General features: G+C 40.5%; 55 protein-coding genes, 1 tRNA gene and 4 pseudogenes (1 of these 60 running past the window's edge). 52 read left to right on the top strand and 8 right to left on the bottom strand.

Features of this window, described 5'->3' with window-relative positions; translation table 11 throughout:
* The 8 genes from secY to rplQ all read left to right on the top strand — a co-directional run.
* On the top strand, positions 1-1,176 hold the 3' portion of the coding sequence (gene secY / locus PCY16_RS07190; protein ID WP_021144710.1) for a preprotein translocase subunit SecY. The gene continues 120 nt to the left of window position 1, outside the view; 1,176 of the gene's 1,296 nt are visible here — the last part of the coding sequence; its start codon lies beyond the left edge, outside the window; it ends in the stop codon at positions 1,174-1,176.
* A 131-nt stretch (positions 1,177-1,307) separates the two neighbouring features.
* The gene (locus PCY16_RS07185; RefSeq protein ID WP_021144709.1) at positions 1,308-1,946 is read left to right on the top strand and encodes an adenylate kinase; all 639 of its coding nucleotides are present in this window, start codon (positions 1,308-1,310) and stop codon (positions 1,944-1,946) included.
* A 117-nt stretch (positions 1,947-2,063) separates the two neighbouring features.
* Positions 2,064-2,282 (top strand): translation initiation factor IF-1, encoded by a 219-nt coding sequence (gene infA, locus PCY16_RS07180; protein WP_001040189.1) that lies wholly within the window; start codon positions 2,064-2,066, stop codon positions 2,280-2,282.
* A 25-nt stretch (positions 2,283-2,307) separates the two neighbouring features.
* Entirely contained in the window at positions 2,308-2,424 is a 117-nt protein-coding gene (rpmJ, locus tag PCY16_RS07175) for a 50S ribosomal protein L36 (protein ID WP_000868345.1), read from the top strand.
* A gap of 17 nt (positions 2,425-2,441) precedes the next feature.
* The gene (gene rpsM / locus PCY16_RS07170; protein ID WP_002885820.1) at positions 2,442-2,807 is read left to right on the top strand and encodes a 30S ribosomal protein S13; all 366 of its coding nucleotides are present in this window, start codon (positions 2,442-2,444) and stop codon (positions 2,805-2,807) included.
* A gap of 26 nt (positions 2,808-2,833) precedes the next feature.
* The gene (rpsK, locus tag PCY16_RS07165; protein ID WP_002885718.1) at positions 2,834-3,217 is read left to right on the top strand and encodes a 30S ribosomal protein S11; all 384 of its coding nucleotides are present in this window, start codon (positions 2,834-2,836) and stop codon (positions 3,215-3,217) included.
* Positions 3,218-3,265: 48 nt separating this feature from the next.
* Positions 3,266-4,204, top strand: coding sequence for a DNA-directed RNA polymerase subunit alpha (locus PCY16_RS07160; RefSeq protein ID WP_002885793.1), 939 nt, complete (start codon positions 3,266-3,268; stop codon positions 4,202-4,204).
* A 17-nt stretch (positions 4,205-4,221) separates the two neighbouring features.
* The gene (rplQ, locus tag PCY16_RS07155) at positions 4,222-4,608 is read left to right on the top strand and encodes a 50S ribosomal protein L17 (RefSeq protein ID WP_002885709.1); all 387 of its coding nucleotides are present in this window, start codon (positions 4,222-4,224) and stop codon (positions 4,606-4,608) included.
* 224 nt (positions 4,609-4,832) lie between these two features.
* Here the strand turns inward: rplQ and PCY16_RS07150 are convergent.
* Positions 4,833-6,082 (bottom strand): annotated as a pseudogene (locus PCY16_RS07150) (ISL3 family transposase).
* Between the two features lie 193 nt (positions 6,083-6,275).
* Here PCY16_RS07150 and PCY16_RS07145 point away from each other — a divergent pair.
* From PCY16_RS07145 to PCY16_RS07120, 6 genes are all read left to right on the top strand, one after another.
* A complete protein-coding gene (locus PCY16_RS07145) occupies positions 6,276-7,571 on the top strand; it encodes a gamma-glutamylcysteine synthetase (RefSeq protein ID WP_195413421.1) in 1,296 nt (431 codons plus the stop codon).
* Between the two features lie 192 nt (positions 7,572-7,763).
* Positions 7,764-7,849: transfer RNA gene (locus PCY16_RS07140), tRNA-Leu, on the top strand.
* 145 nt (positions 7,850-7,994) lie between these two features.
* The gene (locus tag PCY16_RS07135; RefSeq protein WP_002885816.1) at positions 7,995-8,876 is read left to right on the top strand and encodes a class II fructose-bisphosphate aldolase; all 882 of its coding nucleotides are present in this window, start codon (positions 7,995-7,997) and stop codon (positions 8,874-8,876) included.
* Positions 8,877-9,177: 301 nt separating this feature from the next.
* Positions 9,178-9,534, top strand: a complete 357-nt coding sequence (locus PCY16_RS07130) for a hypothetical protein (RefSeq protein ID WP_002892073.1) — start codon at positions 9,178-9,180, stop codon at positions 9,532-9,534.
* Between the two features lie 32 nt (positions 9,535-9,566).
* The gene (locus PCY16_RS07125; RefSeq protein WP_073689700.1) at positions 9,567-9,905 is read left to right on the top strand and encodes a hypothetical protein; all 339 of its coding nucleotides are present in this window, start codon (positions 9,567-9,569) and stop codon (positions 9,903-9,905) included.
* Between the two features lie 15 nt (positions 9,906-9,920).
* A complete protein-coding gene (locus PCY16_RS07120) occupies positions 9,921-10,481 on the top strand; it encodes a TIGR01440 family protein (protein ID WP_014632528.1) in 561 nt (186 codons plus the stop codon).
* Positions 10,482-10,534: 53 nt separating this feature from the next.
* On the opposite strand, the gene treR is transcribed toward PCY16_RS07120, so the two are convergent.
* Complete coding sequence (gene treR, locus PCY16_RS07115) at positions 10,535-11,245, bottom strand: trehalose operon repressor (protein WP_195413420.1); 711 nt, start codon at positions 11,243-11,245, stop codon at positions 10,535-10,537.
* A gap of 109 nt (positions 11,246-11,354) precedes the next feature.
* Here treR and PCY16_RS07110 point away from each other — a divergent pair.
* The 13 genes and pseudogenes from PCY16_RS07110 to ilvC all read left to right on the top strand — a co-directional run.
* A pseudogene (locus tag PCY16_RS07110) lies at positions 11,355-11,804 on the top strand (DUF3459 domain-containing protein); the annotation flags it as partial.
* Positions 11,805-11,885: 81 nt separating this feature from the next.
* Entirely contained in the window at positions 11,886-13,781 is a 1,896-nt protein-coding gene (locus PCY16_RS07105) for a M13 family metallopeptidase (RefSeq protein WP_073686013.1), read from the top strand.
* 115 nt (positions 13,782-13,896) lie between these two features.
* Positions 13,897-16,509, top strand: a pseudogene (gene adhE, locus PCY16_RS07100) (bifunctional acetaldehyde-CoA/alcohol dehydrogenase); the annotation flags it as partial.
* 160 nt (positions 16,510-16,669) lie between these two features.
* The gene (locus PCY16_RS07095; RefSeq protein ID WP_110980819.1) at positions 16,670-17,515 is read left to right on the top strand and encodes a hypothetical protein; all 846 of its coding nucleotides are present in this window, start codon (positions 16,670-16,672) and stop codon (positions 17,513-17,515) included.
* Between the two features lie 25 nt (positions 17,516-17,540).
* A complete protein-coding gene (locus tag PCY16_RS07090) occupies positions 17,541-18,518 on the top strand; it encodes a hypothetical protein (RefSeq protein ID WP_195413419.1) in 978 nt (325 codons plus the stop codon).
* Positions 18,519-18,677: 159 nt separating this feature from the next.
* Positions 18,678-20,162, top strand: a complete 1,485-nt coding sequence (thrC, locus tag PCY16_RS07085) for a threonine synthase (protein WP_064523535.1) — start codon at positions 18,678-18,680, stop codon at positions 20,160-20,162.
* Positions 20,163-20,222: 60 nt separating this feature from the next.
* Positions 20,223-21,509 (top strand): MATE family efflux transporter, encoded by a 1,287-nt coding sequence (locus PCY16_RS07080; RefSeq protein WP_195413418.1) that lies wholly within the window; start codon positions 20,223-20,225, stop codon positions 21,507-21,509.
* 111 nt (positions 21,510-21,620) lie between these two features.
* Positions 21,621-21,986 (top strand): Asp23/Gls24 family envelope stress response protein, encoded by a 366-nt coding sequence (locus PCY16_RS07075; RefSeq protein WP_002885694.1) that lies wholly within the window; start codon positions 21,621-21,623, stop codon positions 21,984-21,986.
* Positions 21,986-23,653: a DAK2 domain-containing protein gene (locus tag PCY16_RS07070; RefSeq protein ID WP_070437464.1), complete on the top strand. Its 1,668-nt coding sequence runs from the start codon at positions 21,986-21,988 to the stop codon at positions 23,651-23,653. Before PCY16_RS07075 ends, PCY16_RS07070 begins: the two co-directional genes overlap by 1 nt.
* 158 nt (positions 23,654-23,811) lie before the next feature.
* Positions 23,812-25,533 (top strand): dihydroxy-acid dehydratase, encoded by a 1,722-nt coding sequence (gene ilvD / locus PCY16_RS07065; RefSeq protein WP_195413417.1) that lies wholly within the window; start codon positions 23,812-23,814, stop codon positions 25,531-25,533.
* Between the two features lie 133 nt (positions 25,534-25,666).
* Positions 25,667-27,367 (top strand): acetolactate synthase large subunit, encoded by a 1,701-nt coding sequence (locus tag PCY16_RS07060; RefSeq protein ID WP_037599309.1) that lies wholly within the window; start codon positions 25,667-25,669, stop codon positions 27,365-27,367.
* A complete protein-coding gene (gene ilvN, locus PCY16_RS07055) occupies positions 27,360-27,836 on the top strand; it encodes an acetolactate synthase small subunit (RefSeq protein ID WP_002892046.1) in 477 nt (158 codons plus the stop codon). The genes PCY16_RS07060 and ilvN overlap by 8 nt, the downstream gene beginning before the upstream one ends.
* Before the next feature lie 75 nt (positions 27,837-27,911).
* Positions 27,912-28,934 (top strand): ketol-acid reductoisomerase, encoded by a 1,023-nt coding sequence (gene ilvC, locus PCY16_RS07050; protein ID WP_002885764.1) that lies wholly within the window; start codon positions 27,912-27,914, stop codon positions 28,932-28,934.
* 128 nt (positions 28,935-29,062) lie between these two features.
* Here the strand turns inward: ilvC and tyrS are convergent, their stop codons facing one another.
* Positions 29,063-30,319 (bottom strand): tyrosine--tRNA ligase, encoded by a 1,257-nt coding sequence (tyrS, locus tag PCY16_RS07045; protein ID WP_003092098.1) that lies wholly within the window; start codon positions 30,317-30,319, stop codon positions 29,063-29,065.
* Between the two features lie 269 nt (positions 30,320-30,588).
* Between tyrS and pbp1b the strand changes: the two genes are divergently transcribed.
* The 17 genes from pbp1b to PCY16_RS06960 all read left to right on the top strand — a co-directional run bounded on the left by pbp1b (position 30,589) and on the right by PCY16_RS06960 (position 49,408).
* Positions 30,589-32,844, top strand: a complete 2,256-nt coding sequence (gene pbp1b / locus PCY16_RS07040; RefSeq protein ID WP_229040647.1) for a penicillin-binding protein PBP1B — start codon at positions 30,589-30,591, stop codon at positions 32,842-32,844.
* 359 nt (positions 32,845-33,203) lie between these two features.
* A complete protein-coding gene (gene rpoB / locus PCY16_RS07035) occupies positions 33,204-36,785 on the top strand; it encodes a DNA-directed RNA polymerase subunit beta (RefSeq protein WP_195413416.1) in 3,582 nt (1,193 codons plus the stop codon).
* A 100-nt stretch (positions 36,786-36,885) separates the two neighbouring features.
* Positions 36,886-40,524 (top strand): DNA-directed RNA polymerase subunit beta', encoded by a 3,639-nt coding sequence (gene rpoC, locus PCY16_RS07030; protein ID WP_195413415.1) that lies wholly within the window; start codon positions 36,886-36,888, stop codon positions 40,522-40,524.
* A 162-nt stretch (positions 40,525-40,686) separates the two neighbouring features.
* Positions 40,687-41,049: a DUF1033 family protein gene (locus PCY16_RS07025; RefSeq protein WP_195413414.1), complete on the top strand. Its 363-nt coding sequence runs from the start codon at positions 40,687-40,689 to the stop codon at positions 41,047-41,049.
* An 81-nt stretch (positions 41,050-41,130) separates the two neighbouring features.
* Entirely contained in the window at positions 41,131-42,072 is a 942-nt protein-coding gene (comGA, locus tag PCY16_RS07020) for a competence type IV pilus ATPase ComGA (protein WP_060971595.1), read from the top strand.
* The gene (gene comGB, locus PCY16_RS07015; RefSeq protein WP_155124425.1) at positions 41,954-43,054 is read left to right on the top strand and encodes a competence type IV pilus assembly protein ComGB; all 1,101 of its coding nucleotides are present in this window, start codon (positions 41,954-41,956) and stop codon (positions 43,052-43,054) included. Before comGA ends, comGB begins: the two co-directional genes overlap by 119 nt.
* Complete coding sequence (gene comGC, locus PCY16_RS07010) at positions 43,051-43,377, top strand: competence type IV pilus major pilin ComGC (RefSeq protein ID WP_002885815.1); 327 nt, start codon at positions 43,051-43,053, stop codon at positions 43,375-43,377. The genes comGB and comGC overlap by 4 nt, the downstream gene beginning before the upstream one ends.
* Complete coding sequence (gene comGD, locus PCY16_RS07005; RefSeq protein WP_267472011.1) at positions 43,337-43,765, top strand: competence type IV pilus minor pilin ComGD; 429 nt, start codon at positions 43,337-43,339, stop codon at positions 43,763-43,765. The genes comGC and comGD overlap by 41 nt, the downstream gene beginning before the upstream one ends.
* 31 nt (positions 43,766-43,796) lie before the next feature.
* Positions 43,797-44,027 (top strand): competence type IV pilus minor pilin ComGE, encoded by a 231-nt coding sequence (gene comGE / locus PCY16_RS07000; RefSeq protein WP_060971592.1) that lies wholly within the window; start codon positions 43,797-43,799, stop codon positions 44,025-44,027.
* Positions 44,014-44,451 carry a competence type IV pilus minor pilin ComGF gene (comGF, locus tag PCY16_RS06995; RefSeq protein ID WP_060971591.1) on the top strand — a complete coding sequence of 146 codons (438 nt, stop codon included), beginning with the start codon at positions 44,014-44,016 and terminating at the stop codon, positions 44,449-44,451. The genes comGE and comGF overlap by 14 nt, the downstream gene beginning before the upstream one ends.
* Complete coding sequence (gene comGG, locus PCY16_RS06990) at positions 44,429-44,746, top strand: competence type IV pilus minor pilin ComGG (RefSeq protein ID WP_060971590.1); 318 nt, start codon at positions 44,429-44,431, stop codon at positions 44,744-44,746. Before comGF ends, comGG begins: the two co-directional genes overlap by 23 nt.
* A gap of 44 nt (positions 44,747-44,790) precedes the next feature.
* On the top strand, positions 44,791-45,747 hold the full coding sequence (locus tag PCY16_RS06985; protein ID WP_037601477.1) for a class I SAM-dependent methyltransferase: 957 nt from the start codon (positions 44,791-44,793) through the stop codon (positions 45,745-45,747).
* 56 nt (positions 45,748-45,803) lie between these two features.
* Positions 45,804-46,997 (top strand): acetate kinase, encoded by a 1,194-nt coding sequence (locus PCY16_RS06980; RefSeq protein ID WP_002885831.1) that lies wholly within the window; start codon positions 45,804-45,806, stop codon positions 46,995-46,997.
* Positions 46,998-47,247: 250 nt separating this feature from the next.
* Positions 47,248-47,445 (top strand): helix-turn-helix transcriptional regulator, encoded by a 198-nt coding sequence (locus PCY16_RS06975; RefSeq protein ID WP_002885716.1) that lies wholly within the window; start codon positions 47,248-47,250, stop codon positions 47,443-47,445.
* An 11-nt stretch (positions 47,446-47,456) separates the two neighbouring features.
* Positions 47,457-48,113, top strand: coding sequence for a CPBP family intramembrane glutamic endopeptidase (locus PCY16_RS06970; protein ID WP_060971589.1), 657 nt, complete (start codon positions 47,457-47,459; stop codon positions 48,111-48,113).
* Between the two features lie 73 nt (positions 48,114-48,186).
* Positions 48,187-48,633 (top strand): hypothetical protein, encoded by a 447-nt coding sequence (locus tag PCY16_RS06965; RefSeq protein WP_060971588.1) that lies wholly within the window; start codon positions 48,187-48,189, stop codon positions 48,631-48,633.
* Positions 48,634-48,745: 112 nt separating this feature from the next.
* Entirely contained in the window at positions 48,746-49,408 is a 663-nt protein-coding gene (locus PCY16_RS06960) for a CPBP family intramembrane glutamic endopeptidase (RefSeq protein ID WP_060971587.1), read from the top strand.
* A gap of 26 nt (positions 49,409-49,434) precedes the next feature.
* Here the strand turns inward: PCY16_RS06960 and proC are convergent, their stop codons facing one another.
* The gene (proC, locus tag PCY16_RS06955) at positions 49,435-50,205 is read right to left on the bottom strand and encodes a pyrroline-5-carboxylate reductase (RefSeq protein ID WP_060971586.1); all 771 of its coding nucleotides are present in this window, start codon (positions 50,203-50,205) and stop codon (positions 49,435-49,437) included.
* Between the two features lie 15 nt (positions 50,206-50,220).
* Entirely contained in the window at positions 50,221-51,288 is a 1,068-nt protein-coding gene (pepA, locus tag PCY16_RS06950; RefSeq protein WP_155124421.1) for a glutamyl aminopeptidase, read from the bottom strand.
* 99 nt (positions 51,289-51,387) lie between these two features.
* On the opposite strand from pepA, the gene PCY16_RS06945 reads away from it, so the two are divergent.
* The 8 genes from PCY16_RS06945 (at position 51,388) to tadA (ending at position 56,487) form a co-directional block, all read left to right on the top strand.
* A complete protein-coding gene (locus tag PCY16_RS06945) occupies positions 51,388-51,672 on the top strand; it encodes a DUF4651 domain-containing protein (protein ID WP_060971584.1) in 285 nt (94 codons plus the stop codon).
* A complete protein-coding gene (locus tag PCY16_RS06940) occupies positions 51,669-51,983 on the top strand; it encodes a thioredoxin family protein (RefSeq protein WP_002887006.1) in 315 nt (104 codons plus the stop codon). The genes PCY16_RS06945 and PCY16_RS06940 overlap by 4 nt, the downstream gene beginning before the upstream one ends.
* Before the next feature lie 3 nt (positions 51,984-51,986).
* Positions 51,987-52,511, top strand: a complete 525-nt coding sequence (locus PCY16_RS06935) for a hypothetical protein (RefSeq protein WP_060971583.1) — start codon at positions 51,987-51,989, stop codon at positions 52,509-52,511.
* 31 nt (positions 52,512-52,542) lie between these two features.
* Positions 52,543-53,166 (top strand): YtpR family tRNA-binding protein, encoded by a 624-nt coding sequence (gene ytpR, locus PCY16_RS06930; protein WP_060971582.1) that lies wholly within the window; start codon positions 52,543-52,545, stop codon positions 53,164-53,166.
* 137 nt (positions 53,167-53,303) lie between these two features.
* A complete protein-coding gene (locus tag PCY16_RS06925; RefSeq protein ID WP_060971581.1) occupies positions 53,304-54,335 on the top strand; it encodes a YeeE/YedE family protein in 1,032 nt (343 codons plus the stop codon).
* 14 nt (positions 54,336-54,349) lie between these two features.
* The gene (locus tag PCY16_RS06920) at positions 54,350-54,577 is read left to right on the top strand and encodes a sulfurtransferase TusA family protein (protein WP_003095911.1); all 228 of its coding nucleotides are present in this window, start codon (positions 54,350-54,352) and stop codon (positions 54,575-54,577) included.
* 228 nt (positions 54,578-54,805) lie between these two features.
* Positions 54,806-55,198 (top strand): single-stranded DNA-binding protein, encoded by a 393-nt coding sequence (locus tag PCY16_RS06915; RefSeq protein WP_002885697.1) that lies wholly within the window; start codon positions 54,806-54,808, stop codon positions 55,196-55,198.
* 770 nt (positions 55,199-55,968) lie between these two features.
* Entirely contained in the window at positions 55,969-56,487 is a 519-nt protein-coding gene (gene tadA, locus PCY16_RS06910) for a tRNA adenosine(34) deaminase TadA (protein ID WP_060971580.1), read from the top strand.
* 85 nt (positions 56,488-56,572) lie between these two features.
* Here the strand turns inward: tadA and PCY16_RS06905 are convergent, their stop codons facing one another.
* The 3 genes and pseudogenes from PCY16_RS06905 to PCY16_RS06895 form a co-directional block, all read right to left on the bottom strand.
* A complete protein-coding gene (locus PCY16_RS06905) occupies positions 56,573-56,827 on the bottom strand; it encodes a hypothetical protein (RefSeq protein ID WP_070576689.1) in 255 nt (84 codons plus the stop codon).
* Positions 56,828-56,874: 47 nt separating this feature from the next.
* Positions 56,875-57,042, bottom strand: coding sequence for a class IIb bacteriocin, lactobin A/cerein 7B family (locus PCY16_RS06900; protein WP_195413413.1), 168 nt, complete (start codon positions 57,040-57,042; stop codon positions 56,875-56,877).
* Positions 57,043-57,062: 20 nt separating this feature from the next.
* A pseudogene (locus tag PCY16_RS06895) lies at positions 57,063-57,221 on the bottom strand (class IIb bacteriocin, lactobin A/cerein 7B family).
* Positions 57,222-57,671 lie beyond the last annotated feature (450 nt).

Genomic DNA, 57,671 nt, shown 5'->3' with positions numbered 1-57,671 from the left:
AATGCGGAAAGTTTGAAACAATTAAGCGATTTACCTTTCTTGAACATGCTTAACTTGGTGTCTGGTAATGCCATGAATAACTTTTCAATCTTCTCGATGGGGGTTAGTCCTTACATTACAGCATCAATCATCGTCCAACTTTTGCAGATGGATATCTATCCGAAATTTGTGGAGTGGGGCAAACAAGGGGAAGTTGGTCGTCGTAAATTGAACCAAGCGACTCGCTATATTACTCTTGTTTTAGCCTTTGTTCAATCGATTGGTATTACAGCAAGTTTTAATACTCTCTCATCAATTTCATTGGTTAAAACACCAAATGTTTCAACCTACCTATTGATTGGGACAATTCTAACTGCTGGTAGTATAATTGTGACATGGCTTGGTGAACAAATCACAGATAAAGGTTTTGGTAATGGTGTGTCAATGATTATCTTTTCAGGGATCATCGCTTCTATTCCAAAAATGTTCTCAACGATTTACGAGGATTTCTTTGTCAATGTTCGTACAGGAGAATTGACTCGTTCATATATCATAGTTGCTTTGTTAATTGTGGTAGGTTTGGCGATTGTCTTCTTTACGACATTTGTTCAACAGGCAGAATATCAAATTCCAATTCAATATACTAAATTGGTTCAAGGGGCTCCAACGAGTTCTTACCTTCCATTGAAAGTAAATCCAGCTGGTGTTATTCCCGTTATCTTTGCTAGCTCGATTACAACAATTCCTAGTACTATTCTTCCATTCTTCTCGAAGGTTACATGGTTATCACACTTACAAGGACTACTCTCGTATAATACACCTAGTGGAATGATTACTTATGCGATATTGATTATCTTATTCTCATTCTTCTACACATTTGTCCAAGTAAATCCTGAAAAAACTGCTGAAAATCTTCAAAAGAATGGGTCTTACATTCCTAGTGTTCGTCCAGGTCGTGAGACTGAAAAGTACATGTCTTCATTGCTTAAGAGATTGGCAACAATCGGGGCTGTATTTCTCGCGTTTATTTCATTGGCTCCAATTGCGGCTCAACAGTTTATGCACCTTACAAGCTCAATCGCGCTTGGTGGTACATCTCTCTTGATCTTGATTTCAACTGGTATCGAAGGTATGAAACAACTCGAAGGTTACCTATTGAAACGTCAGTACGTTGGATTTATGAATCTTGAAGACTAAGTCTTCTCATGAACAATTGAGAGGGAAAGAAAGGTTACTTTCTGTCCCTTCTCTTTTGTTTTTTGATAACTCTACCAATGTGTTAAAACCTTGATAGAGTTATTTGAAAACAAAAATAAGGAGTTCGTAAGATGAATCTTTTAATTATGGGTCTACCAGGTGCTGGTAAAGGGACTCAAGCTGCAAAAATTGTTGAAGAATTTGGTGTAGCTCACATCTCAACTGGTGATATGTTCCGTGCTGCTATGGCTAACCAAACTGAAATGGGTGTTTTGGCCAAATCATTCATCGATAAAGGTGAATTGGTACCAGATGAAGTAACAAACGGAATCGTTAAAGAGCGTTTGGCTCAAGACGACATTAAGGAAAAAGGATTCCTTTTGGATGGTTTTCCTCGCACAATCGAACAAGCTCATGCCTTGGATCAAATCTTGGTTGATCTTGGTTTGGAGCTTGATGGAGTAATCAATATCGAAGTGGATCCATCTTGCCTTCTTGAACGCTTGAGTGGTCGTATTATTCACCGCGAAACAGGTGAAACTTACCATAAAGTATTCAACCCACCAGCTGACTACAAGGAAGAAGACTATTACCAACGTGAAGATGACAAACCAGAAACAGTGAAACGCCGCTTGGATGTGAATATTGCTCAAGGTGAGCCAATTATTGCACATTACCGTGAGCTTGGTCTTGTATCTGATATTCAAGGTAACCAAGATATCGACGATGTATTCGCTGATGTTAAAAAAGCGATTGCAGCAATTAAATAATTATATAATCTTACTTGCGTATCAGACTTAAGCATGTTATAATACTTTAGTCTGACTTATAATTGTTACCTCTGTGCTCAGAGGAAATCAAATCGAAATTTTAGGGGGTACTTTTGCGTGGCAAAAGAAGACGTGATTGAAATTGAAGGTAAAGTTGTAGAAACTATGCCTAATGCTATGTTTACTGTTGAATTGGAAAATGGACACCAAATTTTGGCGACAGTTTCTGGTAAAATCCGTAAAAACTACATTCGTATTTTGGTCGGTGACCGTGTGACTGTTGAAATGAGTCCTTATGATTTGACACGTGGACGCATCACATACCGCTTTAAATAATCGAAATAATTGGAGGGATTGAAACATGAAGGTAAGACCATCGGTTAAACCAATTTGCGAATACTGTAAAGTTATTCGTCGTAACGGTCGTGTTATGGTAATTTGTCCAACAAATCCAAAACACAAACAACGTCAAGGATAATATAGAAAGGAGAAATCATGGCTCGTATTGCTGGAGTTGACATTCCAAACGATAAACGTGTAGTAATTTCACTTACTTACGTATACGGTATCGGACTTGCAACATCTAAGAAAATCTTGGCTGCTGCAGGCGTTTCTGAAGACATCCGCGTTAAAGATTTGACAAATGATCAAGAAGACGCTATCCGTCGCGAAGTGGATGCAATCAAAGTTGAAGGTGACCTTCGTCGTGAAGTTAACCTTAACATCAAACGTTTGATGGAAATCGGTTCATACCGTGGTATCCGTCACCGTCGTGGACTTCCTGTCCGTGGACAAAACACTAAAAACAATGCCCGCACTCGTAAAGGTAAAGCTGTTGCGATTGCAGGTAAGAAAAAATAACTAAAATAAAATAGGAGGTAAAAACATTGGCTAAACCAACACGTAAACGTCGTGTGAAAAAGAATATCGAATCTGGTATTGCTCACATTCACGCTACTTTCAATAACACTATTGTTATGATTACAGATGTGCATGGTAACGCTGTAGCATGGTCATCAGCTGGTGCTCTTGGTTTCAAAGGTTCTCGTAAATCTACACCATTTGCTGCACAAATGGCTTCAGAAGCTGCTGCTAAATCTGCACAAGAACATGGTCTTAAAACAGTTGAAGTAACTGTTAAAGGTCCTGGTTCAGGTCGTGAGTCTGCTATCCGTGCTCTTGCTGCTGCAGGTCTTGAAGTAACAGCAATCCGTGATGTAACACCTGTACCACATAATGGTTGTCGTCCTCCAAAACGTCGTCGTGTGTAATCTTTAATAACAATAGTACACAAGGTTCGTTTCGAGGGAGTATAATAAATGATTGAGTTTGAAAAACCAATAATAACAAAAATTGATGAAAATAAAGATTACGGCAAATTTGTCATCGAACCACTAGAACGTGGTTATGGTACAACTTTGGGTAACTCTCTTCGTCGTGTACTTTTGTCATCACTTCCAGGTGCTGCCGTAACATCAATTAAGATTGATGGAGTACTCCACGAATTTGATACCGTACCAGGCGTCCGTGAAGACGTGATGCAAATCATCCTTAATATTAAAGGACTTGCTGTAAAATCTTACGTCGAAGACGAAAAGACAATTGAACTTGATGTCCAAGGTCCAGCTGAAGTTACTGCTGGAGACATCTTGACTGATAGCGACATTGAAATTGTTAACCCTGATCATTATCTTTTCACTATCGCTGACGGCGCTTCTTTGAAAGCGACTATGACAGTAGCTACAAACCGTGGTTATGTTCCAGCAGATGAAAACAAGAAAGACGATGCACCAGTGGGAACATTGGCTGTAGATTCAATCTACACACCAGTGAAAAAAGTCAATTATCAAGTTGAACCTGCCCGTGTAGGTAGCAATGATGGTTTTGATAAATTGACAATCGAAATCATGACAAACGGAACAATCATCCCTGAAGATGCCCTCGGTCTCTCGGCTCGCGTTTTGATTGAACACTTGAACTTGTTTACTGACCTTACTGATGTTGCTAAAGCTACTGATGTAATGAAAGAAACTGAAAAAGTGAACGATGAAAAGGTGCTTGACCGTACCATCGAAGAACTTGATTTGTCTGTACGCTCATATAACTGTTTGAAACGTGCCGGTATTAATACCGTTCATGATTTGACAGAAAAAACTGAGCCTGAAATGATGAAAGTCCGTAACCTAGGTCGTAAATCTCTTGAAGAAGTCAAAGTTAAGTTGGCTGATCTTGGACTTGGACTCAAAAACGATAAATAATAATATAGGAGGATAACATGGCTTACCGTAAACTTGGACGCACAAGCTCACAACGTAAAGCGGTTCTTCGTGATTTGACTACAGATCTTATCATTAACGAAGCAATCGTTACAACTGAAGCACGTGCTAAAGAAATCCGTAAAACAGTTGAAAAAATGATTACTCTTGGTAAACGTGGTGATTTGCACGCACGTCGTCAAGCAGCTGCATTTGTACGTAACGAAATTGCATCTGAAAGCTATGATGAAGCAACTGATAAATATACATCAACAACTGCTCTTCAAAAACTTTTCTCAGAAATCGCACCTCGTTATGCTGAACGTAACGGTGGATACACTCGTATCCTTAAAACAGAACCACGTCGTGGCGATGCTGCCCCAATGGCAATCATCGAACTTGTTTAATTTTTATCAATTTTGTTGAGTGTTATGATGATGGAATAGCTTAGCTTTTCTTAGTCTAGCTCTGGTCTACCGCTGGGCATACGCCTAGCGGGAACACTCATCATAAAAATGGGAATAAATAAGCATGTAACGCTTGTTTACGAAAGGTAATACGGTTATTTTTCGTAAGCAGGCGTTTTTTTGTGGCTCTTTGTCAACTGTAGTGGGTGACGAAAAGCTAACATCTAGAGAGGACCGGATAGGTCCTCTTTTTATGTATGTTCAGAGTGATGAAGACACGCTTCTTAAAGTTGATGAAGTTTCTGAAACCAAATCCTAGACGTTTGATGTCTTTGATCAACTTATTAGTCGCTTCGAGTTTTGCGTTTGAATAGTCCGTTTCTAGGGCGTTTTTGATGTATTGCTTGTGTCTAAGAAAAGTTCTAAAGACAGTTTGAAAATAATGATTGACGACATTTAAGTTTTCTTGAATGAGCTCAAAAAACTCATCTACTCTTTTCTCCTGAAAGTGAAAAAGTAAAAGCTGGTAAAGAGTATAGTAGTTGGTGAGTTCTTCTGAGAAAATCAATGTCTTCTCAACAACTTCATGTGGTGCTAAAGTTTGGCGGAAAGTCTTTGAATAGAAAGAGTTGAGAGATAACTTACGGCTGTCCTTTTGGAAGAGTCGCCAGTGATTTTTCAAGGCTCGATAGGGTAGTGACTTCTTATCAAACTGGTTCATAATCGCAATTCTTGTCTTTAAAAAGGTACGTCCAAGGTGCTGGATAATGTGGAAACGATCAAGAACGATTTTGGCGTTTGGAAAGAGTCTGCGGGCTAGTGGGATATAGGCTCCAGACATATCCATTGTGATAAACTGCACCTGTTGTCGTATTTTCAATGGATACTTCAAAGAATAGTTTCGTATAGAGGTTTGGCGACGATTATCAAGGATGGTTATGAGTTCGTTTGTCTCATAGTTCTGTGCCACAAAAGCCAATTCACCTTTCTTGAACCCAAACTCATCCCAGGACATAATAGCTGGGAGTTTGTCATAATGTTCCTTGAAAGTAAACTGATCAAGCTTACGATAGACAGTGGACGTTGACACACGAAGCCTTCTGGCAATATCAGTTAGTGACACCTTCTCAGTTAGGAGTTGTGCAACCTTTTGTCGGACAAGGTTGGAGATTTGGCAGTTTTTCTCAACGATAGATGTCTCAGCTACCGTGACTCTCCTACAATTTTTACACTGGAAACGACGTTTTTTCAGACGTAGTAGTGTTGAAGTTCCCGCTTGCTCGAGAAGAGGGATTTTAGAAGGCTTTTGAAAGTCGTACTTGATCATCTTTCCGTGGCAATGAGGACATGATGGTGCAGGGTAATCAAGTTTTGCATGAATCTCGATATGAGTATTAGTTTCAAAAACAAGTGAAATCTTGATATTTTGATTTTTAATTCCGATTAATTCTGTGGTATTCTTAATAAGTCTCATAAGTTCTTCCTAATGATGGTTTGGTCGCTTTTCATTATAGTTCTTATGGGACTTTTTGTGTACATTGAAAAAGCTCCATAATCTCTACAGTGGTTTTACCCACTACAGAAATTATAGAGCCTTTTTTGTCTATAAATCGTCTGAATATTTTGATATAATGGAGTAAGCTTATTTTAAAAAGGGGGACATTATTTTGACAACAGCCAAGAAACTGCTTAAGCAAAGGTACTATGAGCCAATTAAGGAGCAACCCGAATTATTTGTGGGGATTGAGTTGGAATACCCAGTTGTTAATTTGAGTGGTAATGCTACAGATGTCTCTCTTACAAAACAGTTACTAGTCTATCTCTTGGATAATTTTGATTTTCAAGCTGATAAGTATGATTCTGATAATAATCCTATTCAGCTTATCGATAAAGCTTCTGGAGACATGATTCTTTTTGAAGTTTCGTACAATACGATCGAGTTTGCTTTTGCAAAGGCTGAGAGAATTTCTGAGGTTGAGGAACGTCTGGATACTTACCTCAGTATAATCCAACCCTATCTTCAGAATCATAATCATGAGTTGCAAGGTTGGGGAGTGAATCCAAACTGGGCAAAAAATGACAACAGACCTGTTAAATCTCCTCGTTATGAAATGCTTATGGATTTTCTCGAACTATCTAAAGCAAAGAACGATCCTTTCTTTCATGATTATCCAGAATATGCTTCTTTCATCTGTGGGAGTCAGGTACAATTAGATGTTTCAAAAACGTCCTATTTAAGAGTCTTAAATGCTTTTAACCAAATAGAGGGACCCAAGGCAGTATTATTGGCAAACTCTGAGTTTTGGGGTTCTGATTGGGATTTAGCGCTTTCCCGTGATGTTTTCTGGGAGAATTCCATGCATGGTGTGTTTGAGGAAAATGCAGGAGTATTTCCTAAGGTATTTAAGAATGAAGATGACTATTTTTCTTACTTGTCTGAGACAGCCATTTTTACTGCTAAGCGTGGTGTCGAAACTTACTATTTTGAACCAATACGCGCTAAAGACTATCTGAGTACGCCATCTATCAAAGTACACTCTATTCGTGGCGAAGTAGTCACTATTGAACCAAGTGAGGAAGATTTTAAGACTCACCGTTCTTATCAATTCCAAGATTTAACGACACGAGGGACTATTGAGTTTCGTAGTGTATGTACCCAACCTTTCTCATCAACCTTTGCGCCAGCAGCCTTTCACCTTGGTCTTTTAGTCAATTTGGTAAATCTAGAAAATATTTTGAATGACTCACCTTTTTTTGAAGCATTTGACTATGATTACCCTAGAATTCGTCGTTTATTTTCGAAAAAAGATATTTCTGCTACAGACCTCAAAATGATTTTACCTTTGACTGAATCGTTATTGTCTTGTGCTGAGGATGGCTTAAAATCGCGTGGTTTTGGAGAAGAAGTTTACTTAGCTCCCCTTAGAGAGAAATTAGATAGGCTGAATAAGAGTTTAGATTAACCTTTGACAAGAGATATGATAGATAGTTTTTGCTAAAAAATTTAAAAAAAGTCAAAAAAGTATTGACGTCAGCAAACAATAAATGGTATTATATAATGGTTGTTTCGAAAGAGACAAGAGAAAGTTATTAAAAAACTTTCAAAAAAGTATTGACACGAGTTATCAATCTTGATATAATAACTAATGTTGTTAGCGGAAATGGCGGAATTGGCAGACGCGCAGGACTAAGGATCCTGTGACCGCTTTAGGTCGTGAGGGTTCAAGTCCCTCTTTCCGCAGAGTAACCAGTCACATGACTGGTTTTTTTGTATTAAAAAATCAAAACGCTTACAAATTGTAGAAAAGCTAGTTTTTTGAGTTCAATTGTGATAGAATAAACTTGTAAACGGGTTCAAACCCAAAAAAATATAGGAGGCCTTTATAATGGCAATCGTTTCAGCAGAAAAATTTGTCCAAGCAGCTCGTGATAATGGTTACGCAGTTGGTGGATTTAACACAAACAACCTTGAGTGGACTCAAGCTATCTTGCGTGCAGCAGAAGCTAAACAAGCTCCAGTACTTATCCAAACTTCTATGGGTGCAGCTAAGTACATGGGTGGTTACAAATTGTGTAAAGTCCTTATCGAAGAATTGGTTGAATCAATGGGTATTACTGTACCAGTTGCTATTCACCTTGACCACGGTCACTACAATGACGCTTTGGAATGTATCCGTGTAGGTTATACTTCAGTTATGTTTGACGGTTCACACCTTCCAGTTGAAGAAAACCTTGAAAAAGCAGCTAAAGTTGTTGAATTTGCACACGCTAACGGTGTATCAGTTGAAGCTGAAGTTGGTACAATCGGTGGTGAAGAAGATGGTATCATCGGTGATGGTGAATTGGCACCAATCGAAGATGCTAAAGCTATGGTTGCAACTGGTATCGACTTCCTTGCAGCAGGTATCGGTAACATCCACGGTCCTTACCCAGAAAACTGGAGCGGACTTCACCTTGACCACTTGCAAAAATTGACAGAAGCTGTTCCTAACTTCCCAATCGTATTGCACGGTGGATCAGGTATTCCTGACGATCAAATCCAAGAAGCTATCAAACTTGGTGTTGCTAAAGTTAACGTTAACACTGAATGTCAAATCGCATTTGCTAACGCAACACGTAAATTTGTTGCTGAATACGAAGCAAATGAAGCAGAATACGACAAGAAGAAACTCTTCGACCCACGTAAATTCTTGAAACCAGGTTTCGAAGCTATTACAGAAGCTGTTGAAGAACGTATCGACGTATTCGGTTCAGCAAACAAAGCTTAATTAGACTATATAAGCTTGAAATGAAAGGGTTTGTCCAATATGGACAAGCCTTTTTCTTATGTTTTGCCCCCATTTTGCCCCCGATTTATAAATTTCAGTCCGTTTTGATCATAGATGTAGTGCAAACAAAGCGCAATTAGGCTATTAAAACAAGGTCCTTTCTGGGTCTTGTTTTTTTGTACCCAAATAAATAGTTAGTATCTGCGAATCAATCTGTGATTGAGAGGAAACAAATTTTAAAGATTGGATATCACTTAGGTCGATAGATTCTATTTCCTAACTTTTTAAGATATGCTATAATATGAATATGTTTGATAATTATATTGTACCTGTATTTTTTGGTGGTGGAGCTCTTGCTCTACTAGGTTTAGTATTATTTGGTTGGGCCTTGCCTTCATTTTTGAAGGGTAAGTGGTCTTATTTGATTTCTTTGCTAGGTTTAGGTTTGGTTGCTTTTGCCTATTTTGATGCGGCGATTGTTATCACTTATAAAATCTGGCTTGGATTGCTAGGTGTCATCATGATTGGTTGGGGACTTCCTTTTAACAATCGCAAGGGACGCCGTGCGATGACTATTTTCTGGGCTGTCATGGCAATCGTTGTAGGTATTGCTGCTATTGCATTCACTATTGCTTATGGTGTCATTAACCGCCACTAACATGAAACTGTAAAACATGCTATAATAATGGCATGTTTTATTTTATGACCCTATCATTTATTATCATGCCTGCCTTGGGCTGCTTCTTAATAGGCTTAGCTTTTGCTAAATCAGATCGTTGGGAGTTTTCTTGGATATTATCCTTAATAGGTTTGGTGGCCTTTATTTCTTCTTTTTGGCATATAGCACGTGTAGATTTATGGTTTATGCTAAGTTATAGTGTTGGTCCTTTTTTGATGGGATTTGGTTTCTCCTGGGACCTAAGTAAGAAACGCCGTGGGCAGTTATTATTATTAGGGGTATTTTTCCTTATCTTTTTTGTGATTCTGTACTATCTTATTGTGCGAATCCTGAATACAGCTGTTGTCTAAAGGAGGGCTGTTGTGATGTTGCTAGATTTAGAAGAGAAGACACGTGTGCTTGTAGAAGATATTGTTGAACGTTCCGCTATTGGGCGAGGAGCTATCTTTGTCTTGGGATTGTCTTCCAGTGAGGTCGCTGGTGGGATAATCGGAAAAGCCTCTAGCCGTGAAATTGGCCAACGAATTGTGAAAACGATTCTTGAAGTTTTGGAACCTAAAGGAATTTACTTGGCTGTTCAAGGCTGCGAACATCTGAATCGTGCTTTGGTTGTTGAGCGTGAGCTCGCCATGGCTAAAGATTTGGAAATTGTTAATGTTCTTCCGACCTTGCATGCTGGGGGAAGTGGTCAGCTGGCTGCTTTCGACTATATGAAGGATCCTGTTGAGGTGGAGGAAATTGTCGCTCAGGCTGGTATCGATATTGGGGATACCTCTATTGGTATGCATGTGAAGAGGGTCCAAGTTCCTCTTCGCCCGATTACTCCAGAATTAGGTGGTGCTCATGTGACTGCTTTGGCGAGTCGTCCTAAGTTAATTGGTGGAGCTCGTGCTGAGTATCTAGCAGATCCTATCCGTAAAAACTAAAAAGTATCGGACATTCTTGTCCGATACTTTTTCTGTGAGCAGAGCCCTTTCTTTCAATGACGACGCTTGGCATAATCGACAAATTTGAATTTTTCAAGTTTGTGGCGACTTTCCGTAAATTGGAACTGTTTTCCATTAGTTAAATAAACTTTAGAACGGATACAAACAACATGCTGGTCTTTACCTAGGTCGATAAGAATCTTATCTTGATCGGTAGCATTATCAATAGTGATTTCTTTAAAGGCATGGGAAATGCTAAGGTTGAGCTGATTCTCGATGTAGTCGTAAATAGAGTGTTCAGCAATGTTACGGTTTAGTTGAGGAACAAGGCTAGTATCTAGGTAATCAATATCTATAACAGAGGCGCAGCTATCAACGACTCTTTGACGAACAACACGCCAGACCTGTCGGCTATTAGAAAAACCAGTTCTTTCTGAGAGTTTGGAATCAACGATGATTTTATCCAGAGAAATAACGTTGGTTTGCGAATTAAGGCCTTGTTGTACTATTAGCTCCTGGTAACTAGTAAGGTCAGACACAGGAAAGTTGATTTGTTCCTGGTTAATAACCTGGGAGCCAGAGCCATGAATCTTTTTGACCAAGCCTTCTTCAACGAGTAAGGTTAATGCTTTTCGTATAGTGTCTCGACTAACCTGGTAAGATTGAACCAGTTTTTGCTCGGTCGGGAGAAAGTCTCCTACTTGATATTTTTGATCATGGATAGCTTTTTCTAAATCCTTATAAATAATCTGGTATTTTTTCATCGCTCTCCTCATTTGTAGGTAAAAAAACATACAACTAATGTTTTTTTCAAAAAATATGTAAAAAAAATTCCGGAACACTTGCAGACAAATTTGCAACCGTTTACAATAGCAAGCCTTCAAGATTATCCAAGCCAAATCACGGGATAATTCCCGTACGCCCATGCAATGGGATGCTTCTGACCATGCAGGTTTTTCAACAGGCACTCCATGGTTGAAAGTTGGGAAGTCTTACAAAGCCATCAACGTTGAAAAGGAAATCGACGGACCAATCTTCACTTTCTATAAAGAATTGATTCGCTTGCGCAAAGAAATGCCTATCATTTCAGAAGGAAGCTATCAGCCAGCATTTGAGGATAGTCAAGAAGTCTACGCTTTTGAACGCCACTTAGCCGGTCAAAAACTCTTGGTGCTCAATAATTTCTATGGAAGTGAAGCTGAAGTGGAGATTCCAGAAGAATACCAAGCAGGGCGCGTGCTCTTGTCAAACTATGATGATGCAGAGCTTGCTGAAAAGGTAAGTCTTAAGCCTTATCAAACCCTAGCAATCTTAGTAAAATAAGCCAAACTTTCCTCAGTAAATGCTTTTGCTGGGGAATTTTGTTATAATGAAAGCACTTTTAATGTTGATGGAGGAAGTGTAATGACACGCTTACAAGATGATTTTTACCATGCGATTAATGGTGAGTGGGAAAAAACAGCAGTGATTCCCGATGATAAACCACGCACAGGAGGTTTCTCAGATTTAGCAGATGAAATTGAAGACCTCATGCTTGCAACGACTGATCAATGGTTGGCAGGAGAGAATGTTCCTGACAATGCCATTCTACAAAACTTTATAAAGTTTCACCGTATGGCTACGGACTTTGACAAACGTGAGGCATTGGGTATCGAGCCTGTTAAACCTTGGATTGAAGAATACAAGCAACTCTCGTCATTTTCAGAGTTTGCTTCGAAAATTGCTGACTATGAGATGTCTGGTAAGCCTAATGAGTTCCCATTCGGTGTGTCTCCAGACTTTATGAATGCTCAATTAAATGTCCTCTGGGCAGCAGCGCCAAGTATTATTTTACCTGATACAACCTATTACACTGAGGATAATGAGAAGGGCAAGGAGCTTTTAGGAATTTGGCGTGAAATGGAAGAAGAACTCCTTGAGAAATATGGCTTTACAGCTGAAGAAATCAAAGATATCTTGGACAAGGTTATTGCCCTTGATGCTAAGTTGGCCAAGTATGTCCTTTCGAGTGAAGAATCTTCCGAGTATGTGGAACTCTACCACCCATATGATTGGGAAGACTTTACCAAGCTAGCACCGGAACTCCCACTTGATAATATCTTCACAGAAATCTTGGGACAAGTTCCTGATAAAGTTATCGTTCCTGAAGAGCGCTTCTGGACAGAATTTGCGGCGGAATATTATTCAGAAGATAATTGGGAGCTACTTAAGGCGAGCCTACTTATCGATGCTACGACAATTTGGAATGCCTATTTGACAGACGAACTTCGTGTTCTATTTGGAAAATATGGTCGTGCGCTTTCAGGAACACCACAAGCCTGGGACAAGAAAAAAGGAGCCTACTATTTGGCACAAGGACCTTACAATCAGGCTCTTGGACTTTGGTATGCAGGTGAAAAATTCTCTCCAGAAGCAAAAGCAGATGTTGAAGCGAAGGTGGCAACTATGATTGATGTTTATAAATCACGCCTTCAAACTGCGGATTGGTTGGCACCAGAAACACGTGAAAAGGCTATTACGAAACTTAATGTTATTACGCCTCACATTGGTTATCCAGAAAAACTACCTGAGACATATGATAAGAAGATTATTGATGAAAACTTATCACTTGTTGAGAATGCACAGAAGTTAGTCGAAATTTCAGTTGCACATAGTTGGAGCAAGTGGAATCAACCTGTTGATCGTAGTGAGTGGCATATGCCTGCCCACATGGTTAATGCTTACTATGATCCACAGCAGAACCAAATTGTTTTCCCAGCAGCTATCCTTCAAGCACCTTTCTATGACCTTCACCAATCGTCATCAGCCAACTACGGTGGTATTGGTGCTGTCATTGCTCATGAGATTTCCCATGCCTTTGATACAAATGGTGCTTCCTTTGATGAGAACGGTAGTCTTAAGAATTGGTGGACTGAAGAGGACTATGCAGCCTTTAAGGAACGTACTGACAAGATTGTGGATCAGTTTGAGGGCTTGGACTCTTATGGTGCCAAGGTCAATGGTAAATTGACTGTTTCTGAGAATGTTGCTGACCTCGGTGGTGTAGCCTGTGCCTTAGAAGCAGCTAAACGAGATAAGGATTTTTCAGTTCATGAATTCTTTGTTAATTTTGCGACAATCTGGCGTATGAAAGCACGTGAAGAATACATGCAAATGTTAGCTAGCGTGGATGTGCATGCTCCAGCCAAATGGCGCACCAATGTTATCGTGAGCAACTTCGACGAATTCCACAAGGAATTTGACGTTAAAGAGGGCGACGGCATGTGGCGTGCCCCAGAAGATCGCGTGATTATTTGGTAATAATGATGAAATCTGTCCAAAAATGGACGGATTTCTTTATTTTTATCATTGTAAGGGTTTACATAGCGTCTAGAAAACGCTATAATATACTTGTGTTAAAGCTTGTGAAGTTTTTAACAAGTATTCAAAGGAGTTTTATATGACTAAACAAACTAAAGATGTTCAAACAGTAATAGATGAATTGGCAACAAAAGGGGTTGAAGCCCTTGATGCTATGGCTAACTTTACGCAGGAGCAAGTGGACCATATTGTTCACCAAGCTGCGATTGCTGCTCTAGATAAACACATGTATTTGGCAAAATTGGCCGTTGATGAAACAGGGCGCGGTATTTACGAAGATAAAGCCATCAAGAACATGTATGCTTCTGAATACATTTGGAATAGTATTAAATATGACAAAACTGTAGGCGTTATTGCTGAAGATAAAGAACAAGGTTTGGTTTCTATCGCTGAGCCGGTTGGTGTTATCTGTGGGGTTACACCAACAACTAACCCAACATCAACAACCATTTTCAAAGCCCTCATTGCTCTTAAGACACGTAACTCTATCATCTTTGCCTTCCACCCATCAGCTCAAAAATCATCTGCAGAAGCTGCTCGTATCGTTCGTGATGCAGCTATTGAAGCAGGGGCACCTAAGGACTGCATCCAGTGGATTGAAGAGCCATCTATCGAAGCAACTGGTCTTTTGATGAACCATCCTAAGATTGCCACAGTACTTGCGACTGGTGGACCTGGAATGGTTAAGGCTGCTTATTCAACTGGTAAACCAGCGCTTGGTGTAGGAGCCGGAAACGTCCCATCTTATATCGCTGCTGATGCTAAGGTTAAACGTGCGGTCAACGATATCATCGTTTCAAAAACTTTTGATAATGGTATGATTTGTGCGTCTGAACAAGCAGCTATCGTTGATGCAGCTATTTATGACGAAGTTAAGGCTGAATTTGAAGCACATCAATGTGTCATCATTTCTAAAAAAGCTGACATTGCTAAATTGGAAAAAGTCGTTCTTAATGAAGCGCGTACAGCTGTAAATGGTGCCATTGTAGGTCACTCAGCTATTGAAATTGCTGAAAAAGCTGGCCTTAAAGTTCCTGCAGGTACAAAAATGCTTTTGGCAGAAATTCCAGATGCAACAATGGAACACCCACTTGCCTTGGAAAAATTGTCTCCAGTACTTGCTCTTATCAAATCTGATGGCGTTGAAGATGGATTCAAAAAAGCAGAAGGCATGCTCAATTTGGGTGGTCTTGGACACACTGCTGTTATCCACACTGAAAATGAAGAGCTCCAACTCCAATATGGTATCCGCATGAAAGCCTGCCGTGTCTTGGTTAATAGCCCATCAGCCGAAGGTGGTATCGGTAATATCTACAATAACATGATTCCATCATTGACTCTTGGTTGTGGTTCACACGGTCATAACTCAGTGTCACACAATGTTAGCTCATTTGATCTCTTGAATGTCAAAACATTGTCAAAGCGTCGCAATAACATGCAATGGTTTCGCGTCCCACCAAAAATCTTCTTCGAAAAAGATTCAATAACTTACTTGCGTCACATTGAAGCTGAGCGCGTGATGTTGGTTTGTGACCCTGGTATGGTTCAGTTTGGTTATGCAGACTTGGTTAAACGCCAATTGGAACTTAACCGCCACAGACCGGCAGTAGATGTTTTCTCAGATGTTGAGCCAAACCCATCTACTAATACCGTTTATAAAGGTCTGGAACGCTTTGTAGATTTCCAACCAGATGTAATCATCGCTCTTGGTGGTGGTTCTGCAATGGACGCTGCTAAGGCTATGTGGATGTTCTTTGAACACCCAGATGTAAGCTTCTTCGGTGCTAAACAAAAATTCTTGGATATCCGTAAACGTACTTACAAGATTCCTTACGCTCAGAAGACACAATTCATCTGTATCCCAACAACTTCAGGGACAGGTTCAGAAGTAACGTCATTTGCGGTTATCACTGATAGTGAAACTCATATCAAGTACCCATTGGCAGATTATGCTTTGACTCCGGACATTGCTATCGTTGACCCTGCTTTGGTTATGAGTGTACCTGCCAGCGTTACAGCAGATACAGGTATGGACGTTTTGACTCACGCCATTGAATCTTATGTATCAGTCATGGCTAGCGACTATACACGTGGGCTTTCACTTCAAGCGATTAAACTTGTTTTTGAAAATCTTGAACATTCTTACCGCTTTGGTGATGAAGAATCACGTGAAAAAATGCATAATGCGTCAACAATGGCTGGTATGGCCTTCGCCAATGCTTTCCTTGGTATCAACCACTCACTAGCTCATAAGGTTGGTCCTATGTTTGACATTCCACACGGACGTACTAATGCGATTTTGATGCCTCACGTTATCCGTTACAACGGTCGTGATCCTCAAAAACACGCTATGTTCCCTAAATATGACTACTTCCGTGCAGACAAAGATTACGCAGATATCGCTCGTTTTATGGGATGGGGTACTGACAAGCAATCAGATGCTGAATTAGTTGAAGTTTTGGCACAAAAAGTATACGAATTGGGTATTGCCGTTGGTATTGCCATGAACTGGAAGGGGCAAGGTGTTACTAAGAAACTTCTTCAAGACACTGCCTATACTTTGGCCGAACATGCTTATGAAGACCAATGTACAACAGCTAATCCGAAAGAACCACTTATTTCAGAATTGAAAGAAATCATCGAAATTGCCTTTGATTATAAAGGATAAGCGATAGACTAAAGTAGCTCTATAAGGGCTACTTTTTTTGCTAGAAACCTTCTATATTAGAGTGTTTATCCAAATTAAAAATAAAGGACTTTCCCGAATAAGATAGAAAAACGCTTTAAGAATTGTTATAATAACCTTACAGCGAGATAAGGAGATTCCTATGACAAAAGAAGAAGGGCTTAGTTTGGGTGAAACAGCACATCCTCTCAAGTCTCGTGAATTGAGGCCACCAGTGGCTTCTGCAGCAGGAAATAGAGCGACTAATAAGTTTAAAGAGTTTAATGCTGATAGGATGGTGAGTGTTCAATTCAATCCTAGTCAACAAGTAAAAGAATCAAAGGAGCCAGTAACCTCAAAGAATATTGTGGGGATGGTATCAGGTGTGATTGCAGCGATACTCACCATACTTTTGATTGTTTGTCTCGTGATGGGATACCGTTATCGAGCCGCAAGCATTGAGGGCGATTGGACAAGCCCAACCTTTAGTGAGAAAATGTTAGCCACTCTGAAAGATACTGCTAATACTAAGAATAAAGTTAGTAATGCTTTACCACAAGGTCAAGATCTTATCACCGATATCAATACAGCAATGAGTATTACTGACAATAAGGCTCACTTAAAAGTGAGCTTTGTTTACAATCGTAAAGGTCTTTATCAGGCTTACCAGAGTAGAGTTACTGAATTGAAAGGTCAGTACGGCGAGGAGTTCTCGGAGGTTTTTGATAGTTATTCATTGTCAGAAAAAGACTACTATAAACAGTTTGATGAGACAGTGAAGAAAGAACTTCCAAAGAGTTATACCTACGATGCCAAAACCGGTCGTGTCACAACAACTGCTTTTACGGGTGATATTAACCGTTGGGAGCAAACAATCACTGTGGATAAGGCTGGAGATTCAGATGCTTTTAAAAAAGGTGATGTATTAGATTATACGACTAACAATGGAGGCTTTACTATTAAGGCACACAGTGAATTTGGTGACATTAGCTTTACAAAAAATAAATAAAAAAGGAAATTAAAGGGGAATATAAATGACAAGAGCAGAATGGTTGGACTATTTTGAAACGGTAAACGGACGCAAGCCGAGTGTTCAGGAAATGGCGGATGCTTTGAAAGCTGGGGAGTTTGTTAATGAAGCACCGGCTAAAACTGAAGATGCAGCTACTACTGAACCTATTAAGGTTGAGGCAGAAATCGTCGAGACAAGTACTAGTCCTCTACCAACTGAAACGGCACCAGTAGTAACAGCAACTGCACCTTCTACGGTTCCTTTTCCAGAAGGACAAGCAGCTATGGCAAATTTGGCTCCTAAAAAACCAATGGATCCCAAAAAGAAAAAACGCATCCTAGTCTCAGTTTTGTCAGCAGTAGTCCTTGTCTTCTTATGTATCGGTGGCTTTATGACTTACCGTTATGTGACAGGTAATATTGATGGCAAATGGTACAGTAGTTCTCTAGGTAGAGAGTATAGCTCAAGCATGTCTGAAAGTTTGACAGACTTGGATAGTAGGGAGCTTGAAAAGTACTTTAAAGATACTGCTGTAACCATGAAAGTAAAAGGTAGCAATGCCAAGGTGACTGCTAGCTATACTTTTGATAAGAAAACCTATATCAAGGACTATCGTGAGAGGGTTCAGAAGTCCTTCTCAGCCTTTGGAGATTTATTTAAAGCCTTCTATGGAGATTCCTTTGAAAACTATTATAGTGAGGAAACCATAGAAAAAGAACTTGATGAAGCTCTTGAAAAAGCTGCGAAAGATAATGGTCAAAAGTATGATTCGAAGACAGGCGAAACAACAACAACCCTTTTCAAAGGGAAGGTTAGTCGCTTGGGGCATAAGATGACTGTTACTTCTGTCAACAAAGATGTTGATATCGATGGTCTCAATGTGAAAAAAGGTCAAGAGCTAAAAGTGACTAAAAAAGACAAGAAAGTAACGCTTAGTGGTGATGGTAAATCAAAAGATATTACTTTCTCAACTAAGAATGACACCAAAGATAAATTTTAAAATGACATCCGGAATCGCTATTCCGGATTTTTTCATGTCGTTGAGGGAAGAGAATAAGGTGATATCCGAATGATTTTCTCACAAGTCACAATACGTGTAGAAATATTCTGACAATTATGCTACAATAGAGCCACAGACTATCTAAAAAGAGGATTTACCATGACACTTGTATACCAATCAACACGTGACGAAAATAATAAAGTAACTGCTAGTCAGGCTATTCTTCAAGGTTTGGCAACAGATGGTGGCTTGTTCACACCATTGTCAACACCTGAGGTTGCTTTGGACTTTGATCAATTGAAAGATGCTTCTTACCAAGAAGTTGCTAAATTGGTCTTGTCAGCTTTCTTGGATGATTTTACGGAAGAGGAATTAGATTACTGTATCACAAATGCTTATGACGACAAGTTTGATACAGCTGCTATTGCACCAGTAGTTAAACTTAAGAACCACTACAACCTTGAACTTTTCCATGGTTCTACTATCGCTTTCAAAGATATGGCCCTTTCAATCTTGCCTTACTTGCTAACAACATCAGCTAAAAAGCAAGGTGTTGATAATAAGATTGTTATCTTGACAGCGACATCAGGTGATACTGGTAAGGCTGCTATGGCTGGTTTTGCAGATGTTCCTGGAACTGAAATTATTGTCTTTTATCCAAAAGACGGTGTTTCAAAAATCCAAGAATTGCAAATGACCACTCAAACAGGAGCTAACACTCACGTTATTGCCATTGATGGTAACTTTGATGATGCCCAAACCGATGTGAAACGTATGTTTAATGATGTTGACTTGCGTGAGAAATTGTTGGCTCATCATACGCAATTCTCATCAGCTAACTCAATGAACGTCGGTCGTTTGGTACCACAAGTGGTTTACTATGTATATGCCTATGCGCAGTTGGTTAAGGCAGGTCATATCCAAAACGGAGATAAGGTTAACTTCACAGTACCAACAGGAAACTTTGGTAATATCTTGGCGGCTTATTATGCACGTCAGATTGGTGTTCCGGTTGGCAAATTAATCTGTGCCTCTAATGAAAATAACGTCCTCACAGACTTCTTCGCAACGGGTACTTATGACAAGAAACGTGACTTCAAGGTAACGACAAGTCCTTCTATGGATATCTTGGTATCTTCTAACTTGGAACGCTTGATTTTCCACCTTCTTGGTAATGATGCTGCTAAGACTAAAGAGCTCATGGATGCACTTGTGACTAAGGGCGAGTATACTTTGGCTGGTGCAGATAAAGATATTCTTGATTTGTTTGCAGCAGGTTTTGCAACTGAGGATGAAACAGCTGCTGAAATCAAACGTGTCTATGATGAAAACAAGTATATCGAAGATCCTCATACAGCGGTTGCCTCAGCTGTTTACGAAGCATATGTTCAAAAGACAGATGACCACACCCCTACAGTTATCGCTTCAACAGCTAGCCCATATAAATTCCCACGTGTGGCTATTTCAGCTGTCACTGGTAAAGACAGTGGGGATGATTTCAAAGCAGTAGAAGATTTGCACCAACTTTCAGGTGTAGCTATCCCAGCTGCTGTAGATGGACTTGAACATGCGGAAGTTCGCCATAAAACAGTTGTTGCGGCAGCTGATATGCAAAAAGCAGTTGAAAGCTATCTTGGTGTATAAGAATAAAAAAATAGGAGCTGAGAAATCAGCCCTATTTTTATCAATATAGAAGAGAATATTATGACAGAAACAAAGAAAATTCTAAACATAGCCTTGCCTGCTATGGCCGAAAACCTTCTACAAATGTTGATGGGGGTTGTCGATTCTTACCTAGTGGCTCAGGTTGGTATTGTCGCCATATCAGGGGTTTCCGTAGCCAATAATATAATCACGATTTACCAAGCTATCTTCATTGCTCTGGGAGCCTCAAGTGCCAGTGTCATTGCTAGAAGTCTAGGGAAGGGAGATGTTAAAGCGACTAACCGAGACACCTGGGATGCTATTATTATTACCCTTGCTCTTAGTCTCATTCTTGGTTTACTTTCCATTTTTGGTGGTGGGGCCATTCTTAATCTTTTAGGTACTGAGCAATCTGTGACTCAGGCTGGTAGTCTCTACCTTGCTCTTGTCGGTGGAGGAGTGGTCTTCCTAGCCTTAATGACTACTTTTGGTAACATACTACGGGCTAAGGGACGGCCTCGTATTTCCATGGTCGTCAGTCTTTTGACTAATGTCCTTAATGCTATTTTATCTTCTTTAGCTATCTTTGTGGGACATTGGGGGATTATTGGGGTCGCAACGGCTACGGTTTTTTCTCGTCTGGTTGGGACAGTGATACTGTGGCAAGCGATGAAATTGGATGTGAAGCAGCTTGAAGTTACCAAACCTTTCAACAGGGAGTTGTTGGGGATTGCTCTGCCAGCAGCAGGTGAACGACTGATGATGCGTGCTGGAGATGTGGTCATTGTGGCTATTATTGTTACCTTTGGTACAGCCGTTGTCGGTGGTAACGCCATCGGTGAAAACCTTACTCAGTTTAACTATATGCCTGGTATGGGAGTCGCAACGGCTACGGTTATCTTGGTTGCCAATAGTTTGGGTCGAGGGGATAAGGCTCAGATGAAGCGTATTGTACGAGAGTCTTATTGGATTTCAACCTTTTTGATGGTTCTGGTTTCAGGGAGCATCTTGCTTTTTGGACAAGGCTTATCAGGTCTCTTTACAGATAATAAAGCAGCTATTGCGGCTAGTCAGGTAGTTATTCTTTATTCTTTCCTTGGGAATCCTGTGACTTCGGCGACTCTAGTCTACACTGCAGTTTGGCAAGGTCTGGGTAAGGCTAAGATGCCTTTCTATGCGACAACTATTGGGATGTGGATTATCCGAATTTTCTCAGGATATTTTCTTGGGGTGAGTCTGGGAATGGGTCTTGCGGGTGTTTGGATTGCAACCGTTGTTGATAATGTATGGCGTGCGGTCTTCCTCTATGTGATGTACCGTCGTTATCTCATAAAGAGAAAGTTTTAATGATAAATATTGAGGAGATACTCTTATTCAAAGGGTATCTTCTTCTTATTTTTTACAAGTAAGCTCGAATATGGTAAAATAAGCTGATAAAAACTTTTTGAGGTAGTAATTATGACTGTAAAAATCAATACAAAAGATGGTCAAATCGAATTGTCAGATGATGTCATCGCAACAGTAGTTGGCGGTTCAGCAACAGAAATTTTTGGCGTTGTCGGTATGGCAAGTAAGAGTGCTATCCGAGATAATTTTCAAGCACTTCTTGGAAAGGAAAACTACGCAAAAGGAGTTGTCGTGAAATCTACTGATGCAGGTATCACTGTGGATGTTTACACTGTTATGAGTTATGGTGTTAAGATTAGTGAGGTTTCAAAAAATATTCAAGAACGTGTGAAATTTAATCTTGAGAATCAGCTCGGTATCAAGGCTGAAACAGTAAATGTTTACGTTCAAAATATTAAAGTCGTAGGAGAAAACTAGTGTCTAAAATTACAACAAGCTTGCTTCAGGAGATGGTCCAAGCGGCAGCAACACGTCTAGGTAAGCAAGCAGAATATGTGAATTCACTCAATGTCTTCCCAGTACCAGATGGAGATACTGGAACAAACATGGGAATGACTATGGATAACGGAGCCAAAGCTGTCGCAGATCAATCAGCTTCAACAGTTGGTGAAGTTGGTCAGATTTTATCTAAAGGTCTTTTGATGGGTGCCCGTGGTAACTCGGGTGTTATCACGTCACAATTGTTCCGTGGATTTGGTCAAAGTATCAAGGATAAAACGGAACTTGATGGTCAAGATTTAGCTCATGCCTTCCAAGCAGGGGTTGAAGTTGCCTATAAAGCAGTTATGAAACCTGTCGAAGGAACAATCCTTACAGTATCACGTGGTGCAGCTTCAGCAGCGATTAAGAAAGCTGAATCTACAAATGATGCTGTTGAGGTTATGCGTGCAGCTCTCGATGGAGCTAAAGCTGCTTTGGCTAAGACACCAGAGATGCTTCCAGTTTTGAAAGAAGTTGGTGTGGTAGACTCAGGTGGTCAAGGTTTGGTCTTCATTTATGAAGGTTTCTTGTCAGCCCTCACAGGTGAGTATATCGCTTCAGAGGACTTCCAAGCGACACCTGCTACGATGACAGAGATGATCAATGCAGAACACCATAAGTCAGTTGCTGGTCATGTTGCAACAGAAGACATTACCTTCGGTTACTGTACGGAAATCATGATTGGTCTCAAACAAGGTCCGACTTATGTGAAAGACTTTGACTATGAAGAGTTCCAAAATTACTTGAGTAACCTTGGGGATTCTCTTCTTGTGGTTAACGACGATGAAATTGTAAAAGTTCACGTCCATACAGAGGATCCAGGTCTTGTCATGCAAGAAGGTCTTAAATATGGGGCTCTTGTCAAAGTTAAGGTTGACAACATGCGTAACCAACACGATGCACAAGTTCAAAAAGAAGAAGCTATCCAAGCTACACCTTCTGCTCCTAAAGACTTTGCCCTTATTGCAGTTGTTGCTGGAGATGGACTTGCAGATATCTTCAAATCACAAGGTGTTGACTATGTGATTTCAGGTGGTCAAACAATGAACCCATCAACAGAAGATATTGTTAAGGCTATTGAACAGGTCAATGCTAAGAATGTAATCATCTTGCCAAACAATAAAAACATCTTTATGGCAGCGCAATCAGCTGCTGAAGTAGTAGATGTCAATGCGGCTGTTGTTGAAACACGTACAGTTCCACAAGGATTTACAAGTTTGCTTGCTTTTGATCCTAGCCAAAGTATCGAAGCTAATGTTGAAGCTATGACAGCTAGTCTTTCAGATGTAACAAGTGGTAGCGTGACATTGGCGGTACGTGATACAACTATTGATGGTCTTGAGATTCATGAAAATGATATCCTTGGTATGGTGGATGGTAAGATTCTTGTGTCTACACCAGATATGGACCAAGCCCTTCTTGACACCTTTGACAAGATGATTGACGAAGACAGTGAAATTGTTATGATTTACGTCGGCGAAGAAGGTAATCAAGAACAAGCTCAAGCACTTGCGGAAAAATTGGAAGAGGCTCATGAAGATATCGAAGTTGAAATCTTCCAAGGAGACCAACCAGTTTATCCATACCTCTTCAGTGTTGAATAATCATTTAGGAAGTCTTAGGGCTTCCTTTTTGTTTTGTCAGTTTTGATATAGCAGGTATATCTTTTCGGAATTACAAAAATATTCTGAAAATTCCTTGACATTACTTTCCAAAGTGGTAACATATGTTGTAAGAAATTTTATAGATTGAAGGTAACATCATGAGAAGTGATATGATCAAAGTTGGTGTTGATAAGGCACCAGCACGCGGACTTTTGTATGCGACTGGGCAAGTTAAATCTGCCAATGATATGCAAAAGCCCTTCATTGCTATTTGTAACTCTTATATTGACATTGTTCCAGGGCATGTTCACTTGCGTGAATTAGCAGATATTGCCAAGGAAGCTATCCGTGAGGCTGGCGGTATTCCTTTTGAGTTTAATACCATTGGTGTGGATGATGGGATTGCCATGGGGCATATTGGGATGCGTTACAGTCTTCCATCTCGTGAATTGATTGCCGATTCTGCAGAAACAGTTATTAATGCCCACTGGTTTGACGGGGTTTTCTACATTCCTAACTGTGATAAGATTACACCAGGGATGATTTTGGCGGCTATGCGTACTAATGTGCCAGCAGTATTTTGTTCTGGTGGACCTATGAAGGGTGGCGTTGACATGACTGGTCATCAAGCGACTCTCTCAAGTTTGTTTGAAGCAGTAGGTACTTATCAGGCTGGTGATATGAGCATGGATGAGCTCGATTATTTAGAGAAAAATGCTTGTCCAACTTGTGGTTCATGTTCAGGAATGTTTACCGCTAACTCAATGAACTGTTTGATGGAAGTTTTGGGCCTTGCCCTTCCAGGTAACGGTACTATCCTAGCCGTTTCAGATGAACGTCGTGAATTGGTTCGTCAAGCAGCCACAAAATTGATGGATAACATCAAAAATAATGTTCGCCCACGTGATATTGTGACCAAAGAAGCCATCGATGATGCGTTTGCTCTAGATATGGCCATGGGTGGTTCAACCAATACTGTTCTTCATACTCTTGCTATTGCGCGTGAGGCCGGTATTGACTATGACCTTAAGGACATTAACGAAATTGCCAAGAAGACACCTTATCTCTCTAAAATTGCACCTTCAAGTGTTTACACTATGCATGATGTCCATGAAGCTGGTGGTGTTCCAGCCATTATCAATCAGTTGATTAAAAAAGGAGCCATTAAAGGTGATCGTATTACAGTTACTGGTAAAACTTTGAAAGAAAACGTAGCTGGTGCTGAAATCAAGAATGAAGAAATTATCCATCCAATTGAGCATCCTATCTCACCAGTTGGTGGTTTGTCTATCCTTTACGGAAATATTGCTCAGGATGGAGCTGTTATCAAGGTCGGTGGTGTAGATCCATCTGTTAAAACTTTCCGTGGTAAAGCTATTTGTTGTGATTCACAAGATCAGGCCCTTGAGTTGATTGATAATGGAACAGTTAAGAAGGGCCATGTCGTTGTCATTCGTTACGAAGGTCCTCAGGGTGGACCTGGTATGCCAGAAATGTTGGCACTAACTTCTAAGATTGTCGGACGCGGTCTTGGTAAGGATGTGGCTCTGATTACGGATGGTCGTTTCTCAGGAGCTACTCGTGGTATTGCTATTGGTCACGTTTCTCCAGAAGCAGCAGAAGGTGGTAATATCGCCCTAATCGAAGATGGGGATGAAATCGTGATTGACCTACCAAATCGTACCCTTGATCTGCTTGTCGATGAAGCAACCCTTGAAGAACGCCGCAAACATTTGAAACCTTTCAAATCAAAAATTTCAAGTGGTTGGTTGCGTCGCTATACAGCCTTTGCTAAATCAGCCAATGTCGGCGGGACTTTGATGAGTGACGAAGAATTCGAAGAACGTAAAGCAGAACGTCAAGCACAAGAAAAAAACTAAGAACATTCTTTCCGAAGAGTTTGTGATATTTTTCTCCGAAACCCTTGCAAATTTGGTTAAAAATGTTATCATAGTATACAAGGTTTTGAATTTTTAGACAATTCGAAAAAAACAACTACTAAAGGAGGTCCATGTGAAGAAAATTGAACTTGAAGAAGCACGCTCTGGTGCTGATTTGATTCTAGATACACTTCTTGAACTTGGGATTTCAACTATCTTTGGATATCCTGGCGGAGCGGTTCTTCCTTTGTATGATGCTATTTACAAAAATGACAAGATTAATCATATTTTATCTCGTCATGAGCAAGGAAGTCTGCACGAAGCTGAAGGTTATGCCAAATCAACTGGTAAACTCGGTGTTGCTCTTGTAACGAGTGGTCCTGGTGCCACTAATGCTATTACAGGGATTGCAGATGCTATGAGTGATAGCGTACCTCTCCTAGTTTTTACTGGTCAGGTCGCAACACCAGGTATTGGTAAGGATGCCTTCCAAGAGGCTGACATTGTCGGAATTACCATGCCGATTACAAAATACAATTATCAGATTCGCGATACAGCTGATATTCCTCGTATTATTAGGGAAGCGGTTCATATTGCAACAACTGGCCGACCTGGTCCAGTTGTTATCGACCTCCCTAAAGATGTCGTGGCTAAGGAAACAGCTTTCATCAACGATCCTGAAATTAATCTTCCAAGTTACCAACCGACGCTAAGACCAAACGAAATGCAAATCAAGAAAATCTTGAAGCAGTTGGGTAAAGCTAAGAAGCCGGTTATTGTAGCTGGAGGTGGGGTGTCTTATTCTGAATCTGCTAAGGAGCTAGTTGCTTTTGCAGAACGCTACCAAATCCCAGTTGTTACAAGTCTTTTAGGTCAAGGGACAATTGCTACTAGTCACCCCCTCTTCTTGGGTATGGGTGGTATGCACGGTTCATATGCAGCTAACATTGCTATGACCGATGCTGACTTTATGATTGCCATTGGTTGTCGTTTTGATGACCGTTTGACAGGTAATCCTAAAACATTTGCTAAGAATGCCAAGGTTGTCCATATTGATGTGGATCCAGCTGAGATTGGTAAAATTATTGCAGTGGACCTTCCAGTTGTTGGTGATGCCAAGCAAGCTCTTGAAATGCTCTTAGCAGAACCAGTGGTTAAGAATAACACTGAAAAATGGATTGAAAAAGTTACAAAAGACAAAGAGCGTGTACGTTCTTACGATAAGAAAGAACGTATGGTACAGCCTCAGGCAGTTATCGAGCGTATCGGTGAATTGACTAAGGGTGACGCGGTTGTTGTTACTGACGTTGGTCAACATCAAATGTGGACAGCTCAGTATTATCCATACCAAAATGAGCGTCAATTGGTGACCTCAGGTGGTCTTGGAACAATGGGGTTCGGTGTTCCAGCAGCAATTGGTGCTAAAATTGCTAATCCTGATAAAGAAGTTATCCTCTTTGTTGGTGATGGTGGTTTCCAAATGACGAATCAAGAATTGGCTATCTTAAATATTTACAAGGTGCCAATCAAGGTTGTTATGTTGAATAACCACTCACTTGGTATGGTACGTCAATGGCAAGAGTCCTTCTACGAAGGGCGTACATCAGAGTCTGTCTTTGATACCCTTCCAGATTTCCAATTGATGGCTCAAGCTTACGGCATTGAGTCTTACAAGTTTGATAATCCAGAGACAATTGATCAGGATTTGGAAGTTATCAAGGAAGACGTGCCAATGTTCATCGAGGTGGATATCTCTCGTAAAGAGCATGTCTTGCCAATTGTTCCGGCTGGTAAGAGTAATCACGAAATGTTGGGGGTGAAGTTCAATGCGTAGAATGTTAACAGCTAAACTTCAGAACCGTTCAGGTGTCCTTAACCGCTTCACAGGTGTTCTTTCACGACGTCAAGTTAACATTGAAAGTATCTCTGTAGGGGCTTCTGAGGATCCTAATGTTTCACGTATTACGATTATTATTGATGTGAATACTCAAAATGAAGTGGAACAAATCATCAAACAGCTTAATCGTCAGATTGATGTGATTCGCATCCGTGATATCACGGATCAGCCACACTTGGAACGTGAAGTTATCCTAGTTAAGGTATCAGCACCAACCTCTAAACGTGCTGAAATCCTGGCGATTATTCAACCTTTCCGTGCTTCGGTGGTTGATGTGGCACCAAGCTCTATCACTATCCAGATGACTGGTGATGCTGAAAAGAGCGAGGCGCTTCTACGAGTTATTCGTCCTTACGGAATCAAAAATATCGCTCGTACGGGTGCTACTGGATTTACCCGTGATTAAAAAATCCAACTTAAATTTGTTAACCCAGCCTTAAAAAGGCAATAAATTATTTTTTTAGAAAAGAGACATATTACTATGGCAGTTCAAATGGAATATGAAAAAGACGTAAAAGTAGCAGCACTTGACGGTAAAAAAATCGCCGTTATCGGTTACGGTTCACAAGGTCATGCGCATGCACAAAACTTGCGTGATACAGGTCACGATGTGATCATCGGTGTTCGTCCAGGTAAATCATTTGATAAAGCTAAGGAAGATGGTTTTGATACTTACACAGTAGCAGAAGCAACTAAATTGGCTGATGTTATCATGATCTTGGCTCCAGACGAAATCCAACAAGAACTTTACGAAGCAGAAATTGCTCCAAACCTTGAAGCTGGTAATGCTGTTGGTTTCGCACACGGATTTAACATCCACTTCGAATTCATCAAAGTTCCTAAAGATGTTGATGTCTTCATGTGTGCTCCTAAAGGACCTGGTCACTTGGTACGTCGTACATTTGAAGAAGGTTTTGGTGTTCCTGCACTTTACGCAGTATACCAAGATGCTACAGGTAACGCTAAAGACATCGCTATGGACTGGTGTAAAGGTGTTGGTGCAGCACGTGTTGGTCTTCTTGAAACAACATACAAAGAAGAAACTGAAGAAGATTTGTTTGGTGAACAAGCAGTTCTTTGTGGTGGTTTGACTGCCCTTATCGAAGCTGGTTTTGAAGTCTTGACTGAAGCTGGATATGCTCCAGAATTGGCTTACTTTGAAGTGCTTCACGAAATGAAATTGATCGTTGACTTGATCTACGAAGGTGGATTCAAGAAAATGCGTCAATCAATTTCAAACACTGCGGAATTCGGTGACTACGTATCAGGTCCACGTGTTATCACTGAACAAGTGAAAGAAAATATGAAAGCAGTTCTTGCTGACATCCAAAATGGTAAATTCGCTAACGACTTCGTTAACGACTACAAGGCTGGACGTCCAAAACTTACTGCTTACCGTGAAGAAGCTGCTAACCTTGAAATCGAAAAAGTTGGTGCTGAATTGCGTAAAGCAATGCCATTCGTTGGTCAAAACGACGACGACGCATTCAAAATCTATAACTAATGTGATAGTCTCGAAAACCAGCCTAGTGCTGGTTTTTTGTGTTCTGAAGAGAGTAGTTGGGAATCAATCCTACTGCTCTTTTTGGTAAAAAAAAACTCACTCCATTAAGGAGTGAGAATAGCCATAAATTAGTAAGTCAAGACAAAGTTTTTCTTCTTACCACGACGGATAACAGTAATTTCATTATCAATTTTATCTGTGTCTGAGAGAGTGTAATCCAAGTCTTGTACACGTTCACCGTTGATGTAGATAGCGCCGTTTTGGACATCTTCACGTGCTTGACGTTTAGATGGTGAAATTTTTGCATTGACGAGAAGTTCAACGATGTTCAGATTTTCATCTGCTGAAATTTCATATGTTGGGACACCGTTGAGGGCAACTTTAAGGTCGCGTGCTGAGAGAGCTTTAAGGTTACCAGCGAAGAGTTGTTCAGTGATGTGAACAGCTTGTTCGTAAGCTTCTTTACCGTGAACCAAAGTAACAACCTCACGAGCCAAAACCTTTTGTGCCAAACGTTGGTGACGAGCTTGGTCAAATTCTTTACCGATCTCTTCGATTTCTTCAAGTGACAAGAAAGTGAAAATCTTCAAGAAGCGAACAGCGTCATCATCCATAACGTTGAGCCAGAATTGGTACATTTCGTAAGGTGTTGTTTTAGTAGCATCAAGCCAGACAGCGTTACCTTCAGATTTACCGAATTTTTTACCAGTTGAATCTGTGATAAGTGGTACAGTGATGACATGTCCAGATTTATCTGCTTTACGACGCAAGAGCTCAGTACCTGCTGTCATGTTACCCCATTGGTCAGAACCACCAATTTGGAGGGTTACGCCGTACTTATCGTTGAGTTCATAGAAATCGTAACCTTGCATGATTTGGTAGGCAAACTCAGTGTAAGAGATACCTGTTTCGATACGTTTCTTAACAGATTCCTTACTCATCATGTAGTTAACCGTGAAGTATTTACCTACGTCACGCAAGAAATCAATGAAGCTGACTGAACCAAACCAGTCATAGTTGTTGACCATAACGGCCTTGTTGTCACCATTTTCAAAATCAAGGAAACGAGAGAGTTGTCCTTGGATTTTTTCAACCCAACCTTCAACAGTTTCTTTGGTTTGCAGGCTACGTTCAGCATCTTTAAATGATGGGTCACCAATCAAACCTGTTGCACCACCAACGAGGGCGTAAGGTTTGTGTCCAGCCAATTGAAGTCGGCGACTTGTAAGGATAGCGACAAGGTGTCCAAGGTGGAGACTGTCTGCTGTTGGGTCATAACCAGTGTAGTATGAGACTGGTCCCTCTTCAAAGGCTTTTACAAGGGCTTCTTCATCAGTGGTTTGAAAAATCAAGCCACGTGCTTTTAGTTCTTCAAAAATTGTCATGATATTCTCCAGTAAAGTATATTCTGCACCATTATACCAAAAGAAAGCAACCCTATGCAAGCTTTGTCAAAGTTTGTTATAATAGGCTTTGAGGTATTTCTATGAATTTTGAAAAAATAATAAATTATTTTAGGCGACTAGGGCAGACTATTCGTACAAAGTTCGCTGGTTCTAGGTCTAAAAGAGGAGATAAATCTTTTAAAGAAAGGAAAGCTACGACTGGATCTAAGTGGAATCGTAAGCAAGCACGTAAGTCGCCTGAGGATGGGATGACACTCTTAGACATGGGTGATGTTTTCTTAAAAACCTTAAAGCTCTTGTCTGATTTCTTTTATGTGGTTATTATCGTTCTTACCTTATTCGGTGCAGGAATTGGTTTGGGTTATCTGGGGAGTCAAATTGAGTCTGTTCCGTCGATTAAGGACAAAACCTTGTTGAATCAGATTAGTGAGGTTAGTTTGGTATCTTCGATGAGCTATTCCGATTCCAAGAAGATTGCGGATATTGATACTGACTTGCTGAGAACACCTATTGAGAGTGATGCTATTTCTAACAATGTCAAAAATGCCATCATTGCGACTGAGGATGAAAATTTTAAAAAGCATAAGGGTGTTGTACCAAAGGCAGTTTTTAGGGCTTTGGTGTCATCAGTTTTGGGGGTCGGCTCTTCAAGTGGTGGTTCGACGCTAACGCAGCAGTTAATCAAGCAACAGGTAACAGGCGATGCGCCAACCTTTAAACGTAAGGCGGCAGAGATTATCTATGCCTTACAATTGGAGCGTCGCGCTTCTAAAAATGAAATTTTAACCGATTATCTGAATGTTTCCCCTTTTGGACGTAACAACAAGGGGAAAAATATTGCTGGTATTGAGGAGGCTGCTCAAGGTATTTTTGGGGTATCTGCAGCGGATTTGACAGTTCCTCAGGCGGCTTATCTGGCAGGTTTGCCACAGAGCCCGATTGTCTACTCACCTTATACAGCTGACGGTCAATTAAAAAATGCAGAGGATCTTTCTTATGGCTTAGCACGTCAGCAAGATGTACTCTACAATCTTTATCGCGGTGGCTATCTAGATAAGTCGCAGTATGAAAGCTATAAGGATTATGATATCACTAAAGATTTCAAGGCTGGTGAGAAGTCTGATGCTGTAAGTCATGACTATTTGTACTATTCTGTCATGTCTGAGGCTCAGGATGTCATGTATGATTATCTCGTTAAACGTGACAAGGTATCGAGTCAAGATTTGAAAAATGATAAGACCAAGGAAAGCTATCGTGAGAGGGCCCTACAAGAGCTACAAACCGGTGGCTACAGCGTTAAGACAACTATTGATAATGCAGTTTATAATGCGATGCAAGATGCTGCGAGTCAATATGGTGGCCTCCTCGACCAAGGTGGAAATAGTGGAGTTGAAGTCGGAAATGTGCTCATGGATAATGCGACTGGAGCAATTCTAGGATTTGTTGGTGGCCGTAGTTACGAAAATAATCAAAATAACCATGCCTTTGATACGGCACGCTCCCCAGGCTCATCTATTAAGCCTATTATTGCTTATGGAATTGCTATTGATCAAGGTTTGATGGGTAGCTCAAGTATCCTTTCTAACTATCCAACTAATTTTACGGGTGGAACGCCTATTCTCCATGATGGTGATAAGGGTACAGCTATGATGAACCTACAAGAGGCACTCAATACCTCGTGGAATATTCCAGCCTTTTGGACATATCAAATGCTTCAACGTCATGATGTTGACGTTGAGGGTTACATGACCAAGATGGGTTATAAGATTGCTAACTACAATATCGAGAGTTTACCTCTTGGCGGGGGAATTGAAACCACGGTTGCCCAGCAAGTAAATGCCTATCAGATGCTTTCAAATGGTGGCGTCTATGAGAAGGGTCATATGATTGATAGTATTACTGACCGGACTGGCGAAGTTATCTATCAGCATAAATCTGAAGGGGTTCAAGTCTTTTCAAGAGCTACGGCTAGCATCATGGATAACCTGCTCAAGGAAGTTGTGGTTAAGGGAGCGACAACTCAATTTCATTCTGAATTGAAAAATGTCAATGGTGCAGCAGCCTCAGCTGACTGGATGGGTAAAACAGGAACGACAGATAACTTTGCGGATGCTTGGTTGATTGTCTCAACGCCTGGTATTACTCTTGGTGGTTGGGCTGGTTATGACAATAATACACCAACCAATTCTAAAACGGGTTACACCTACAATGCGCAATATATGGCTCGTTTAACTTCCGCCATCTACAATGCCAATCCAGGTATTTTTAAAACGGGAGATAAGTTTAATATCGATTCAAGTGCTATTAAGGCAAGTGTGCTCAAATCAACAGGCCTTAAACCAGCAACAGTGTCTGTCAATGGTCGTAATGTTTCTGTAAGTGGTGAAATGGTCGATACTTATTGGGCTAAAAATGGGCCTGGAGATACAACCTACAAATTTGCTATTGGTGGAACTGACAGTGACTATCAAAAAGCCTGGTCTAGCATTCTTGGAGGGCATTAGGAATTCCCAAGAAAACTTGCAAAAAAGCAAAAAATTAGGTATAATATAGACAACTATTTGTCGTCTTACTTGGTTGAAATATTGTCCAATCAAGAGATACAGCAGTTAAATCAACGTTTTTTCGGTCAGATTTAGCTGCTATTTTTGTGCTTATTTTTAGGATTTTCAAGCGTTGTAACTCATATTTAAAGGTTCTAAAAATTCACAAACTAAGTTTTTTGCTTATCCTTAATCAGATAAGTGGATGTTAGTGTTTAATCACTTGTTAATGGGACAAGCAACTGAACAAGGCAGAAGACAAATATTTAAAGTGCACGACTTGCAAAGCAGGTCTCGAATGTAGAAAAGGAGTAGAAGACTTGGCAGGACATGACGTTCAATACGGGAAACATCGTACCCGTCGTAGTTTTTCAAGAATCAAAGAAGTTCTTGATTTACCAAACTTGATTGAAATCCAAACGGATTCATTCAAAGAATTCTTGGATACTGGTCTTAAAGAGGTTTTTGAGGATGTACTTCCTATCTCAAACTTCACAGACACTATGGAATTGGAATTCGTTGGTTACGAATTGAAAGAGCCTAAGTATACACTTGAAGAAGCTCGTATCCACGATGCATCATACTCAGCACCTATCTTTGTGACTTTCCGTCTTATTAACAAAGAAACTGGTGAAATCAAAACTCAGGAAGTCTTCTTCGGAGATTTCCCTATTATGACTGAGATGGGTACTTTCATCATCAATGGTGGTGAACGTATTATCGTTTCTCAGTTGGTGCGCTCACCTGGTGTTTACTTTAACGATAAGGTTGATAAAAACGGTAAAGTGGGTTATGGATCAACAGTTATCCCTAACCGTGGGGCATGGCTTGAGCTTGAAACAGATTCAAAAGACATTGCCTACACTCGTATCGACCGTACACGTAAGATTCCATTCACAACGCTTGTGCGTGCGCTTGGATTCTCAGGTGATGACGAAATTGTTGATATCTTTGGTGATAGCGAGTTGGTTCGTAATACCATTGAAAAAGATATCCACAAAAACCCAGCAGATTCACGTACTGATGAAGCGCTTAAAGAAATTTATGAACGTCTTCGTCCAGGTGAACCAAAAACTGCCGACAGCTCACGTAGCTTGCTTGTAGCTCGTTTCTTTGATCCACGTCGTTATGACTTGGCTGCTGTTGGTCGTTACAAAGTCAATAAAAAACTTAACATCAAGACACGTCTTTTGGGACAAACAATTGCTGAAAACTTGGTAGATCCTGAAACAGGTGAAATCCTTGTTGAAGCTGGTACTGAAATGACACGTGATGTGATTGATTCAATCGCAGAATACTTGGATGGTGATTTGAACAAATTTGTATACACACCAAACGATTATGCGGTGGTTACAGAACCTGTTGTTCTTCAAAAATTCAAGGTTGTTGCACCAAATGATCCAGATCGTGTGGTTACAATTGTTGGTAATGCCAACCCAGATGACAAAGTTCGTGCTTTGACAACAGCGGATATCTTGGCTGAAATGAGTTACTTCCTCAACCTTGCTGAAGGTATCGGTAAAGTAGACGATATCGACCACCTTGGTAACCGTCGTATCCGTGCGGTTGGTGAATTGCTTGCTAACCAATTCCGTATTGGTTTGGCTCGTATGGAACGTAACGTACGTGAGCGTATGTCAGTTCAAGATAACGAAGTCTTGACACCACAACAAATCATCAATATTCGCCCTGTAACTGCTGCTGTTAAAGAATTCTTCGGTTCTTCACAGTTGTCACAGTTCATGGACCAACACAACCCATTGTCAGAGTTGTCACACAAACGTCGTTTGTCAGCCTTGGGACCTGGTGGTTTGACACGTGACCGTGCCGGATATGAAGTTCGTGACGTGCACTACACGCACTACGGTCGTATGTGTCCAATTGAAACACCTGAAGGACCTAACATCGGTTTGATCAATAACTTGTCTTCATATGGACACCTTAACAAGTACGGTTTCATTCAAACACCATATCGTAAGGTTGACCGTACAACTGGTAAAGTAACCAACGAAGTGGTTTGGTTGACTGCTGATGAAGAAGATGAGTACACAGTTGCTCAGGCTAACTCTAAATTGAACGAAGATGGAACATTTGCAGAAGAAATCGTTATGGGTCGTCACCAAGGTAATAACCAAGAGTACCCATCACACCTTGTAGATTTCGTGGATGTTTCTCCTAAACAGGTAGTTGCCGTTGCGACAGCATGTATTCCTTTCTTAGAAAACGATGACTCTAACCGTGCCCTTATGGGTGCCAACATGCAACGTCAGGCTGTGCCTTTGATTGATCCTAAAGCACCTTATGTTGGTACTGGTATGGAATATCAAGCTGCCCACGATTCAGGAGCTGCAGTTATCGCCCAACACGACGGTAAAGTTGTCTACTCTGATGCTGATAAAGTTGAAGTTCGTCGTGAAGATGGTTCTCTTGATGTTTATACTATTCAAAAATTCCGTCGTTCAAACTCAGGTACTGCCTATAACCAACGTACTTTGGTTAAGGTTGGCGATATTGTTGAAAAAGGTGACTTTATCGCTGATGGTCCATCTATGGAAGGTGGAGAAATGGCCCTCGGTCAAAACCCTATCGTCGCATACATGACATGGGAAGGTTACAACTTCGAGGATGCCGTTATCATGAGTGAGCGTCTTGTGAAAGATGACGTTTATACATCTGTTCACTTGGAAGAATTCGAATCAGAAACACGCGATACAAAGCTTGGGCCTGAAGAAATCACACGTGAATTGCCAAACGTTGGTGAAGAAGCCCTCAAAGACCTTGACGAAATGGGTATTATCCGTATCGGTGCTGAGGTTAAAGAAGGTGACATTCTTGTTGGTAAGGTAACACCTAAGGGTGAAAAAGACCTTTCTGCTGAAGAACGTCTTCTCCACGCTATCTTTGGTGATAAATCTCGTGAAGTACGTGATACGTCACTCCGTGTACCTCACGGTGGTGATGGTGTCGTTCGTGATGTTAAAATCTTCACACGTGCAAACGGTGATGAATTGCAATCAGGTGTTAATATGCTTGTTCGTGTTTACATCGCTCAAAAACGTAAGATCAAGGTCGGAGATAAGATGGCCGGTCGTCACGGTAACAAAGGGGTTGTTTCTCGTATTGTTCCGGTTGAAGACATGCCTTACCTTCCAGACGGTACACCAGTTGATATCATGTTGAACCCACTTGGGGTGCCATCACGTATGAACATCGGTCAGGTTATGGAACTTCACCTTGGTATGGCTGCACGTAACTTGGGTATCCACATCGCAACACCAGTCTTTGATGGAGCAAGCTCAGAAGACCTCTGGGATACTGTTCGTGAAGCAGGTATGGATAGTGATGCTAAGACAATCCTTTACGATGGACGTACAGGTGAACCATTTGATAACCGTGTGTCAGTTGGTGTCATGTACATGATCAAACTTCACCACATGGTTGATGATAAACTTCACGCTCGTTCAGTAGGTCCTTACTCACTTGTTACCCAACAACCTCTTGGTGGTAAAGCACAATTTGGTGGACAACGTTTCGGTGAGATGGAGGTTTGGGCCCTTGAAGCTTATGGTGCATCAAATATCCTTCAAGAAATCTTGACTTACAAGTCAGATGACGTTAATGGACGTTTGAAAGCCTATGAAGCTATCACTAAAGGTAAACCAATTCCAAAACCAGGTGTACCAGAATCATTCCGAGTACTTGTTAAAGAATTGCAATCACTTGGTCTTGATATGCGTGTCCTTGATGAGGATGACTACGAAGTTGAATTACGTGATCTTGATGAAGGTGAAGACGATGATGTCATGCACGTTGATGATCTTGAAAAAGCACGTGTACAACAAGCCAAAGAAGCTGCTGAATTAGAAAAAGCTAAAGAAGAAGCTTCAGATAAAACAGAATAAAATAAGCTTTAGAGAGGGAGTTCACTCTCTCTGCTAAGGTAGCTGATAAAGGTGAGAATAGCGCTGCTATTGTCAATAGAACAAAAGAAAGGTAATACTAGTGGTTGACGTAAATCGATTTAAAAGTATGCAAATCACACTAGCTTCACCAACTAAGGTCCGTTCATGGTCTTATGGTGAAGTTAAGAAACCTGAAACAATCAACTACCGTACGCTCAAACCAGAACGCGAAGGTCTCTTCGACGAAGTGATCTTTGGTCCTACCAAAGACTGGGAATGTGCGTGTGGGAAATACAAACGTATCCGTTATAAAGGTATCGTTTGTGACCGCTGTGGTGTTGAAGTAACACGTGCTAAGGTTCGTCGTGAACGTATGGGTCACATCGAGTTGAAAGCACCAGTATCACACATCTGGTACTTCAAGGGAATCCCTTCTCGTATGGGATTGACTTTGGACATGAGTCCTCGTGCGCTTGAAGAAGTTATTTACTTCGCAGCTTACGTGGTTATTGATCCAAAGGAAACACCACTTGAACCAAAATCTCTCTTGACAGAACGTGAATATCGTGAAAAATTGCAAGAGTATGGACATGGTTCATTTGTCGCTAAAATGGGTGCCGAAGCTATCCAAGATCTCTTGAAACAAGTAGATTTGGAAGATGAAATTGCTGAACTCAAAGAAGAGTTGAAAACAGCAACTGGTCAAAAACGTGTTAAAGCTGTTCGTCGTTTGGACGTTCTTGATGCCTTCTACAAGTCTGGTAACAAACCAGAATGGATGGTGCTTAACATTTTGCCAGTATTGCCACCGGACCTTCGTCCAATGGTTCAATTGGATGGTGGACGTTTTGCGGCATCTGACTTGAACGATCTTTATCGTCGTGTTATCAACCGTAACAACCGTTTGGCTCGTTTGCTTGAATTGAATGCCCCTGGTATCATCGTGCAAAACGAAAAACGTATGTTGCAAGAAGCGGTAGATGCCCTTATCGATAATGGACGTCGTGGTCGTCCAATCACTGGACCAGGTAGTCGTCCACTTAAATCTTTGAGCCACATGCTTAAAGGTAAACAAGGTCGTTTCCGCCAAAACTTGCTTGGTAAACGTGTTGACTTCTCTGGACGTTCCGTTATCGCCGTTGGTCCAACACTTAAAATGTATCAATGTGGTGTGCCACGTTTGATGGCCATCGAACTTTTCAAACCATTTGTGATGCGTGAAATCGTTGCGCGTGAATACGCAGGTAACGTGAAAGCCGCTAAACGTATGGTTGAACGTGGTGATGAACGTATTTGGGATATTCTTGAAGATGTTATCAAGGAACACCCAGTACTTCTTAACCGCGCACCTACCCTCCACCGTTTGGGTATCCAGGCCTTCGAACCTGTCTTGATTGATGGTAAGGCCCTTCGTCTTCATCCATTGGTATGTGAGGCCTACAATGCCGACTTTGACGGTGACCAAATGGCCATCCACGTTCCATTGTCTGAAGAAGCTCAAGCTGAAGCACGTTTGCTCCTTCTTGCGGCTGAACACATCCTTAACCCTAAAGACGGTAAACCGGTCGTAACGCCATCTCAGGATATGGTTCTTGGTAACTACTACTTGACTATGGAAGAAGAAGGCCGTGAGGGTGAAGGTATGGTCTTCAAGGATATTGATGAGGCGGTTATGGCTTATCGTAATGGTTATGTTCACTTGCATAGCCGTGTCGGTATCGCAGTAGACAGCATGCCTGATAAACCTTGGAAAGAAAACCAACTTCACAAGATTATGGTTACAACTGTTGGTAAGATTCTCTTTAACTCAATCATTCCAGCAGAAATTCCATATCTTCAAGAAACAACAAATGAGAACTTGACAGATAGTACACCAGATAAGTACTTCCTTGAACCAGGTCAAGATATCCAAACAGTTATTGATAGTTTGGAAATTAATGCGCCATTCAAGAAGAAAAATCTTGGTAACATCATCGCTGAAACCTTCAAACGTCTTCGTACGACTGAAACATCAGCCTTCCTTGACCGTTTGAAAGACCTTGGTTACTACCACTCAACACTTGCTGGTTTGACAGTGGGGATCGCCGATATCCCAGTTATCGATAACAAACAAGAAATTATCGATGCTGCTCACCACCGTGTTGAAGAAATTAACAAGGCCTTCCGTCGTGGTTTGATGACAGATGATGACCGTTATGTTGCTGTTACAACAACATGGCGTGAAGCGAAAGAAGCACTTGAAAAACGTCTGATTGAGACACAAGATCCTAAGAACCCAATCGTTATGATGATGGACTCAGGAGCTCGTGGTAACATCTCTAACTTCTCTCAACTTGCCGGTATGCGTGGTTTGATGGCTGCTCCTAACGGACGTATCATGGAATTGCCTATCCTTTCAAACTTCCGTGAAGGTTTGAGCGTTTTGGAAATGTTCTTCTCTACTCACGGTGCGCGTAAAGGTATGACTGATACGGCCCTTAAGACAGCTGACTCAGGTTACCTTACTCGTCGTTTGGTTGACGTTGCCCAAGATGTTATCATCCGTGAAGATGACTGTGGAACAGACCGTGGTCTTCTCATCCGTGCGATTACTGACGGTAAAGAAGTTACGGAAACACTTGAAGAACGTCTTCAAGGTCGTTACACTAAGAAATCAGTTAAGAATCCTACAACAGGTGAAGTAATCGTAGGTCCAGATACTTTGATTACTGAAGACATGGCTGCTGCTATTGTCAATGCTGGTGTTGAAGAAGTAACTATCCGTTCAGTCTTTACATGTAACACACGTCACGGTGTCTGCCGTCACTGTTACGGTATCAACTTGGCAACAGGTGATGCGGTTGAAGTTGGTGAAGCAGTTGGTACTATCGCCGCTCAATCTATCGGGGAACCTGGTACACAGCTTACTATGCGTACCTTCCACACCGGTGGGGTAGCCTCAAACACCGATATCACACAGGGTCTTCCACGTATCCAGGAAATCTTTGAAGCACGTAACCCTAAAGGGGAAGCGGTTATCACTGAAGTTAAAGGTACTGTTATTGAAATCGAAGAAGATGCCGCAACACGTACTAAGAAAGTCTTCGTTCAAGGTAAGACTGGAATGGGTGAATACGTTGTTCCATTTACAGCTCGTATGAAAGTTGAAGTGGGTGACGAAGTACACCGTGGTGCAGCCTTGACAGAAGGGTCAATCCAACCTAAGCGTCTCCTTGAAGTGCGTGATACCTTGTCAGTTGAAACTTATCTTCTTGCAGAAGTACAAAAAGTTTACCGTAGCCAAGGGGTAGAAATCGGTGACAAACACGTCGAAGTAATGGTTCGTCAAATGCTTCGTAAAGTACGTGTTATGGATCCAGGTGATACAGATCTCCTTCCAGGTACACTCATGGACATTTCTGACTTCACAGATGCTAACAAGGATATTGTTATCTCTGGTGGTGTTCCTGCAACATCTCGTCCAGTCCTTCTTGGTATTACGAAAGCCTCACTTGAAACAAATTCATTCTTGTCAGCGGCTTCCTTCCAAGAAACAACACGTGTGCTTACAGATGCAGCTATCCGTGGTAAGAAAGACCATCTCCTTGGTCTTAAAGAAAATGTTATCATTGGTAAGACTATTCCTGCTGGTACAGGTATGGCTCGTTACCGTAATATTGAACCACTTTCAGTTAACGAAGTTGAAGTTATTGAAAACATTGCTGTTGATGAAGCAATTGTGGAATCATCTGAAGACTAAAACGAAATCAAAAGAACTCACAATTCATTGTGAGTTCTTTTCGTATTTATATGACTAGAATTTCTTCAATTTTTGATAAATATAAAATATAAGACCATTTTTTTTATCTTTTCCAGAAAATTTTGTATAATAAGGACACCAAAGATGAAGTGAGAAAGAAAAATGTACCAAGTAGTTGAAATGAAAGGGGATTTGGAACCGTGGTGGTTCTTAGAAGGCTGGCAAGAAGATATCATCAGTACTAAGGAATTTGAAAATTTTTATGATGCCCTCAAGTACTATAAAAAACTTTGGTTTGCGATGGAAGAAACCTTGCCAAGTTATATCAGCCGTAGTAGTGTCATGACTGCTTTTTGGGACCAAGAGGATAAACACTGGTGTGAGGAGTGTAACGAATACCTGCAGGTCTATCAATCGATTGCTCTTTTGGATGATTGGCAGGAAATTCCTGAGGAAAAGTACCGTCCAGGATATGAAAAGCGAAATGACCTTCCAAATCATGCCCACTGTAAAATTAAACGTTAAACAATGCAGAAGCTCGAATTTTTTTCGGGCTTCTTTTCATTTTCTTAAACTTTTTACGAATAGGTCTATGAGGAGGTCCTTATGGTAACAGAATTTGCTAAGGAAATGATCAAAAATGCTGATAGTTGTGGGGCTCAAGACATCTATGTCATTCCACGTCAGGATAATTACGAGCTCTATATGCGAGTTGGCCAGGAGAGGAGATTAATTGATGTATATCGGCCTGATTTCATGGCTAGTCTTATTGGTCACTTTAAATTTGTGGCGGGAATGATGGTGGGTGAGAAGCGTAGGAGTCAACTAGGTTCCTGTGACTATGATTGTGGTGATGGTCAAAGGGTTTCTCTGCGTTTATCAACCGTTGGGGATTATCGCGGCTTAGAAAGTTTAGTTATTCGTGTTCTACATTCCGAACGTCGAGAATTGGTGTATTGGAATCAAGGAATCCAGCCGATTATGGATGCTTTGGATTATCGTGGCTTGTATCTCTTTGCAGGTCCCGTAGGTTCTGGAAAGACTACGCTTATGCATGAATTGGTTCAGGAGCGTTTTAAGGGACAGCAGGTGATTTCGATTGAAGATCCTGTGGAAATTAAACAGGATAATGTTTTGCAACTCCAGGTAAATCAGGCAATTGACATGACCTATGATAATTTGATTAAGCTATCACTACGTCACCGCCCGGATGTTTTGATTATTGGAGAAATTCGAGATAAGGAGACTGCTCGAGCGGTTATTAGAGCTAGTCTGACAGGAGTGACTGTTCTTTCAACTATTCACGCAAAGAGTGTGGCAGGTGTTTATGAGCGTCTTCTGGACCTCGGTGTAGATAAGTCTGAGTTGGATAATGCTCTTCAAGGGATTGCCTATATGCGTTTGATTAAGGGAGGAGGTGTGATTGATTTTGCCAGTGAAAATTTCCAAAGTCATTCGTCAACCAGCTGGAACCAACAGTTGGAAGGCTTGGTTCAACAAGGACATCTCACTGAAGGGGATATCCAAGGGGAAAAAATTAAAGATTAATCAGCAAGTCAAGGTTATCCAGCTTTTCAAACAACTTTTAAAGGCAGGGTTTACTTTAACTGAAATCGTAGCCTTTTTGGAGCGAAGTCACTTGTTGAAAGAATCGTCATTATCTCTTATGAAAGCAAGCTTAATGCGAGGCGACAGGCTAGACCAGATGTTTGCGTCAGTGGGTTTTTCGGACAATATTGTTACTCAGATTGCCCTTGCTGATAAGCACGGTAATCTTCTAGGGAGTTTAACCAAGATTGAAACCTACATGCTTCGCATGACCAAGGTTCGTAAGAAACTCATGGAGGTAGCGACCTACCCTATTCTACTCCTGGGTTTCCTGATTCTGATTATGTTAGGACTTAAAAATTATCTTTTACCTCAACTGTTAGAGGGTGATGGTAAGGATAATTGGGCTGTACAGTTGGTTCAAATCTTTCCCCAGCTCTTCTTTGTGAGTTTGTGTGGACTTTTTGTATTAAGCTTAATTCTTTATCTATGGGTCAAACACCAGCCAGCCCTTGTCTTTTATCGACGAATGGCAAAAATCCCTTTCATAGGCCAAACTGTCAGGCTATATACGACCGCCTATTATGCTAGGGAATGGGGAAACCTCTTAGGACAAGGCATTGACCTGTTAGACTTGGTTTCTCTTATGCAAGAGCAAAAGTCCAAGCTCTTTCGTGAGCTGGGGGCTGATTTAGAAGAGGCCTTGATGCTAGGACAGAGTTTTCCTGACCGAATTGCTACTCACCCATTTTTCACTAAGGAGCTATCCTTAATTATTGCTTATGGAGAGGCCAATGCTAGGTTGGGCTATGAGTTAGAAGTCTATGCTGAAGAGGTTTGGCAGGCTTTCTTTAACCGTCTTAATAAGGCAACAACCTTTGTGCAACCCCTCATTTTTGTTATTGTTGCTGTCGTGATTGTAATGATTTATGCAGCTATGCTATTACCAATGTATCAAAATATGGAAGGAATGATGTCATGAAAATGATGTTAAAAAAATTGAATGCCGTTAAACTACGAGCTTTTACGCTAATTGAAATGCTGGTCGTGCTTCTCATTATCAGTATTCTCCTCTTGCTTTTTGTTCCTAACTTGAGTAAGCAGAAGGATTCTGTTAAAGAGACTGGAAATGCGGCTGTGGTCAAGGTCGTGGATTCTCAAGCAGAACTTTATGAAATGAAGAATAACAAGACAGCTAGCTTAGCAGCTCTTGTTTCAGAAGGTCAAATCACGCAAAAACAGGCAGATTCATACAATGATTACTATGCGAAACATGGTGGCGAAAGCCGCTCAGTGGCCAACTAGATCCTTTACCTTGTTGGAGAGTCTGGTGACACTAGCAGTGGTTGCCTTTCTCATTCTGAGTTTGTCAGGCTCAGTGACAGGTATTTTTCAACAGGTTGAAACTAACCTTTTTTATCTGCGCTTTGAGTACCTATACCGAGATAGTCAGCGCTTGGCAGCAGCGGAAGGGGCCAATGTTGAATTGCAGTTGACCAAGGATAAAATCAGTAACGGAAAATCCAGTCTAGTGATTCCTAAAAGTATTCATCTTGATAAGGGGCAGACGCTAATGTTTGATGCTAAAGGAGGCAACTCGAGCCTCACCAAGATTCGTTTTTCAAGTGATAAGGAGGTGGTGACCTATCAACTTAACATGGGCAGCGGTAAATATAAAAAGACGGTCTCTTAGAGGCTATATTCTTATCGAAAGCCTGGTAGCAATGGCTGTCTTAGTGCTTGTCAGTGGTCTTATATTAGGTCAAATCAATACCAATCGTAGGTTAATGGCTAGGAATCTCCACCAACAGGAGGTTTTGAGTGTGGCAACCATGGCAGTTCAGACCAAACAGGATCAGTTGACCTTAAATGGTATCACAGTGACAGTAAAACGTAGCAAGCAAGGTATCGCGGTTTATGAATCAGGAAAGGAGATTATTCATGTCTCTAAATAGTAAGGTTCGCGCCTTTACCCTCTTGGAATGTCTAGTAGCCTTGTTGGTGATTGCTGGTTCAATTCAAGTTTATCAAGGTCTGACCACAGTATTGGTGAGCAATGTTAAGCAGGTCAAGCAACAAGAAAACCAAGACTGGCTTTTATTTGTTCAACAAATGGAGGCAGAATTAGAAGGTTGTCAGTTGGTCAAGGTAGAGGGGAACAAACTCTATGTCAAGCAGGATAATCAAGACTTGGCTTTTGGTCTTTCAAGTGCCTCTGATTTTCGAAAAACAAATGCTGACGGTCGAGGCTACCAACCCATGCTTTTCAATGTGAAATCTAGTACGATAAGTCAAAATAACCAGATAGTCACCATCCAAGTGACTCTAAAAAATGGGCTACAAAGGAGTTTTGTTTATGCTTTTGAAAAAACAGGTTAGGGGAGGCGTTCTTCTTTACGCTCTTTTTATGGCTGGCATTTTCACACTTCTTCTTCATGTTTATCTGGAGCGGGTGGTTGCTAGCTCTAGACAAAATCAAGCGCAAATGACCTCCAGTCAAAGTCGTCTCATGGCAGAAATGACCATGGACTTAGTGGACAAGGAAGCAGGTGCTTTTAGTTTTTCTCAGGGAACTACGACCTACGAGGTTAAGGACAAACAAGTGATTGTTAGAGTTGCCAGTAAAGGCCAAATCAAGACCTATCGTTATGTGAAGAAACAGGAGCATAAATAGAAATTCTCTTCCCTTTTTGATATGATAGAAGGACGGAGGAAATCATGAATTTTGAAGCAATTGAGACAGCTTTTGAGCTGTTGTTAGAAAATGTCCAAACCATTGAAAATGATCTTGGAACCCATGCTTACGATGCACTTATTGAGCAAAATTCCTATTATTTGGGGGCTGAGGTAGCTAATGAAGTCATCATCAAAAACAACGAGAAATTACGTGCTCTTGATCTAAGTAAAGAGGAGTGGCGTCGTGCTTTTCAGTTCTTGTTTATCAAACTAGGGCAATTGGAAGCTTTACAAGCCAATCACCAATTTACACCAGATGCTATTGGATTTATCATTCTTTACCTACTCGAAGGTTTGACCAAGGACGACCAATTAGATATTTTAGAGATTGGTTCAGGGACAGGAAACTTAGCTGAAACCCTTCTAAATAATAGTCAGAAAACCCTTAATTATATGGGAATGGAAGTTGACGATCTCCTTATCGATTTGTCAGCTAGTATTGCTGATGTGGTGAATTCAAGTGCAGTTTACATCCAAGAAGATGCTGTTCGACCACACATTCTCAAAGAGAGTGATGTTATTATCAGTGACCTACCTGTTGGATATTACCCAAATGATGAGATTGCGAGTCGTTTCAAGGTTGCAGCAACTGGTGAACATACCTATGCCCATCACCTTCTCATGGAGCAATCACTCAAGTACTTGAAGAAAGATGGTATTGCTATTCTTTTGGCACCAACTAATCTTTTGACAAGCCCACAAAGTGACTTGCTTAAGAAATGGCTATCAGGATATGCTGATATTATTGCCGTTATCACTCTTCCAGAAGCAGCTTTTGGCAATAAACATAATATGAAGTCTATCTTCGTACTTAAAAAACAAACTGAAAATGCTCCAGAGACCTTCGTTTATCCACTTAGCGATTTGCAAAACCCAGAGATCCTCAAGGATTTCACAGATAATTTTCAAAAATGGAAATCAGATAATTCCATTTTCTAGCAAAACATGTTAGAATAGGACTATATTATTGAAAGCGTTTTACAAAGAGGTGGCTTATGACAAAAACAATAGCAATTAATGCAGGAAGCTCAAGCTTGAAATGGCAACTATATGAGATGCCAGATGAAGTTGTTCTTGCTAAGGGTTTGATTGAACGTATCGGCTTGAAAGATTCTGTTTCAACAGTAAAATTTGATGACCGTTCAGAATCGCAAACCCTAGATATTGCTGATCATGTTCAGGCAGTAAAAATCTTGCTTGATGATTTGATTCGTTTTGATATTATCAAGAGCTATGATGAAATTACAGGTGTTGGTCACCGTGTGGTTGCTGGTGGAGAATATTTCAAAGAATCAAGCTTGGTGGATGAAGATGCCTTGGCTAAGATTGAAGAATTGTCAGCCTTAGCACCTTTGCACAATCCAGGTGCAGCTTCAGGGATTCGGGCCTTTAAGGAGCTCCTCCCAGATATTACGAGTGTTGCTGTTTTTGATACAGCCTTCCATACGTCTATGCCGGAAGTGGCCTACCGTTATCCAGTGCCTAATCGTTACTATACAGACTACCAAGTCCGTAAGTATGGAGCACACGGAACTAGCCACCAATATGTTTCTCAAGAAGCAGCTAAGTTGTTAGGTAAGCCAATTGAAGAAACTAAGATTATCACAGCCCATGTGGGAAATGGTGTTTCAATTACTGCCGTTGATGGTGGTAAATCAGTAGACACGTCAATGGGGTTGACACCACTTGGTGGCGTTATGATGGGAACACGTACTGGGGATCTTGACCCTGCGATTATTCCATTTGTTATCGACCGTGAGCCTGAAATGGCAGATGCTGAGCGTATCCGTCACGTCTTTAATAAGGAATCAGGTCTTCTTGGTATTTCTGAAAAATCAAGTGATATGCGTGATATCATTGCTGGTAAGAATGCTGGCGATGAAAAATGTGCCTTGGCCTATGATCTTTATGTGGATCGTTTGCGTAAATACATTGCTCAATACTTCGGTGTGTTGAACGGAGCGGATGCTATCGTCTTTACAGCAGGTATTGGTGAAAACTCTGCAGAAGTTCGTGCTTCAGTCTTGGATGGTCTCACTTGGTTTGGTATTGAAGTGGATCCTGAAAAGAATGTCTTTGGACATGTAGGCGACATTACAACAGCAGAGTCAGCTGTTAAAGTATTTGTTATCCCAACAGATGAAGAGTTGGTGATTGCGCGTGATGTTGAGCGCCTTAAAACTAAATAAGTTATCAAAAATTTGATAAGACCAGAAAAGTTGGCTGAGTGATTGGCCAGCTTTTTTGAATGCTCTGACAGAATCATTCGCCTATGTCTATAAATGTGTAATTCAATAAGTAAAGAAAACTTCACAAAAAATGTAAAATAGACTTTACAAAAAATGTAAAGTAAACTATACTATATATGTAAAGTAAACTTAATAAAGAAAAGTAAGGAGTTTAACTATTTGAGAATAAACGATAAGATTGAGGTACCACATGGAAACAAAAATTCAGGAACTTCGTAAGGCTAATAAGATTAGTCAGGCAGAGTTAGCAGATGAGATGGGAGTCACGAGGCAGACCATCATTTCACTCGAAAAAGGTCGCTATAATGCGTCGTTGGAACTAGCTTTTAAAATTGCTAGGTATTTTGGAAAGACTATTGAAGAAGTCTTTATTTTTGAGGAAGATTAAGGAGAAAAGATATGTTTAAACAAGTAATGAAGAAAATTGGTGTTATTGTTTTAGCGCTCACTCTACTAATCTTAGATTTAACACTATTAGGTGCTTTCCCGCTACTTACTCAGGATGGTAAGTTTTCACTTGTGGAGCAAATAGGTTACGGTGTTTGGGCATTAGGGAGTTTGGCTATTTTTATCGTGATTGCTTATAGATTTAAACTCTTATCGCTTAAAGAGATTAATTGGAGACGTCTCGTTGCGATTGCTTCTCTTAATCTCGTCATCTTTTTCCTAGGTGATCTTCTAGGGTATTTTGTTGGTCAGTTAACACACAATGCGACTATGGAAAATCAAGATGCTTTAAATAAGATATTTATTCACGTACCATTCTATCTTTACCTAGTAGTCGCCGGTTTTATTATTCCGATTATGGAAGAAATCATTTTTAGGGGCCTCTTAGCCAAGGTGCTCTTTGGAAAATACTTTAAGACGGGTCTTGTTATTTCCAGTTTTCTCTTTATGGCCGGTCACTCAGCATTTACGCTTCAGACAATTATCATCTATGGTATTATGTCAGCTGGTCTTGCGATAACATATTATAAGACTAACCATATCGAGTACAGTATGGGTGTTCATATTTTAAACAATAGCATAGTTGTACTACTCAGTCTTTTCGTTTAAGGTGAATGTTTAAGGTTATCATTGAAAAAATGTATATTGCTCTTTTAAAGGATAATGAAGGGAGAATTAGGGTATGTTAATAAAAATGTTATTAGGAAATAGAAAAACAGAGGCCGAATTTAAGAAATATATTACACGAGTAGCCTGCTCTCTTTTGTCTTTGGGTGTTTTGGGATTGTTTGTTGTTCGCTCTAACAGTCTTAGTGATTATGCTCTAGGTTTAGTATTGGGACTTACCATTGGGGTTTATGTCTTGTCAATCTATTATTTTGCGACACTTACCCATCCAAAACGTCTTCATCGGATGTATATTGTAGCTTACGATGAGCGAAATAAACAGATTTTAATGGCGTCAGCAGTCGCAACTCTGATTCTAGAGTTTTTGCTTATCTTTGCTTTAATCGCCCTATATGCCTTTGTCAATATTCAGTTGCCCTATGTTACAGTCTTATCTATCTTGCTCTATGGCTTAGTATTGGGATTTGCCCTTATTCGTCTCATTCTATCTAAAATAGGATAAGAACCTATATTATCTTGAAAAATTCACCTTTCGTGCTTTTATTATCTTGTCAAATGAGTTGCGTTGTATTATAATAAAGATACAAATAAATGATGAAAAGAGGTGGCTTCTCATGAACAAAGGGTCAATTCTCAAACGCTTTCTCTATTTGTTACTAGCTTTCTTAATACTAATTATTATTCAAGGTCCAACCATCTATTTAGGTGTCAAAGATGCAAGTTTGGTCTCTCTCTTAGTTTTTCTCTTACTTCTCAAGAGCGCAGGAGCTCTTTTCTTGGGAAAACGCTTGGGTCTTCTTGAGGGCTTCAAGACACTTTCTTCCCTAAATGCCTGGGGGATGATTGGCTTGACCTACCTAGGTATTTACATTGTTACTAGGATTGGTGCAATGGTCATGATGATGGAAGGTGTCAGTAACAGCACCAATCAGGCAACCATAGAAAACATCCATATGAATCCCTTTGTTCTCATAACGTTTACGGTAATTATGGCACCGATTGTGGAAGAGTTGGTTTTTCGAGGGATCCTCATGGGACGTGTCTTTAATCCAGATTCTATTGTTGGCTTGATTTTGAGTAGCTTACTCTTTGGTCTTGCTCATATGCCTAATAGCATCGGTGTTTGGATTGTATATGCAGGTATGGGGTTTGTCCTTGGGACAGTATATCGTAAGTGTCAAAAGTTAGAGTACTGTATCATGGCTCATATGATTAACAATAGTATTGCGGTTTCAATGATGTTACTCCTACAATTGTTAGCACCATATATCAAATAAAGCTCGGAAGATTCCGAGCTTTTTTCTTATAGTTTTTTAGCTTTAGCAATGGTTGTATCAATACTTGAAACAACACTATGGGTGAGACCTGTACGCTCAAGGTCCATGAGACCAGCGATAGTGGTCCCACCAGGGCTACAGACCTTGTCAATAAGATCATGTGGGCTGTCGTTACCAAGACTGAGATTTTCAGCGGTAGCTAGAACCGTCTGTGTGGCAATGGTCAGAGCGACCTGCTTACTTAGGCCATTTTTGACGCCAGCCTTAGCCAGAGCCTCGATAAAGAGGGCGATATAGGCCGGACTAGAGCCAGCTAGGGCAGTGAAGGTATCAAAGTCCTTCTCAGCCAATTCAACAGTAGTTCCAAAACTATCTGTGATTTCCTTGGCAACTGCCAAAAGGTCCTCAGATACTTTATCGTTGGTGCAAAGACCAGTAGTGCTCTTGAGAATCTGAGCGTTAAGGTTAGGCATGATACGAATGAGAGGAAGGTCTGGACTGGTGAGTGAAGCGAGGCGTTCCAAGGTTACTCCAGCAGCCATACTCATGATAGGTTGATGGAATTTGAGGCCAGTTAGTACCTTATCAAACATTTGAGGTTTGATGCCAAGAATGACTAAGTCAGCATTATCCAACAATTCTTGATGGGAAGCAGCAGCTTCAACCTCTAGTTCCTCTGCAATTTGGCGTGAACGAGCCAAGGAAGACCCTGAAATAATGATACGATGTGAGCTTGTATTTAGGCCGTTGATAATGGCTGTCGCCATCTTTCCAACGCCAATAAAACCAATAATCATGGGTTACTCCTTGTCTTAGTAGTTTTTAATCAAATCTACTGTTGAACGATCCAACTTCTTAACAATCGCTTGTAAGAAGGCTTGTGCCTCTAGGAAGTCATCCATCGCATAAAGGGTTTGGTGCGAGTGAATGTAACGGGCACAAACACCGATAGTTGTTGATGGGACACCAGCATTCTGCAAGTGAGCGGCACCAGCATCTGTTCCGCCCGCAGCACAGTAGTATTGGTATTTGATACCAGCTTCTTCAGCTGTAGTTAAAAGGAAATCTTTCATATTTGGCAACATGATGTGACCTGGGTCGAAGAAACGAATAAGGGTACCATCACCTACCTTACCTTGATTACCATAGATATCACCTGCAGGAGAACAGTCCACTGCAAAGAAAACCTCAGGATCAAATTTAGTGGTAGAAACATGGGCACCACGTAAACCAACTTCTTCTTGAACGTTGGCACCAGCAATTAGAGTATTATTGAGTTCTTGATCTTTAACGTTTTCCAAGAGTTCACGAATCATGAGAACACCATAACGGTTGTCCCAAGCTTTAGAAATGACATTCTTTTGATTGGCTGTGAGAATCGTTTCTGATTCAGGAATGATGACATCACCAGGGAAAACACCGTAGGCATTAGCCTCTTCTTGGTTGGCAAAACCAGCATCAAAGACGATATCAGAAACACTAGGAAGACTTGAAGCCCCTCCACTAGCACGTAAGAAATGAGGTGGCACCGAACCTGAGATAACAGGATAAACATGACCATCACGGGTGTGTAGGGTAAAGCGTTGTGAGCTGACAACCAGTGGGTTCCAACCACCAAGTTCGACGACACGGAAAGTCCCGTCTGCCTTGATTTCCTTAATCATAAACCCAACTTCGTCCATGTGGGCAGCCACGAGCACCTTAGGGGCATTTTCTGCTTGGCTATGCTTGATACCGAAAATACCACCGAGACCATCTGTTTGGACCTCATCTACGAGTGGCGTGATGTTTTTACGAAGGTAGTCTCGTACTGGTGCCTCAAATCCTGAAGTGGCACTGAGTTCGGTTACTTCTTTAATCTTGTCAAATAGGGTAGTCATAAAATCCTCCTTGAGTAGTACTTGTTACTATTTTAGCACGATTCTTAAGAGATAGGTATCCTCTCCCCATTCATCTAAAAATATGGTAAAATGTTTCATATGAAACGTAAAACATTGGCCTTGTTTGCTGGAGGCGTAGGAGCTTTAGGTCTCTTGGCAATGGCAGAGAAATATAGACAGTCACGTGCAGAAATGAAGAAGGCTGCATTAATCCAAGATATTAGACAAGAATTATCACACCTGGGGACTATCGCAGTCCTTTATACAAATCCCACTGAAAAGGAAAATCCAGGGCTTACAGGAGGTATCGTCTTAGAGGATGGACGTGCCTATAGCTTTGTTTATGCAGAGGATATCTTGACCTATGAGGAGGAGCAGGCATGATTATTCCTAAGAATCTTGAAGAACTGGCAAGCTATGTTGAAAGTGATCAAAAGGTGGTTTTCTTTTTCACTGCCGATTGGTGTCCAGACTGTCAGTTCATTTATCCCGTTATGCCTGAAATTGAAGCCCTCCATCCAGATATGACCTTTGTGCGTGTTAATCGTGATGATTATATGGCTTTGGCACAAACTTGGAATATTTTTGGTATCCCAAGTTTTGTCGTGACTCAGAAAGGTCAGGAATTGGGACGCTTGGTCAATAAAGCTCGTAAAACCAAAGAAGAAATCAATGCCTTTTTGTCGGAGATTTAAAAGATGAAAATAAATCACTTTCCTAACATCTCTTTTGATATTTCAGAAACCAAAGAAAAGTATCTGACAGAAAAAAATGAGAGGATCATCGAAGAATTATGCCAAGTTTTAGTAGAGCATTCCAAAATTGAAAGTGATATCTTCCTAAAACACCAAGAAATAAACACCTACAAAAAGGAAAATAATCTTCCTACACATCAGACTATTTCTGGAGAAATGGAGTTATTTGATGAATTTAAAGTGAAGTTGACTCCTTTAGCTCAAAATTACTTGACTGATAGCTGTTATAAAAGAGGTTTTTCAGCTTCTTTTGGTTCTCCAGGCACCTATGATTTTGTGTTAGAGCCCTGTCGAGTTAAGTTTATTATGAAGAGTAAGGCTAAGATGTTTCTCGAATTTTCCTATGGGAATGATTTTTGGTACCATAAACAATTTATCGTAAAATTAACAGAGAGTGACTGGAAAATTGACAAGATTAGTTATCGCTATGGTAGTAATGACGATTCTTGGCATGTCAGTCGATTTTAAAATCTATAAAAGAACTATTGAAGGAGAACCCATGATTTTTGCATACAATAAGGAACAAGTTGGCGACGTTTTGTTGGTTATCTTGGAAGATACTAAAGACATCAAACGTAGCGTAGAACGTAAAGGTAAGGTGGCGCGTGTCACAGCTGATGAAACAGGCAAGACTCTTGCTTGGAATATTTTTGAAGCATCAAGCCTCATTGATATCGAAGGTAACGGTCAAGTTTTCTTGTCAGACCAAGATGTAGCTGTTTTGAACGAGGAATTGGCTAAAGAGGGCTTTGAAGAGCGTTTGGAAAACACACAAGGACCAGTCTTTGTGGTTGGACAAATTGATAAAATGGTTGCACATCCAGACAGTGACCACCTTAACATCTGTCAAGTGAACATCGGTGATAAAAAGGTCCAAATCGTTGCAGGAGCACCAAACGCAGCGCTTGGTCTTAAAACCATCGTAGCTCTCCCTGGTGCTATGATGCCTAGCGGTGCCCTTATCTTCCCAGGTAAACTTCGTGGTGAAGATAGCTATGGAATGATGTGTGCCCCACGTGAGTTGGCCCTTCCAAATGCTCCACAAAAACGTGGTATTATTGAACTTGATGATTCAGCAGTAGTTGGTGAGGCTTTTGATCCAGCCAAACACTGGAAAGGGTAAATAAGACAAGAAACGGTAAATAAGCCGTTTTTTTGTTTGTCATAAAGAAAGTTTATAGCCAATCATAAAAAAGAAAGATTATGCAAGTTACAATATTTTTTTTAAAATGTAATCAACATTTATTTTAGGAGGTACTTATGCTTACAACTGTTCTTTCTGGTGGGCTCATTGGTCTGATATTTGGATTCATTTTGCAACGAACTCGTTTCTGCTTGACTGGTGGTTTCCGAGACATGTACATTGCACGTAATAATACATTATTTTACGCTTTTCTTATTGCAATCACAGTAGAAAGTATAGGAGTACTTTCCCTGGTTAAATTAGGTATTATTGGAAACCCTTATGAAGAATTTTCCGTGTTAGGAGCAATTGTGGGCTCCTATCTATTTGGTATTGGAATTGTTCTTGCTGGGGGATGTGCCACAGGAACGTGGTATCGTGCCGGTGAAGGTCTCCTAGGTAGTTGGGTTGCACTATTCTTTTATATGACAAGTGCAGCAGCTATGAAATCAGGATTTCTTGTTCCTTTGAATCAATTAATAGCCAAGCGATGGGTAATTAATGATGATTTAGCTGGTCAATTAGGAGTTCCGGTTTGGTATTTTCTTGTTTTCTTAGTAGCTATAACAAGTTTTGTTGTCATTCGAGAGTTACGTAAGCCCAGACGTCAGATTGCTTCGCTTCCATCAAAATATAAGGGAGTGAGACACTATCTTTTTGAGAAAACTTACCATAAATATTTTGCAGGACTTCTAATAGGTCTTGTTGCTTTTATTGCTTGGCCTGCTAGTCAGTTGACGGGTCGTGTTGGAGGGCTAGGGATTACAACTCCCTCAGCACATCTAATTAGTTATATTATTACAGGAGATAGTAAACAGCTTGGTTGGGGTGTTTTTCTTGTATTGGGGATTTTTCTTGGTTCCTTTCTTGCTGCAAAGGGTTCTCGAGAGTTTCGTTGGCGCTTGCCAGACTTGTCAACCATCGGTAAGAGCACACTAGGGGGTATTTTTATGGGAATAGGTGCTTCATGGGCTGGTGGCTGTACGATTGGTAATGGTTTAACAGCTACAGCAATTTTTTCTAGTAAGGGATGGATTGCTTTACCAGTGACTATTTTAGGTGTTTGGACGGCTTCCTATATTATCTTTGTAAAACCCAACAAAAATTAAGAGGAGAATATCATATGGCTTTGATAAAACTTGAAACGGGTGGATTGGTATGTCCATTCCCATTGATTGATGCGAAGAAAAAAATGGCTGAATTAGCTACAGGTGATGAGTTGTTGATAGCTTTCGATTGTACGCAAGCAACGGAAAGTATACCAAACTGGGCTGCAGATAATGATTATCCTGTGACGCGCTTTGAACAAGTCGGCCCTGCTTCATGGGAAATTGTAGTTCAAAAACGTTGAGTTAGTTAAACGAGTAGAGAAAATTTAAAACTCAACTTTTGTAATGAAAATATCTGAGAGAGCAGTATTACTAGAAAAGTAATAACCTTCTATTTACTAGGATTATTAGGACAATTTGGTTATGTAGATTGGAGTATTAGTAAGGATACTCTCAAAGGAATCTGTAAAGCTATTTAAAATAATCTATTTTTTACTTCCGCTTACGAATAGATAGGTGGAGGTAAAAAAATGTATAACAAAGTTATTTTAATTGGACGTTTGACAGCTACTCCTGAAATGGTTAAGACTGCTAGCGATAGGTCTTTTACACGTGTCACAGTTGCGGTTAATCGTCGCTATAAGACGCAAAATGGTGAGCGTGAGGCTGACTTTATTACAGTGGTTGTCTGGGGGCGTTTGGCTGAGACCTTAGCCTCTTATGCTAGCAAGGGGAGTTTAATTTCTCTTGATGGTGAGCTTCGTACCCGTAAGTACGATAAGGATGGCCAAACCCATTACGTTACTGAGGTGCTTTGTTCCTCTTTCCAACTTCTGGAGAGTCGTGCTCAGCGTGCTGTTAGGGAAAATAATCCTGACAATGACTTGGCTGACCTCGTCTTGGAAGAAGAACTTCCCTTCTAGTTTATCCTTTGTCTAGCTATCTAGGTCTCCTATCTTTGAAGCTACCTCTCCAAAAAAATCATTATCTTGTTCCATACCTTGTTTTGAAGAATTGTTGGAGATAAAACATTAAACACCTGTTAGACTAATAAACAGTAAAATTAGATAAGACTTAGGATGATAGGGGTTTAAAAGTATAGATAGAGTAGAGAAAGTTATTCGAAAAACCTTAAAATGCAGTTATAACATGGTTTTTTGCTATTTGGTTAATTAGCCAAAACAGTGTACACAATTAACAGTTCTTTCTCATTTATATCATTGTTTTATTACCAATTTTTAAATTAAATGATAGAGGTTTCGTGATAAACTATAGGTGGGTAAGGAAAAAGCTATAAAAGTTACTTTTATAGTAGGCATTATTTGTTTGGGAGGAAAGTGTGAAATATCACAACTAGAACACTATCCTTGCAATTGTTTGAGGCAGTTGCATTTTTGTTTATTGTTGTGAGGCCACAGGTCCATAATTGATTTCACAGACAATTGACTATGACACTCCGACTGACATATGATTTAGGATGTTAAGCGGTCGTTGACTTTTCGTCTAGCCTTGGGGGAACACATTGGTGTGATTCCTAAGACTCACCAGACTAATGTGTTTGAAGCTAGGATGATTCGTCTTAGCTTTTTTTGTGTCCTTTAAAATGGTGATCTTTGGTATTGATTTTCTTATGCTATAATAGAAGGACTAAGCGAGATAATATCTCGCAAATCTTGGAACGGGAGTGATACTAATGCTTGATTTTACCCAAGAAGAGAAAGACTTTTTTATGTCTGAAGCTCTTAAGGAGGCCGAAAAATCTCTAGATAAAGCAGAAATCCCAATTGGCTGTGTCATCGTTAAAGATGGCGAAGTCATCGGTCGTGGGCACAATGCACGTGAGGAGCTCAATCAAGCTATTATGCATGCGGAGGTCATGGCTATTCAGGAGGCTAATAGGACCGAGGGCAATTGGCGTTTGTTAGATTGTACCCTCTTTGTGACCATTGAACCCTGTGTCATGTGTAGTGGGGCCATCGGCCTGGCTCGTATTCCTAAAGTTATCTATGGAGCAAGCAATCAAAAGTTTGGTGGTGCGGGCAGCCTCTACGATATCCTACGAGACGAGCGTCTCAATCATCGCGTAGAAGTAGAGACCGGTATCATGGAGGAGGAGTGTGCTAAGATTATGCAAGACTTCTTCCGCCAGAGTCGTGAACGCAAAAAAGAAGCCAAACGATTGGCTAAATTGGAAACAATGCAAGATATGTAAACAAAAGTGCAAGTCCCTTTGGACTTGCATTTTTAATGGAAGATGAGTATTTTTGTTTTCCTGAAGACAGTTTAAGTCACTCTTTCTATGCTTTATTTTTTTCTTTCTCTCCTGTTAGAAGAAAAATAGGCATAAAGAGAATCAGAGTACCAAAAGCGGACTTCAAATTAGCATCAATAATTGGTGTTCCTAATCGTATATGAAAGATAAGGTTGATTAGGAGTATCAGAAGTAGGCTACTGATAATTCCAGCTAAAGCTATTTTTACGAGTAAATAGTTATTCATTTTAGGTGATTGATTAGTAGTAGTATCATTTGTTCGATTTATGGTATGTTTCATGAGTTATCATCCTCAAAATCTTTGAGATATCAGGTGAGTTCTGTTAGTTAGTGGGTGAGGTTATAGAAAGATTTACCCGCAGCATAGCTAAGGTCATAAGTCAGTTTCGCAGCAGCCATGCCAACAGAAATAGCCACCCAAGGAACCACTCCACTTGATACAGCTTCAAGTTCTTGAGTAGTCATGTGTTTACGATTGTTAATTGTCTTAGTCATTATTCATATGTCCTTTCTTTTTATCGTGCAGAGTCCATGTAGCCGTTGTAGGCACCAAGGCAAATCATAGTTCCAATAGGTCCTGAAGCTAGGCAGAGCCCTCCAACGGCAAGGTTAGTCTTCCATCCGCCTCCTGTTACTTAGGCTAAATCAGAAGTGTTCATTTCTTTGTTAGTCATTATTGTTTTCCTTTTTTATTTTTGGTGAGTTTTAAAATCTCGTACCCTCTCACCATGAGTTAAGAGATATGTTAAACATGACTTCTCCTTTCAATAAAGTCAGCCATGTCACTAGCTTTTGGTGCTTTCCTCAAGCTATGGATTTATTATAAGGTGTCGAGAAATAAAAAAGTAGTGACATAAATGTCACCATGGTAAGTCTTATGTTTTATCGAAGTTTAGACTGACCGAAGGAAATAATAGGGACTGATAGGAAATAGGACTAGCTAGTCTTATCATAAGTTCTCTACTTGCAATCACTTCGATTTATGGTATAATATTTTAAAGTAGTGACATAAATGTCACCATGGTAAGTCTTATGTTTTATCGAAGTTTAGACTGACCGAAGGAAATAATAGGGACTGATAGGAAATAGGACTAGCTAGTCTTATCATAAGTTCTCTACTTGCA

The organism is Streptococcus sp. SS4, from assembly GCF_030440125.1.
Taxonomy (GTDB): Bacteria; Bacillota; Bacilli; order Lactobacillales; family Streptococcaceae; genus Streptococcus.
The sequence above is the reverse complement of the archived record's forward strand: the minus strand, read 5'-3'. Positions and strand labels throughout refer to the sequence as shown.

Coding starts and splice junctions, on each gene's coding strand:
- PCY16_RS07185 (WP_021144709.1), top strand. CDS start 1,308: ATGAATCTTTTAATTATGGGTCTACCAGGTGCTGGTAAAGGGACTCAA.
- rpmJ (WP_000868345.1), top strand. CDS start 2,308: ATGAAGGTAAGACCATCGGTTAAACCAATTTGCGAATACTGTAAAGTT.
- rpsM (WP_002885820.1), top strand. CDS start 2,442: ATGGCTCGTATTGCTGGAGTTGACATTCCAAACGATAAACGTGTAGTA.
- PCY16_RS07160 (WP_002885793.1), top strand. CDS start 3,266: ATGATTGAGTTTGAAAAACCAATAATAACAAAAATTGATGAAAATAAA.
- rplQ (WP_002885709.1), top strand. CDS start 4,222: ATGGCTTACCGTAAACTTGGACGCACAAGCTCACAACGTAAAGCGGTT.
- PCY16_RS07135 (WP_002885816.1), top strand. CDS start 7,995: ATGGCAATCGTTTCAGCAGAAAAATTTGTCCAAGCAGCTCGTGATAAT.
- PCY16_RS07130 (WP_002892073.1), top strand. CDS start 9,178: ATGAATATGTTTGATAATTATATTGTACCTGTATTTTTTGGTGGTGGA.
- PCY16_RS07125 (WP_073689700.1), top strand. CDS start 9,567: ATGTTTTATTTTATGACCCTATCATTTATTATCATGCCTGCCTTGGGC.
- PCY16_RS07120 (WP_014632528.1), top strand. CDS start 9,921: ATGTTGCTAGATTTAGAAGAGAAGACACGTGTGCTTGTAGAAGATATT.
- treR (WP_195413420.1), bottom strand. CDS start 11,245: ATGAAAAAATACCAGATTATTTATAAGGATTTAGAAAAAGCTATCCAT.
- PCY16_RS07105 (WP_073686013.1), top strand. CDS start 11,886: ATGACACGCTTACAAGATGATTTTTACCATGCGATTAATGGTGAGTGG.
- PCY16_RS07095 (WP_110980819.1), top strand. CDS start 16,670: ATGACAAAAGAAGAAGGGCTTAGTTTGGGTGAAACAGCACATCCTCTC.
- PCY16_RS07090 (WP_195413419.1), top strand. CDS start 17,541: ATGACAAGAGCAGAATGGTTGGACTATTTTGAAACGGTAAACGGACGC.
- thrC (WP_064523535.1), top strand. CDS start 18,678: ATGACACTTGTATACCAATCAACACGTGACGAAAATAATAAAGTAACT.
- PCY16_RS07080 (WP_195413418.1), top strand. CDS start 20,223: ATGACAGAAACAAAGAAAATTCTAAACATAGCCTTGCCTGCTATGGCC.
- PCY16_RS07075 (WP_002885694.1), top strand. CDS start 21,621: ATGACTGTAAAAATCAATACAAAAGATGGTCAAATCGAATTGTCAGAT.
- ilvD (WP_195413417.1), top strand. CDS start 23,812: ATGAGAAGTGATATGATCAAAGTTGGTGTTGATAAGGCACCAGCACGC.
- ilvN (WP_002892046.1), top strand. CDS start 27,360: ATGCGTAGAATGTTAACAGCTAAACTTCAGAACCGTTCAGGTGTCCTT.
- ilvC (WP_002885764.1), top strand. CDS start 27,912: ATGGCAGTTCAAATGGAATATGAAAAAGACGTAAAAGTAGCAGCACTT.
- tyrS (WP_003092098.1), bottom strand. CDS start 30,319: ATGACAATTTTTGAAGAACTAAAAGCACGTGGCTTGATTTTTCAAACC.
- pbp1b (WP_229040647.1), top strand. CDS start 30,589: ATGACACTCTTAGACATGGGTGATGTTTTCTTAAAAACCTTAAAGCTC.
- PCY16_RS07025 (WP_195413414.1), top strand. CDS start 40,687: ATGTACCAAGTAGTTGAAATGAAAGGGGATTTGGAACCGTGGTGGTTC.
- comGA (WP_060971595.1), top strand. CDS start 41,131: ATGGTAACAGAATTTGCTAAGGAAATGATCAAAAATGCTGATAGTTGT.
- comGC (WP_002885815.1), top strand. CDS start 43,051: ATGAAAATGATGTTAAAAAAATTGAATGCCGTTAAACTACGAGCTTTT.
- comGD (WP_267472011.1), top strand. CDS start 43,337: ATGCGAAACATGGTGGCGAAAGCCGCTCAGTGGCCAACTAGATCCTTT.
- comGE (WP_060971592.1), top strand. CDS start 43,797: ATGGCTGTCTTAGTGCTTGTCAGTGGTCTTATATTAGGTCAAATCAAT.
- comGF (WP_060971591.1), top strand. CDS start 44,014: ATGTCTCTAAATAGTAAGGTTCGCGCCTTTACCCTCTTGGAATGTCTA.
- comGG (WP_060971590.1), top strand. CDS start 44,429: ATGCTTTTGAAAAAACAGGTTAGGGGAGGCGTTCTTCTTTACGCTCTT.
- PCY16_RS06985 (WP_037601477.1), top strand. CDS start 44,791: ATGAATTTTGAAGCAATTGAGACAGCTTTTGAGCTGTTGTTAGAAAAT.
- PCY16_RS06980 (WP_002885831.1), top strand. CDS start 45,804: ATGACAAAAACAATAGCAATTAATGCAGGAAGCTCAAGCTTGAAATGG.
- PCY16_RS06975 (WP_002885716.1), top strand. CDS start 47,248: ATGGAAACAAAAATTCAGGAACTTCGTAAGGCTAATAAGATTAGTCAG.
- PCY16_RS06970 (WP_060971589.1), top strand. CDS start 47,457: ATGTTTAAACAAGTAATGAAGAAAATTGGTGTTATTGTTTTAGCGCTC.
- PCY16_RS06965 (WP_060971588.1), top strand. CDS start 48,187: ATGTTAATAAAAATGTTATTAGGAAATAGAAAAACAGAGGCCGAATTT.
- PCY16_RS06960 (WP_060971587.1), top strand. CDS start 48,746: ATGAACAAAGGGTCAATTCTCAAACGCTTTCTCTATTTGTTACTAGCT.
- proC (WP_060971586.1), bottom strand. CDS start 50,205: ATGATTATTGGTTTTATTGGCGTTGGAAAGATGGCGACAGCCATTATC.
- pepA (WP_155124421.1), bottom strand. CDS start 51,288: ATGACTACCCTATTTGACAAGATTAAAGAAGTAACCGAACTCAGTGCC.
- PCY16_RS06945 (WP_060971584.1), top strand. CDS start 51,388: ATGAAACGTAAAACATTGGCCTTGTTTGCTGGAGGCGTAGGAGCTTTA.
- PCY16_RS06940 (WP_002887006.1), top strand. CDS start 51,669: ATGATTATTCCTAAGAATCTTGAAGAACTGGCAAGCTATGTTGAAAGT.
- PCY16_RS06935 (WP_060971583.1), top strand. CDS start 51,987: ATGAAAATAAATCACTTTCCTAACATCTCTTTTGATATTTCAGAAACC.
- ytpR (WP_060971582.1), top strand. CDS start 52,543: ATGATTTTTGCATACAATAAGGAACAAGTTGGCGACGTTTTGTTGGTT.
- PCY16_RS06925 (WP_060971581.1), top strand. CDS start 53,304: ATGCTTACAACTGTTCTTTCTGGTGGGCTCATTGGTCTGATATTTGGA.
- PCY16_RS06920 (WP_003095911.1), top strand. CDS start 54,350: ATGGCTTTGATAAAACTTGAAACGGGTGGATTGGTATGTCCATTCCCA.
- PCY16_RS06915 (WP_002885697.1), top strand. CDS start 54,806: ATGTATAACAAAGTTATTTTAATTGGACGTTTGACAGCTACTCCTGAA.
- tadA (WP_060971580.1), top strand. CDS start 55,969: ATGCTTGATTTTACCCAAGAAGAGAAAGACTTTTTTATGTCTGAAGCT.
- PCY16_RS06905 (WP_070576689.1), bottom strand. CDS start 56,827: ATGAAACATACCATAAATCGAACAAATGATACTACTACTAATCAATCA.
- PCY16_RS06900 (WP_195413413.1), bottom strand. CDS start 57,042: ATGACTAAGACAATTAACAATCGTAAACACATGACTACTCAAGAACTT.